We start from the raw sequence: 55,141 nt of genomic DNA, 5'->3' as shown, positions 1-55,141 counted from the left end.
GGCGACACACCGATGCGGTCGCGCAGCGCCGCACGGGCGAAGCCGAGGCGATCGGTCACCGCGACCACCGCGGCGGCCACCTCCCGCGCCGACGGGCGACGCGGCGGAGCGTTGCCCGCGACCACCCCCAGCGCGACGGTGCGGCCGGACTCCACGAACTCGGCGACACCGTCCAGATCCGCCGCGTTCAGTGCGCTGGCGTCGACCGAGACGGCCCGAAACATGCTGCGCTGCAGGAGATCCCATGGCAGGCCGGGAGCGCAGCAGTGCAGCAGCACCTCGCCGCCCACGGTTCGGGCGCAGGTGTCCAGCAGCCCAGCGGCCACCTCCTCGTCGATCGGCGCCACCGGGTTCAGCGCGGTCACCCCGCTCAGCGCGCCGCCCAGGGCCTTGGGCAGCGACGGCTCGTCGAACTGCACAACCACTTCCGCCTCGAGCCGGCGGGCCAGCCCCGCGCGATGCGCCGACACGCCCTCGGCCAGCGACGCCGCCAGGTCGCGTAGGGCCCCGGGGTCGGTGATCGCCCGATGGCCGTTGCCCAACTCGATCTCGGCCGCCAGGGTGATCGGGCCCGGCGCCTGCACCTTCACCACCCGGCCGTCGCTGCGCAGGCCGGCCGCTTCCCATGCCTCTTCGAGCGCGTCCATGTCCTCGTCGAGCAGGCTGATGGCGCGGCGGGTGACCGCCCCGGGCCGGGCGGCAAGCCGGTAGCCGCGCGGCACCGTGTCGATGGCCACGTCGACCAGCAGCGCGCCGGCCCGGCCGATCAGGTCGGCGCCGACTCCGCGCGCGGGCAGCTCGACGATGTGCGCCAGCGCGCCCCCGAGCTCACCCACCACGACTTCGGCCGCTCGGCGCGCTGCGACGCCGGGCCACGACCCGACGCCGCTGGCGCTCGCGAAGGGATGGGTGAAAACACTCACCGGACAACCGTATTCGACGTCGCACCGTCCGCCCGCTGGCAGGGGTCTGTGTGCGGCGGGGCGGCGCGGGTAGGTTCAACGCCAAAGGGGTGCGAAGACGTGTCGCAGAAGGCGAAATCCGCGTGGCTACCGCTGCTGTGCGCGGTGGTGGCGCTGGTGGCGTCGTGCTCGCGGGTGGTGGACGGCGCGGCCGTGGCGGGATCCGGCGCCGGCCGCAGGGTGGTGCAGGGCGTCGACGTCGACACGATCCTGCTGGACCAGTCGCGGATGCGCGCGATCACCGGCGACGGTGAGCATCTGACCATCATCCCGTCGATGGACGGCACCAGCCCGGTGGACATCGACGCGCTGGCCGATAACGCGCCGCGCGAGTGCCGGTTCGTCTACGCCGAGACGGCGACGTTCGGGCGCGACCTCGAGGCCTTCCACAAGACGACGTTTCAGGACCCACCCGATGGCGCGTTGATCTCCGAGGGCGCGGCGGCCTATCGCGACGCCGACACCGCCCGCCGTGCCTTCGGCGCGCTGGTGAGCACCGTCGGCGACTGTGCGAACGGCTCGAGCGGGCAGCTCTACGTCGGTGACTGGAACGCCGACGCGACCTCGCTGCACCTGCGGCCCGGCGGGTGCGGCCGCGACTACCGGATCCTGTCGGTGGCCATGCTGGAGGTCACCTTCTGCGGGTTCGCGCAATCGGTGTCCGACATCGTGATGACGAATATCTCCGCGAACATGCCGCGATAGCCCGGATCAGCGGGTGGTGCCGGCGATGATGGCGCTGCCGAGCACCTCGTCCCCGTCGGGATCGGGCCGATACAGCACCAGCGTCTGGCCGCGGGCCACGCCGCGCATCGGCGCGCGCAGCCGCACGACCAGCTCGTCGTCGACCAGTTCGGCTACCGCGTCTGCTGTTTCCCCGTGCGCGCGCACCTGCACCGCGCACTCCACCGGGCCGGACGGCGTGACGCCCGAGGTGAAAACCGGTGTCCGGCCGACCATTTCGCGTATCTCGAGATCGGCTGCCTCGCCCACGTGCACGGTGCCGGTCTCGGCGTCGATCGAGGTCACGTAGCGCGGGCCGCCGTCGGGCCCCGGCCCGGCGATGCCGAGGCCCTTGCGCTGTCCGACAGTGAAACCGTGCACGCCGTCATGCTCGGCGAGCACGGTTCCGTCGGCATTGACCACCGCACCGCGGCGCACCCCGATGCGCTCGCCCAAGAAGGCGCGGGTGTTGCCCGAGGGGATGAAGCAGATGTCGTGACTGTCCGGCTTTTCGGCGACCGTCAGACCGCGCCGGGCGGCTTCGGCCCGGATCTGCGGCTTGGGGGTGTCCCCGATCGGGAACGCCGCGTGGCGCAACTGCTCGGCGCTCAGGACGGCCAGCACGTACGACTGGTCCTTGTCGTGATCGACGGCGCGACGCAGCCGGCCGTCCTGCAGCCGGGCGTAGTGGCCGGTGACCACCGTGTCGAACCCGAGTGCAACGGCTTTCGCCGACAGCGCCGAGAACTTGATCTTCTGATTGCAGACCACGCACGGGTTGGGGGTCTCGCCGCGCGCATACGACGACACGAATTCGTCGATGACTTCGGATTTGAACCTTTCCGCGAAATCCCAGACGTAGAACGGGATTCCGAGCACATCGGCGACGCGGCGCGCGTCGGCGGCGTCTTCCTTCGAGCAGCACCCGCGCGAGCCGGTGCGCAGCGTGCCGGGCGCGCTGGACAGCGCCAGGTGCACGCCGACCACGTCATGTCCGGCGTCGACCATCCGGGCGGCGGCGACCGACGAGTCGACGCCACCGCTCATGGCAGCAAGCACTTTCACTTAGGACGCCCCCGCGGCGGCCAGCGCGGCGCGACGGGCGCGGTCGACCGCCCCGGGCAGTACCCGCAGCACCGCGTCTACGTCCGCGTCAACGCTGGTGTGGCCCAACGAGAGTCGCAGAGACCCGCGAGCGCTGGTCGCGTCGGCGCCCATGGCGATCAGCACGTGCGAGGGCTGCGCGACACCGGCGGTGCACGCCGACCCCGTCGAGCACTCGATTCCGTTGGCGTCCAACAGCATCAACAGCGCATCGCCCTCACAGCCGCGGAACGTGAAATGCGCGTTGCCGGGCAGGCGCTGCGGATCGCGGGCACCGTTGAGTGTGACGTCCTCTATGCCGCCCAGCACGCCGTCGACCAGGCGGTCGCGCAACGCGCGCAGCCGGGCGCTGTTGGCCTCGAGCCCGTCGACCGAGATCCGGGCGGCCGCCGCCATCCCGACCGCACCGGCGACATCGGCGGTGCCCGAACGGATGTCGCGCTCCTGCCCACCGCCGTGCGCCAGCGGCACGCAGGCGACGTCGCGACGCAGCAGCAGCGCACCCACGGCCGGCGGTCCGCCGAATTTGTGCGCGGCCACGCTCATCGCCGACAATCCGCTGGCGGCGAAGTCGACCGGCAACTGCCCGACCGCCTGAATGGCGTCGCTGTGCATCGGCACGCCGAATTCGGCGGCGACGGCGGCGAGTTCGGCGGCGGGCATGACCGTGCCGACCTCGTTGTTGGCCCACATCACCGACACGAGAGCCACGTCATCGACGTCGCTGTGGCGCGAGAGCACCTCGCGCAGCGCCGTCGCCGACACCGAACCGTCGGCGGCGGTGGGAAGCCAGGTGACCTCGGCTCCCTCGTGTTCGACGAGCCAGTTGACCGAGTCCAGCACGGCGTGGTGTTCGACCTCGCTGGTGATGATGCGCCGCCGGCGTGGCTCGGCGTCGCGGCGTGCCCAGTAGATGCCCTTGACCGCCAGGTTGTCGCTCTCGGTGCCGCCGGCGGTGAAGATGACCTCCGAGGGGCGCGCGCCCAGCCTGTCGGCGATCAGCTCACGGGATTCTTCGATGCGGCGCCGCGCCGCCCGGCCACTGGTGTGCAGCGACGACGCGTTGCCGACCGTGCCCAGCACAGCCGTCATCGCCTCGACGGCGGCGGGGTGCATCGGGGTGGTGGCGGCGTGATCGAGGTAGACCATGACGCGACCCACGATACCGGCCCGCCGGTTTGCTCAGGCCACCAGCATGTGCCCGTGACCAGCGCCCGGGGCGGTTGTTGCACCCACCGCGGATTGGCACCGGCCGGCCAGGGCGCGCCGGTCGGTCCCCGGGAGCTGGAGAGACTCGACGTGCAGCCGCGCCAGCGTGCGCGGCACGACGAGCAGCCGGCGGATCGAGCTCAGCAGGGTCTCGTCGCCGACGAAGGCCGGCACCGTCGAGGGGCTGCCGTCGACGTGGTGGTAGGTCAGCCGCAGCGGCTGCACCGGGCGGCCGGCGTCGATGGCGGCCTGAAACATCGCCGGGTAGAAGGCGCCACGACCTCTGTGGGATGGTCCGGCTCCACCTCCGCCCGCTACGCGGGCGGCATCGTCGCCGGACTGACCACACCAGGTGGTGCCCTCGGGGAAGGCCACCACCGTCTGGCCGGCCCGCAGCCGCCGGGCGACGGCGTCGACAACACCGGGCAGGCGCCGCAGACTGGACCGCTCGATCGGGATGATCTTCAGGAAGCGCGCGACGATCCCGGTCGCCGGGCCGGTGAACATGTCGGCGCGCGCGACGAACGATCCGGGCAGCACCGACCCGATCGCGAAGACGTCGACCCAGGACATGTGCGGGCTCACCACCAGCACCCCACTCAGGTTACGAATCGGGTTGCCCGTCACGGTGATTCGCACGCCCAGGCAACGCAGCACCAACCGGCAATAGATGCGCTGCACTCGGGTGCGGCCCGGCAACGGCACCGCCAGCAGCGGCAGTCCGGGCGCCAACAGCAGCGCCAGCGACAGGCGCAGGGTCATCCGCAGCGCGCTGCGCAGCGGGCTCGACGTCACCACGGCGCTCGCACCCACACAGCGTGCATCGCACGATGCGCGCGGAAGCCACGAGTGCCCCGCGTTCATCGCCGGCCGCCCGCCATTTCCGACGCCGCGGAGACCGATCGGAGTCGCTTCAGGTATCGGGTGTCGGCGTGCGCTTTGCCCAGCAGGACGCAGAAATCGCCCACGCCGAAGTCCGGGTCGTGCGCCGGTTCGCCGCACACCTGGGCGCCCAGCCGCAGGTAACCCCGCATCAAGGCGGGGACCGAGGGGCGCGCCGGCGCCTCGATGTCGTCAATGCCCTTCCCGTCGACGACCACCGGCCGGTACGGGTACACGCGATATTCCGGTGGCGCCCCATGCCGGCTGAGGATGAAGTCGCGGACACCGCGCAGTTGGCTTCCGGGGGCCACGTCGGATTCGCCGCCGATGGGCACCGACACGCAGCCGGTCACGTGGTCGTAGCCGTAGCGGTCCAGATAGGCCAGGATGCCCGCCCACATCAACAGCACGACGCCGCCGTTGCGATGCCCCTCGCGCACCACGGCGCGTCCCATCTCCACGAGCGACGGCCGCAGTGGGTCGAGCGCGCGGATGTCGAACTCGGTGGCGGTGTAGAGCCCGCCGGCCGCGATGGCCCCCGCGGGCGCCAGCATCCGGTAGCAACCGACCAGCTCACCGGTGTCGTCGTCGCGCACCAGCAGGTGGTCACAGAACTCGTCGAACCGGTCGAGGTCCCGGCCACCCGGGTCGGCCGCCGGCAGTGCGAAGCCCGGCGTGCTGGTGAACACGTCGTACCGGAGTCGCTGCGCGGCCTCGATCATGGCGGGGTCGGTGGACAGCAACAGGGAGTAGCGGGGTGCGGCCGGCGAGCCGGTGGGCTTTTCGCTGGGTATGAGGACCGAAGCAACGCTCATGAACCCCAACGTGGCTTAGTGGATGAGCTAGTCGGCATCGCCGCTGTGACGTGTCGGTGCACGTCAGATGACGAACTGTGCGCGCAGGCCCCAGCGGTGCGACGCGGCTCACACAGCACGCGACGGCGGGATGAACGCTGCGTTGCCGATTGCCCACGGTTGAGCCCGCACCGCACCGGGTAGCACGTGCAGGGTGACTAGTTCGTCGACGATCCGGACTCCTCGCCGCTGGTGCTTCGCCGATCAACTGGGCCCGCACTTCCTGGATCACCCCGCCCAGCCCGTGCTGCTGATCGAGTCCCGCGCGGTCTTCGAACGCCGCCGATTCCACCGCCGCAAGGCCCACCTCGTGCTGTCCGCACTGCGCCACCGCGCGGCCGAACTGGGCGACCAGGCACAGTTCCTGCAGACCCGTACCTACGGCGAAGCCCTGGAACGGGTGCCGGAGCGAATCAGCGTGTGTCAGCCCACCACCTGGGCGGCGGATCGCTTCGTGCGGTCGAAGCCGGCGATCGACGTGCTGCCCCCGCGCGGGTTCTGCACCGACCGCGCGGAGTTCGACGAGTGGGCCAAGCGGCAGCGCACGCTGCTGCTGGAGAACTTCTACCGCGACGCGCGCCGCCGGTTCGACCTGTTGATGGACGGGAGCCAGCCCGCGGGCGGTCGGTGGAACTTCGACGCCGACAACCGCGAGCCGGCGCCCAAGCACGCGAAGACATTGGACGTGCCCGCGCCCTGGCGCCCCGTCGAGGACGACATCGACGAGCAGGTGCGCGCCGACCTGGACCGCTGGGAACGCGACGGCGCCGTCACCTTCGTCGGCCGCGACGGGCCGCGCGAATTCCCCGTCACCGCAACCGAAGCGCAGTCCGCCCTGCGCGTATTCCTGCGGGATCGGTTGCCGCACTTCGGCCCTCACGAGGACGCCATGCTCTCGCGTGACCGGTTCATGGCGCACAGCCTGCTGTCCGCGCCGATGAATTTGGGCCTGCTGGACCCGCTGGATTGTGCGTACGCGGCCGAAGACGCCTACCGGGCCGGCGACGCCGCACTCAACAGCGTCGAGGGCTACATCCGCCAGCTGATCGGGTGGCGCGACTACATCTGGCACGTCTATTGGCATTTCGGACCCGACTATCGGCACCGCAACGCGCTCAACGCGCGCGCGGGGCTGCCGAACTGGTTCGCCGACCTCGACGCCGACGCGGTCGAAGCGCGCTGCCTCAAAGACGTGCTGCGCCCAGGTGCGCGACCACGGCTGGGCGCATCACATCCCGCGGCTGATGGTGTTGTCCAACTACGCGCTGCAGCGCGGGTGGGATCCCGCGGCGGTCACCGACTGGTTCCACCGGTGCTTCGTCGACGGCTACGAGTGGGTGATGGTCGCCAATGTCGTGGGCATGTCGCAGCACGCGGACGGCGGCCTGATGGCGACGAAGCCCTACGCCGCGGGGGGTGCCTACATCAACCGCATGAGCGACTATTGCGCGGACTGCTCGTATCGCCCCACCGAGCGGGTGGGTGAGCGCGCCTGCCCCTTCACGGGCGGCTACTGGTCGTTCCTGAACCGCAACGAGAAGTCTCTGGCGGGCAACCGGCGCATGATCCAACCGTTGGCGGGCCTGCGGCGACTCACCGATCTCGACGACGTCGTCGAACAACAGCACCGACTCGGGCAGGCCGCGCCGTGATGTTGACCGTGGACAAATACACCGCGGCGCCCCCGGCCGCGGTGTGGGAATTGCTGGTCGACCTGGACGCGTGGCCGAAGTGGGGCCCGACGATTCGCCGCGCCCGCCTCGACGCGCCACACACCGAGCTGGCCTTGCATGCCACCGGCACCGTGCAGACCTCCGTGCTGATCGCGGTGCCGTTCGAAGTCACCGAGTACGAGCCGGGGCGCCACTGGGCGTGGAAGGTGGCCGGTGTGCCGGCGACCCGGCACCGGGTGGACGCGGTGGGTGGTGGCTCGCGGGTGAGCATTTCGGTGCCGTGGTGGTCCGCCCCCTACCTGACGGTGTGTTCCGTCGCGGTGCGCCGCATCGACGCGATGCTGACCGGCGCCTAGCGGAGGTCGACGCCCGGCCCCGAGAACCATTGCGCGGCTTGGCAATCCACTAGCACGGGCGCTAGCGGATTCGGAGTCCGGTTCACGGTGTGGACACGGCGCCCCTGTGCCGTGACCGAACGCAAAAGCCCCCGGCACCGCGGTGCCGGGGGCCGTGCGGCCGAGAGGCTCAGCCCTTGCGAGTCTTGATCGCCTCGGTCAGCTGCGGCGCGACCTTGAACAGGTCGCCCACCACGCCGTAGTCGGCGATCTCGAAGATGGGCGCCTCTTCGTCCTTGTTGACCGCGATGATCGTCTTGGACGTCTGCATGCCCGCGCGGTGCTGGATGGCACCCGAGATGCCCAGCGCGATGTAGAGCTGCGGCGAGACGGTCTTACCGGTCTGGCCCACCTGGAACTGGCCCGGGTAGTAGCCGGAGTCGACGGCGGCGCGCGACGCACCGACGGCCGCACCCAGCGAGTCGGCCAGCTCCTCGACGACGCTGAAGTTCTCCGCGCTGCCGACACCGCGACCACCGGAGACGACGATGGTGGCCTCGGTCAGTTCCGGACGGTCACCGGCGACCGCGGGCTCGCGGGCGGTGATCTTGGTGGCGTTCTCTGCCTGGGCCGGGACCTCGACCTTGACCTCTTCGCCGGCACCGGCCTGCGGTTCGGCGTCGACGGCGCCGGCGCGCACGGTGATCACCGGGGTGTCGCCGTTGGCCTGCGCCTCCACCGTGAACGCGCCACCGAAGATGGAGTAGGTCGCCTTGTTGCCTTCCTTGACCTCGACCACGTCGACCAGCAGGCCGGATCCGATCCGGGCGGCGAGCCGGCCGGCGATTTCCTTGCCGTCGGCGTTGGCCGACAGGATCACCGCGGCGGGCGAGTTGGACTCGGCAAGCGAGGCCAGCACGTCGACCACCGGGGTGATCAGGTATTTGTCGACGTCGTCGGACTCGGCGACGTAGATCTTGGCGGCGCCGGCCTCCTTGAGCCCGTCGACCAAGGGCGCGGCGGTCCCGGGAGCGCCGACCACGACGGCGGCGGGCTCGCCCAGCGCGCGGGCGGCGGTGATCAGTTCGGAGGTGACCTTCTTCAGCGCACCTTCTGCGTGCTCGACGAGCACCAGTACTTCAGCCATGGGTTATTTCGCTCTTCTCGTCTTGAGGGAATCGGTCAGATGATCTTCTGGGCAACCAGGTACTTGGCGACGTCGTTTCCGCCCTCGCCCTCGTCGGTGACCTTCTCGCCCGCGGTCTTCGGCGGCTTCGGCGTCGACGACAGCACGGTCGATCCGGCGTTTTCCAGCCCGACCTCGTCGCTCTCGACCCCGATCTCCGCCAGGGTCAGCACAGTGACCTCTTTCTTCTTGGCGGCCATGATGCCCTTGAACGAGGGGAAGCGCGGCTCGTTGATCTTCTCGGTGACACTGACCACCGCGGGCAGGGTGGCCTCGAGCGTGAACACGCCCTCGTCCGTCTCCCGTTCGCCGGTGACCTTGTCGCCCTCGATGGAGAGCTTGCGCACGTGGGTCAGCTGCGGCAGGCCCAGGTACTCGGCGATCACGGCCGGCACCGCGCCGCCGGTCCCGTCGGTGGCCTCGTTGCCGGCGATGACCAGCTCGGTGCCCTCGATGGTGCCCAGCGCGCGCGCCAGGGCCCATCCGGTCTGCACCACGTCCGAGCCGTGCAGGCCGTCGTCCTTGAGATGGACGGCCTTGTCGGCGCCCATCGACAGCGCCTTGCGGATCGCCTCGGTGGCGCGCTCGGGACCCGCGGTCAACACGGTCACCGAGCCTTCGCCGCCCTCGCGCTCGCGGATCTGCAGCGCCTCTTCCACCGCGCGCTCGTTGATCTCGTCGAGCACCGCGTCGGCGGCCTCGCGGTCCAACGTGTAGTCGCCGTCAGACAGCTTGCGCTCCGACCAGGTGTCTGGGACCTGCTTGATCAGGACCACGATGTTCGTCATGAGTGTGGTTCGTCCTCCTAGAAGGGGGCTCGCAGCAATCGACTGCGAAACCTCGGTACGCGTTTTTCGCAACGCACGGCCGTGTTACTACCCGGTAACTTTGTGCGGTATGCATTCACACCATAGCTGGTCGCTCAGGCCATATTGCCCGCTCCTCCCTCGTCCGCTGCCGCGGTCGGGGTCGTTGCCGGGCGGCACGTTCTCGCAGCCCGTCCGCCGCCTGAGAACGCGGGGGTCCGCTTCCCCGGTTCGCGAATCCGACACTTCGCGTTAGCCTGCCTATGCAATGAGCGCACCGGTCCCTGACGTCCCGCAGCACGCCCCCGGCGACACCGCCTCGGCGGGTGACGCCGTGATGATGCTGACGGGCGAGCGCACCATCCCGGGGCTGGACATCGAGAACTACTGGTTTCGCCGCCATGAGGTCGTCTACCAGCGGCTTGCCGAGCGTTGCGTGGGCGCTGACGTACTCGAGGCCGGCTGCGGCGAGGGTTACGGCGCCGATCTGATCGCCGGGGTCGCCCGCCGGGTCATCGCGGTGGATTACGACGAGGCCGCGGTGGCCCATGTCCGCAGCCGCTACCCGCGGGTGGACGTCATGCAGGCGAACCTCGCGCGGCTGCCGCTGCCCGACTCGTCGGTGGATGTTGTGGTCAACTTCCAGGTGATCGAACACCTGTGGGACCAAACACAGTTCGTCATCGAGTGCGCCCGAGTGCTGCGGCCGTCGGGCCTTCTGATGATGTCGACGCCCAATCGGATCACCTTCTCCCCGGGTCGCGACACCCCCGTCAACCCGTTCCACACCCGGGAGCTCAACGCCGCGGAACTGACCCAGTTGCTCATCGACGGCGGCTTCACCGACGTGTCGATCAGCGGCTTGTTCCACGGCCCGAGGCTTCGCGAGATGGATGCCCGGCACGGCGGCTCGATCATCGACGCGCAGATCGCGCGCGCGGTCGCAGATGCGCCGTGGCCGCCGCAGCTGGTGGCCGACGTCGCCGCCGTCACCATCGGAGACTTCGACCTGGTCGAGGCCGATGCGGGTACCCGCACCGGCTACCCCATCGACGACAGCCTCGACCTGATCGCAATCGCGGTAGCCCCGTGAGCGCGCCGCAGAACCGGGTTCCCGGCCTCTTCACCCTGGTTTTGCACACCCACCTGCCCTGGCTGGCCCACCACGGCCGCTGGCCGGTCGGCGAGGAGTGGCTGTATCAATCCTGGGCGGCGGCCTACCTGCCGCTGATGCGCGTGCTGAACACCTTGGCCGGCGAAGAGCGCCGCGGCGTGCTCACACTGGGCGTCACCCCGGTGGTGAATGCGCAGCTCGACGACCCGTACTGCCTGGACGGCATGCATCACTGGCTGGCCAACTGGCGGCTGCGCGGCCTGGAGGCCACCAGCGTGCGGTCCGCTCCCCGCTCGAAGTCGGTCGGCTACCAGTCATGCACACCAGAAGCGTTGCGCGCCTTAGGGATTCGCGAATCCGCCGAGGCGCAGCGAGCGCTGGACGACTTCGCCACGCTGTGGCGGCACGGCGGCAGCCCGCTGCTGCGCAACCTGCTCGACGCGGGCGCGGTGGAGCTGCTCGGCGGCCCGCTGGCCCATCCGTTCCAGCCGCTGCTGGCGCCGCGGCTGCGTGAGTTCGCGCTGCGCGAGGGTTTGGCCGATGCGCATGCTCGTCTGAGGCACCGCCCGGGCGGGATCTGGGCGCCCGAATGCGCCTACGCGCCCGGCATGGAGCACGACTATTCCGCCGCGGGCGTCACCCATTTCATGGTCGACGGTCCGTCGCTGCACGGCGACACGGCGCTGGGCCGGCCCGTCGGCGACACCGAGGTGGTCGCGTTCGGGCGTGACCTGCAGGTCAGCTACCGGGTGTGGTCACCGAAATCCGGCTACCCCGGGCACGCCGCGTACCGCGATTTCCACACCTACGACCACCTCACCGGACTCAAGCCGGCCAGGGTGACCGGCCGCAACGTGTCCTCGCAGGACAAGGCGCCCTACGACCCCGAGCGCGCCGACCACGCTGTCGACATCCACGTCGCCGACTTCGTCGACGTGGTCCGCAACCGCCTGCTCTCGGAGTCCGACCGCATCGGGCGACCGGCTCATGTGGTCGCCGCCTTCGACACCGAGCTGTTCGGCCACTGGTGGTACGAGGGCCCGACGTGGCTGGAGCGGGTGCTGCGGGCCCTGCCCGAGGCCGGCGTCCGGGTGGGCACGCTGACTGACGCCCTCGCCGACGGTTTCGTCGGGACCCCGGTGGACCTGCCGCCCAGCTCGTGGGGCTCGGGCAAGGACTGGCAGGTTTGGGCCGGCGACCAGGTCGCCGATCTGGTCGCGCTGAACAGCGAAGTGGTCGACATGGCGTTGAGCACCGTCGACAAGGCGCTGTCCCAGACGGCGTCGCTGGACGGGCCCATCCCCCGCGACCACGTCGCCGATCAGATCCTGCGCGAAACGCTGCTCACCGTCTCCAGTGACTGGCCTTTCATGGTCAGCAAGGACTCGGCCACGGATTACGCCCGCTACCGCGCGCACCTGCACGCGCACGCTACCCGCGAGATCGCCGACGCACTGGCGTCCGGGCGGCGGGAGACCGCGCAGCGGCTGGCGCAGGGATGGAACCGCGCCGACGGCCTGTTCGGCGCCCTCGACGCCCGCAGGCTGCCCCGATGAGGCGGGCGGCGGCGTGAAAGTCCTGATGGTGTCGTGGGAATACCCGCCGGTGGTGATCGGCGGCCTCGGCCGGCACGTCCACCATCTGTCGACCGCGCTGGCCGCCGGCGGTCACGACGTCGTCGTGCTGTCGCGGCGTCCCACCGGAACCGATCCCCGCAGCCATCCGTCGTCGGACCACATCAGCGAGGGCGTCCGGGTGATCGCCGCGGCCCAGGACCCGCACGAATTCACCTTCGGCACCGACATGATGGCGTGGACGCTCGCAATGGGCCACTCCATGATCCGGGCCGGTCTGCCCCTGACGAAGCCGGGCACCAACCGCGCCTGGCGGCCCGACGTCGTGCACGCCCACGACTGGCTGGTGGCCCATCCGGCGATAGCGCTGGCCCAGTTCTACGATGCACCAATCGTTTCCACGATCCACGCCACCGAAGCCGGCCGGCATTCCGGCTGGGTCAGCGGTGCGATCAGCCGCCAGGTGCACGCGGTCGAATCGTGGCTGGTGCGCGAATCCGACTCGCTGATCACCTGCTCGGCGTCGATGGCCGACGAAATCACCGAGCTGTTCGGCCCCGGCCTGGCCGAGATCACCGTGATCTGCAACGGCATCGAGACGGCACGATGGCCGTTTGCCCGGCGCCGGCCGCGCATCGGGCCGGCCGAGCTGCTCTACCTGGGCCGGCTGGAATACGAGAAGGGTGTGCACGACGTCATCGCCGCGCTGCCCCGCATCAGGCGCAGCCACCCGGGCACCACGTTGACCATCGCGGGTGAGGGCACCCAGCAGGCCTGGCTGATCGAGCAGGCCCGTAAACACCGGGTGCTCAAGGCGATTCGGTTCGTCGGGCATCTCGATCATGCCGAGCTGCTCGCGGTCCTGCATCGCGCCGACGCCGCGGTGCTGCCCAGTCACTACGAGCCGTTCGGGATCGTGGCGCTGGAGGCGGCCGCGGCGGGCACTCCCCTGGTGACGTCGGACATCGGCGGCCTGGGCGAGGCGGTGATCAACGGTCAGACCGGTGTCTCGTGCCCGCCCCGCGACGTGGCCCGGCTGGCAGCCGCGGTGCGCACCGTGCTCGACGACCCGCAGGCCGCGCAGCGGCGCGCCCACGCCGCCCGCGAACGGCTCACGTCGGATTTCGACTGGCGCACGGTCGCGGACAAGACCGCGCAGGTGTATCTGTCGGCCAAGCGTGGCGTGCGGCAGCCGCACGCCCGGCTGCCGATCATCGAACACGCCTTGCCGAACCGATAGCGGCTACCTTCGAGGCATGGGGCTGGACTATTCGAGCGTCGTGGACGCTCCCATCACCGACGTTTTCGATTGGCATGGCAGGCCGGGCGCGTTCGCCCGGCTTTCGCCGCCGTGGCAGCCGATGCGGCTGGTCACCGAGGCCACCTCACTCGAGGATGGGCGGGCCACGCTGGCGCTGCCCGGGGGTCTGCGCTGGGTCGCGGTCCATCAGCCCGACGGCTACGACCCGCCGCGGCGCTTCGTCGACGCCATCGGCGGCGACGGCCTGGCCGCGCTCCCGGCGCGAATTGCGGTGCGCTGGCGGCACACCCACGAATTCGAAGATCTTCCAGACAATCGCACCAGGGTGATCGACAGGGTCGACACACCAGTGCCCGGTTCGCTGTTGCGGCCGATGTTCGATTACCGGCATCGCCAGCTGGCCGACGATTTGGCCGCCCACCGGCTGGCCGCCGAGAACGGACTGCGACCCCTGACGATCGCCATCACCGGATCGTCGGGGCTGGTCGGTTCGGCGTTGACCGCCTTCCTGCGCACCGGTGGGCATCGGGTGATCAAGCTGGTCCGCCACTCCGCAGGCGGCGACGATGAGCGACGGTGGAGTCCCGACGATCCCGACCAGGACCTGTTCGACGGGATCGACGCGGTGATCCACCTCGCGGGCGCCTCGATCGCCGGCCGATTCACCGACAAGCACCGGAAGGCTATCCGGGACAGCAGGATTGGGCCGACTCGACGGCTCGCCGAACTGCTGGGTCGCCGCGAGTCCCGGCCGGGCACGCTGATCTCGGCGTCGGCGATCGGCTACTACGGATACGACCGGGGCGATGAAACGCTTACCGAGGACAGCGATCGCGGCGACGGGTTCCTGACCGACGTCGTGACCGACTGGGAGGAGGCGACCACGCCCGCCCAGCAATCGGGGGTGCGGGTCGTCCATGTGCGCACCGGCATCGTGCAGTCGCCCGCCGGGGGGACGTTGAAGCTGATGCGTCCGCTGTTCAGCGCCGGGCTGGGTGGCCGCCTCGGCGACGGTCGACAATGGCTGTCCTGGATCGGGATCGACGATCTGGTGGACGTCTATCACCGTGCCCTGTGGGACGCCACATTGTCCGGGCCGGTGAATGCCGTTGCACCGCAACCGGTTCGCAACAGCGACTACACCGCTACCCTGGCGGCGGTGTTGCACCGGCCGGCGGTGCTGCCGGTGCCGTCGCTGGGTCCACGGCTGCTGCTGGGTGGGCAGGGCGCCCGCGAGCTGGCGTGCGCGAGCCAGCGAGTGGCGCCCGCCAAACTCGCCGCAGCCGGGCATCGGTTCCGCCAACCGGACCTGGATCAGGCGCTGCGTCACCTGTTGGGACGCACCGGTTGACGATACTCGTCACGGCACCCGCCGGACGGTGAGCGGCCCGGCGGTGACGTCGCGCCCTAGCGCCTCGACCAACGACCGGGACCTCAGCACGGGGCTCGGTGTCCCCGACGCGTGCAGGAACCCGTCGATGAGGTCGCCCAGTGCGGCCACCGATTCCCAGTGCGGCGACCAGTCGAGCACGCCGCGCGCCCGGCCGGTCTCCAGCAGCGGCAGCGAAAACGCCATATCGAGCCAGCCGCGGTCGATCGGCTGCAATCGGGCGCGCCACGAGGCCTCCACCGCCAACCCGAGCAGGCCCGCGGGCACGTGAATCGGGCGTGCCCGCAACACTTTTGCGATGTCGTCGCGGGACACGGGCGGTTCCGCGGCCAGATTGAACGGACCCGTGGCGCCACGCTCGATCGCCTTTACGCAGGCGTCGGCGACGTCGTCGGCATGCACCACCGACACACACAGCGAGCGGTCCAGCGGCAGCACCGGCAGCCAGCGAAGCCATCGCGAGTCCAGGTATGCGGGCAGGGTGTAGCGGCGCAGACCCGGCGCGGCGTCGCGCTGCATGATGAATCCCGGCCGCATCCGGGTGATGCCGACGCCGTCGGGATTGCGGCGCTCGTAGTCGTCGAGCATATGCTCCACCGTGGATTTCGCCCGGCTGTAGGCAGACGACCTGATGCCCGCCGTCGACCACGATTCGTCGACCTTTTCCCCGTACCGCCCGGGTGCATAGGTGCCCACCGATGACATGTGCACCAGCTGAGGAACTTTGACGTTGTGCGCAGCGCTCAGCACGGCGGAGCTCCCGTTGATGGCGACCGCGTCCAGGTAGCGCGTATTGCGCGTGGGTTGGAACCCCCACGCCAGATGGATCACACACCGGGCGCCGCGAAACACGTTGAGCAGCTGGATTTCCACGCCCGGGTCCGCAAGGTCGAGCTCCTGCCATTGGACGCATCCATACACGCCCTCCGGCGGCGGTCGCCTGCGGGTGACACCGACGATCTCATAGTCAGTGCCGCCTTCGGCGAGTCGGCGCAGCAGCGCGGTGCCGACGTTGCCACTGGCCCCGGTGATGACGATCCGCTTGGACACGGCTACCTCCTTGACAGCGGGCGGCTACTCTTCGGCGTCTCTGCCGTCGCGGCTGTGCTGATAGGCGCGGGCGCGTAGGTCCGCGAGCCAGCGGGGATGCAGGCTCAAGCCGGGTGCGGTGTTGAGGACGGGGTCGAACGACACGTCCCCGTCGGCGTCGGGATCGATGGCGGTGGTCAGCGTGATACGGGCCAAGGCTGTGAAATCGCCTCGGCCGCAGGCTTGATCGAGCGCCACCTCGATGTTGCTGCGCTCGAGCTTGGACCGCACACTGTCCAGGGACAACCCGGACCCGCCGATCTCGCTCGAGGTCCGGGCCCGAAGCCACCAGTTGTTGCCCCGGTAGTGCAACGGCATCAGCGTGGTCAGCGTTTGACCGTTCCACGATGTGGCAGGCCGTAGCGCCAGCGCACGCGACAGCACCCCCGACCCGGACGAGACGAGCAGGATGTCCCACGGCTTGTCGGCCGGCTGCGACGCGGGCAGCCGCACGGCAAGGCCGATGAAGTCGGGCAGCGCCCCGGGCGTGCCGCTGGCCTTCGACACGCGCGCAACGATTTCCGAAGACGCGATCGGCAAGCCCTGGGCCGCGGGAGCAACGCGCTCGATGAAGCCCTCCGCGAGTACCCCCATCGGATGGAAGAACCGCTTACCCCGGATCGCGGAGCCCCACTGAAAGGGCAGCGCCACAAGATCGAAAACGTTCACCGGCGGCGGATTCCCATTCTGCGGCGGTGAAAACCGGCCCGCGCAAATCCGCCGTGCCGGCACTGTGGGCGGCGTCGATCAGGGCGAGACGGCAGCGCCTGCGTGCCGGCCGATCATTCGCAGCGCGGGCGGATGCTGTTGCGGGCTGTAGGTGTGGCTGTCGATGTAGACCTGCGCCATGACCGCCTGCCACGACTCGATCTGGGGTACCGACTTCCACATGCCCTCGACCAATCCCACGATCAAAGCGTTGTGTTCATCGGTCAGGGTGTAAACCGGGCCGCCGAAGTCTCGGCTGTCCGAAACCATGCCGGTGATGGCGAAGCGGCCGTCGCCGACCGAGCTGACCGAGCCGCATCGCTGGCCGGTGGCGCGCAGCTGGCATACGGGCATCCCGGGCTGAGCGCGCGTGTCCGGCGCGGATCCCAGATGCCGCCCCGTCGGCAGCACATCGGTCGCTGCCACATCCGGCGCGATCGCAATGACTTCGTATTCCACGGGCGGCAGTGTGTCGGCGGCCGAATCCGCGTCCACTTGGCGCCGGCCCAAGACCACGTTGCCGATCGGTCTGCGGTCACGGTCGGTTACCACCGACTGCCCACCATCGCATTGGCCACTGGTCATGGCGACCCGTAACCGCGGCTCGACCAATCCCACCATGCAGACCGTGCTGCCTTGGTGGATCTCCATTCCGGGGAAAACCGTGCCGCCCGGATCGGCAGCCGCCTGACCCGGAACGCCAACAAGCAGTGTCGTGAATGCGGATGCGGCCGCTAACCGACGTAGGCGGCAGCCGAGCTCTTCCATTGGGACGCATCACCCCTCACGTCCGGGGCCCTTCGCGTTTGCTACTTGACACGCGTATACCCGCGGCCTGCGCGGCCAAACCGTTTTCCGGTCGGCCGGTAAGCGAACAAGCGCTGGTTGCCAGAAGGCCGGCAAACGAAGACTTCACGGGTCCACACCCGTCGACCTGCGGTGGAAAGCGCTGGTCCGGTTCGCGCCAGGTTCGCCGCGCGGCCCGGGCCAGTTCGGCGAATCGACATCTGGACGCTCACCTGGGCGGTAGGCTGCCGAACAGGTTGAGTTCACAGCTGCGTCTCTAACGGGAGCGGTGTGCAAAACACCGTTCACTCCCTCGTCACCAAGATCGATAGGCGGTCTCATGGCTGCTATTAACTCCGCAAATTCAGCGGACCAATACGACCCCGCACGGTGCCGGTACATGGCTCACTTCGACCGGGCAAACCTTTTCGTCTACGCGCGCAATCTCGGCACGGTCCTGCGCGTCGACGGCGAGGTCGACGCCTCGAACGCAACGGACCTCACCCAGGCGATCCGAAACTTCGCCCGGCTCAAGACCCCCCTGGTGCTCGACCTCAGCCAGCTGCGTTTCGTCAGTGTCGAGGGGTTCCGCTCGTTGCTATTACTCAACGACGAGCTCCGCAAGGCGCGCGTGTACTGCAGCGTGGTCGGCGGCGCGGCGGTTCGGCCCTTGTTACGGATCGTGCATCACAACGGGCTGCCGATCGCCGGTTCGGTGCCCGAGGCATTTCAGAACCTTGAAGACATGCTGAGGGCGCGACAACGGTTCCTGTCCGAGCTGGCGCGGCCGAGACCGGCGCGGACGCAACCTGCTCGCAGCGCCGCGTCATAATCGTCGGTGGCCCGCTGTAGCGCTTAGGGTTTCGTCGACCCGTCGACCAGTTCGTGCTGAAAGCGACGCAGCGCGTCGATCACCGCGGCGAAGACTCGATGCGCGGCGCTCAGGTCCGTATCGGGTAGCTCGGCGAGCGCGACTCGGGTATGCGCGTTGAGCGGGCTGAAGAACGACCGGGCGGTGGCAAGACCGGATTCATCGTTACGCAACACCACCTTTCGGCGGTCGGCCGGGTCGTCGTCCCGACGGATATGACCGGCGTCGATCAGCCTGTCCACCAGATAGGTGATCGCCGAGCCCGACAGACCCATCCGCTGACTGAGGTCGCTCGAGGTCATCGGCCGCCCACCCATCTCCGCCACCATGATGTAGAGCAAGGCGCGGAAATCGTTGGGCCGCAGGCTATGTATCAACGCGAACAACCGACCGATCTGATCGGACTCGGTTGACAGCTCCCGCAGATCGGCCGATATCAGCGACTCCAGCTCGTCTCGGCCGCAGCGCTGCCCATCAGCGTCCATAACGCTGTGAGCATATCGCCGATCGGGTGACATTTCAGTTACTTAAACTTTCACCCACAGCCGCTGGTGTCAGGCACTTGATGGACACGACACGAATCGGTCGCCTCGACTGGCGCCCACCGGTGAAGTTCACTAAATTAATGTTTAAGTTATTGAACAAGGTGGTATGTCGTAGCGGGCGGCGCGGGGGCGCGCCTGTCGGTCCTCGCTGTGGTTTTGCCCGCTTCATCGGCGGGTATGACGCGTGTGCTTGGGCCGCGCAGGCCTCGACCATTCCAGGCCGTCCGGGAGGGAGCGCTTGGGCAGTATGAGAGCTTTGTCGTTTTCACCCGCCGATGCGCCGGCGGCGATCGGTTGGCTCAGCGGTGACGACTTCGAATCGTGGCGGTCGGATTTGCGGCGGATGGTGTGGGACGGTGTCGCCGATTTCATCGCAGCCCGCCGTGCCGGCGACCTCGACGGGGTGCGCATCGACGCCGCCGGCGACATTCTGGTTCAGTTCGTCTCCGGCGGTAAATGCCTGCGGTCGACGTTCGTTTACCTGGGCTGGCTGTGCGGCGCGCCGCCCCACGACGCGGCCGTGCGAGCGGCGGCCAGTTTCGAGTTGCTGCACGCCTTCGCCCTGCTCCAAGACGACGTCATGGACAGTTCGGACGAACGGCGCGGCCGCCCCTCGGCGCATCGGCAATTCGGCCAATGGCATCGCGAGCGCGGATTGTCCGGATCGTCACGGCGATTCGGTGAATCGGCGGCCATCCTGCTGGGTGACCTCTGCCTCATCTGGGCCGAACAGATGCTGCGCGAGAGCGGCGTCGAGCCCCGGCGCCTGCAACGCGCGTGGCCGCGGTATGACGCCATGCGCACCGAGCTCGCGATCGGGCAGTTCGCCGACTTGACGAACGACGCGCGGCACGTTCCGGGGTTGGAGGCCGTGCTTGATGTGGCACGGCGTAAGTCCGGCAATTACACCGTGCGCCGGCCGCTGGAGATCGGCGCGGCGATGGGCGAGTGCGACGAGCGGACGTTGTCCCAACTGGGCCGCTACGGCGCCGTCGTCGGCGAGGCGTTCCAGCTTCGCGACGACGTGCTCGGGGTTTTCGGCTCGCCGGCGGTAACGGGGAAGCCGAGTGCCGGCGATCTGCTCGAGCGCAAGGCGACGAGCGTGGTGGTGGCCGCCCACCAACTGGCCGATGCGTCGACCCGGCGTGAACTCGTCGAGTTGGCGAATCGTGAAACCCTCGACGACAATGCAATCGACCGGTGGAAAACGCTGATCGTCGAGACGGGCGCGGTGCAGCTGATCGAGCAGATGATCGGCGACCGTGTCGCTTCCGCGCGCGACCACGTCAGCGACCTGCCGATCGACGAACCCGTTCGCACCGCGCTGGACGAAATGGCGGCCGTCTGCACGGATCGCGTTGAATGAGTAGCGCCGACGGGGGAGCCTGTTGATCATGCGGACCATCGAAGGGCGCGGAGACCACGTGGTGGTGATCGGCGCCGGGCTGGCGGGGCTTTCCGCGGCACTGCACCTGGCCGGCCGCGGGCGCGCGGTCACGGTGGTCGAGCGCGAGCCGTGGCCGGGCGGCCGGGCCGGCCGCCTCGACGTCGACGGCTACCGGATCGACACCGGACCCACGGTGCTCACCATGCCGGACATCATCGACGAGACGTTCGCGGCCGTGGGCGAACGGCTCTGTGACCGCATGGAGTTGTTGACCGTCGACCCGGCGTACCGCGCCGTATTCGCCGACGGCAGCGCACTCGACGTGCACAGTGATGCCGACCGGATGGCCGATGCCGTCGCGGAGTTCGCTGGCTTCGGGCAGGCAGCGGGCTACCTACGGCTTCGACGGTGGCTGACGCGCTTGTACCGCACCGAATTCGACGGCTTCATCGCCGCGAACTTCGATTCGCCGCTGTCGCTGCTCACCCCGCGGCTGGCGCAGCTGACCGCGATCGGCGGCTTCCGCAAGTGGGACCGGATGGTCAAGCGGTACATCACCGACCCACGGTTGCAGCGGATCTTCACCTTCCAATCGCTGTACGCCGGCGTGGCGCCGCGTGACGCCCTGGCGGTATACGCGGTGATCGCCTACATGGACACCATCTCGGGGGTGGTGTTCCCGCGCGGGGGCGTACGGACGCTGCCCGACGCACTGGCCGCGGCTGCCGCCGACGCCGGCGTCCAATTCCGTTACGGCGCAACCGTTACCGCACTCGAACGCAGCGGCGGGCGGATCACCGCCGTGGTGACCGAGCAGTCCGGATCCATCGCCTGTGACGCGGTGGTGCTGACCACCGAGCTGCCGCAGACCTACGCGTTGCTGGGGCGCACACCGCGTCGCGCGCTGCGGCTGCGTCCCTCGCCCTCGGCCGTGGTCGCGCACCTGGGCTGTCCCGCCGTCGCATCCGGGACGGCCCACCACACCATCCTGTTCGGCGAGGCGTGGGATCAGACGTTCACCGACATCGTCGACGACGGACGACTCATGCGGGACCCGTCGTTACTGGTCACCCGCCCGACGGCCAGCGACCCGGCCTTGGCCCCCGAGGGACGCGACCTGCTCTACGTGCTCGCCCCGGCGCCGAACCTGGATCGGGGCACCGTCGATTGGGCCGGCACCGGCGGCGCCTACGTCGAGGACATGATCTCGCACGTGGCTGACCGAATGCTGCCCGGTTTGCCGCACGACGCAACGGTTTTGGGCGTCGTCACACCGGTCGACTGGGCGCGGCAGGGGATGGCGGCCGGCAGCCCGTTCGCGCTTGCCCACACGTTCGGTCAGACGGGACCGTTTCGTCCCGGCAACATGGTGCGCGGCATCGACAACGCGGTGCTGGCCGGGTCCTCCACGGTTCCCGGAGTCGGGGTTCCCACCACGCTGATCTCCGGGCGGCTCGCCGCCGACCGCGTCACCGGCATCCCCACCCGATCGAGCGCGCACTTCGACATGAAAGCCGGTTTGCCGTGATGCGCAGCGAGTTGGCCGCCGCCGGAATCGACGATCCGCGGCTGCGCGACGGATACCGCCGATGCCGCGAACTCAATGCCGCGCACGGCCGCACGTTCTTCCTGGCCACCCGCTTGCTCGCGCCCGACCAGCGGCCGCCGGTGCACGCGCTGTACGGCTTCGCGCGATACGCCGACGACATCCTCGACGATCTCGACCCGCAGGTGGGCGCCGACGTCCGCGGCCGGCGGCTGCAGGAGCTGTCGCAGCGATTCTTCTCCGGCGGTGCCCACCTGGACGATCCGCTAGTGGCCGCGGTCACCGACACCGTGCGGCGCTATCGGATCAGCGCCGGGCTGTTCGAGGACTTTCTGGCTTCCATGCGGATGGATCTCACCGTCACCGACTATCCCGACCGCACCGCCCTGAACCTGTACATGCGGGGCTCCGCGGAAGCCATTGGGCTGCAAGTGCTTCCGATACTGGGCACGGTGACGCCCGCGGAGGAAGCCGCGCCGTACGCCGCGGCGCTGGGCCGTGCCTTCCAGTTGACCAACTTCCTGCGCGATATCGACGAGGACCTGCAGCGTGGCCGGGTGTACCTGCCGGCCGACGAACTGGCCGCCGAGGGCGTCGACCGCGAGCTGTTGGCCTGGTGCCACGCGCATCGGCGCACCGATGCGCGGGTGCGCCGGGCCCTGATCGCCCAGCATGAGATCGCCCGGCAAACCTACCGATTCGCCACGGCGGGGATCGCCACGCTGGCGGCCCGGTCGCGACCGTGCGTGGCGACCGCGGCCGCCCTGTACTCAGAGATCTTGGACTGCATCGAACGGAGCGACTTCGCGGTGTTCGATCACCGCGCCACCGTCGGCAAGGCGCGACGGCTTCGGGTCGCCGGTGCGGGACTGATACGGTCGTGGCGAGCGCGGAACGGCGCGCGGGGCGTTCGTCAATCGGGGGCCGCATGAGCGATCGGTGGCAGTACCTGGCTGTGCTCGCCGCATGCCTGGTGATCACCGCTCCGCTGGAGATCTTCGGCCCCGGCGTCTACCGCCAGTGGCGCCGGGTCATCAAGGCGGTCGTGCCGGTCGCTGTCGTGTTCCTGATCTGGGATGAGATCGCGGTAGCCGCGCACGTGTGGACGTATGACCGCGCGTACCTGTGCGGCCTGAGCATCCCGTTCCGGGTGCCCATCGAGGAGGTGCTGTTCTTCCTCGTCATTCCGGTGTGCGCGTTGCTGACCTACAACGCCGTGACCACCATCCTGGCAAAGGTGCACCGCCGATGACCGGCCTCGGCTACACCCTGCCGGCCGCGGTGGCGGTATTGCTGGTCTGCGCAATGGAATTGGCGGTCCTGCGGACCGGGCTGTTCCGGCGGCCGGCCTACTGGCTGTCGATGTTGATCGTGCTGGGATTCCAGATCCCGGTGGACGGCTGGCTGACCAAACTCAGCTCCCCCATCGTCAGCTATGACGACAAACAGCTGAGCGGCGTGCGTTTCCCGTTCGACATCCCGGTCGAAGATTTTCTGTTCGGCTTCGCGTTGGTCACCGCGGTGCTGCTGCTGTGGGAGCGGCAACGTGCGCGTCGGTGATGCGGGCCCCGCCGAGTTGGCGGCCGCGTTCGACGCCGGCGCGCCGGCCTACGACCGCCTGGTGGGTGCCAGCCCCGGCTATCACGCGCAGCTGACGTTATCGGCTCGACGGATGCGGATTCCCGACCGCGGCAAGGGGTTACGGTTGCTCGATGCCGGATGCGGCACGGGCGCCTCGACGGCCGCGCTGCTCGCCGTCGCGCCCGAGGCCGACATCGTCGCCGTCGACGCGTCGCGCGGAATGCTCGATGCGGCGCTGGCGAAGCGCTGGCCCGACTCGGTGCGCTTCGTGCACACGCCCGTCGAACAGCTGGCCGAGCACGGGATCACCGGCCCGTTCGACGGCATCCTGGCCGCCTACCTGATCCGCAACGTCGCCGACCGCGACGCACAGCTGCGCAAGTTCCGCGAATTGTTGCGTCCGGGCGGCACGCTGGCGGTGCACGAATATTCGGTGCGCGACTCGGCCGCGGCGACGCGGATCTGGCACGCCGTGTGCTGGGGCATCATCATCCCCGCCGGGTGGTGGCGCACCCGGGACGCCGGGCTGTATCGCTACTTGTGGCGCAGCGTGCTGGCGTTCGACGGCGCGGCCCGCTTTCGGATTCGCCTTGCCGACGCCGGTTTCACTGCGGTGCACAGCGAGACGATGCCCGGCTGGGAAGCCAACATCGTGCACACTTTCCTGGCGGATGCGCCGCGATGAGCCCCGACCGGCGTCGCCGAACGTTCCCCGCGCCAACGGGATTGGCGGACGCGGGTGCGCTGGCGTCGCGGCCGCGGGTGGCCGTCGTCGGCAGCGGTATCGCCGGGCTGGCGGCCGCCACCGGGCTGGCCGAGCGCGGTGTCGCCGTCGAGGTCATCGAAAGCGAGCCCTACCTCGGCGGCCGGGTGGGGGGATGGACCGAGCGGGACGGCGGCGCCGAGCTCGCGATGAACCGTGGCTTCCACGCGTTCTTCCGGCAGTACTACAACCTACGCGCCCTGCTGGGCCGAATCGACCCGCAGCTGCGGATGCTCACTCCTGTAACGGATTACCCGCTGATCGACGGGGCCGGCCGGCGCGACAGCTTCCGCGGGCTGCCGCGCACCCCACCGTGGAACGCCGTGATGTTCGCGGCGCGCAGCCCCACGTTTCGGCTGCGTGACTTCACCCGCATCGACGCGCGCGCCGCCGCACCACTGGCTGCGGTCTCGGTGCCCGGCACCTACCAGCGACTGGACCACACCGACGCCGCGACGTTTCTCGAAGACATCCGCTTCCCCGAGGCCGCACGGCATCTGGCGTTCGAGGTGTTCTCCCGCAGCTTCTTCGCCGACCCCTCCCAGCTCTCCGCGGCCGAGCTGGCGACCATGTTTCACATCTACTTCCTGGGGTCGTCCGAAGGCCTGATCTTCGACGTGCCGTGCGCGAACTACGACAGCGCCCTGTGGCAGCCGTTGCGTGGCTACCTCGAAGGGCGGGGCGTGCGGTTCCGGCTCGCCACCAAAGTGCTGAGCATCGACACGGAATCGACGACGCCATTCCGGGTGCGCACCGATTCCGGTGACCACTCCGGCGTCGACGCCGTCGTGTTGGCCGCCGACATCGAGGGTTTGAAACGGATCGTTGCGGCATCGAGCGAACTGGGCACCGACGAGTGGCGCGCGCAGATATCGCGGCTGCGCACCGCGCCGCCGTTCGCCGTGCACCGGTTGTGGCTCGACCGCCCGGTGGCGGCGCACCGGCCGGCGTTTCTGGGCACCGCCGGCCACGAGCCGCTCGACAACATCAGCGTGCTGGAGCGCTACGAATGCGAAGCGCGCGCGTGGGCAGCCGCGAATCACGGTTCCGTCGTCGAACTGCATTCTTACGCTTTGGATTCTGTGCCGTCTCGCCCCGCCGCGCTGCGACAGCTGCACAGGATCTATCCGGAAACCGCTGCGGCACAGATCGTCCACGAGAAGCTGCTGCATCGCAGCGACTGCCCGCTGTTTCCGCCCGGCTCCTATCCCCATCGGCCGCCGGTCAGCACGCCCACGCCGGGTCTGTTGCTGGCCGGCGACGCCATCCGGATCGACTTGCCGGTGGCACTCATGGAGCGGGCCGCCACCACCGGTTGGTGCGCCGCGAACCAACTCCTGCAACGATGGGGGTTAGCCGGACACCCGTTGGCCACGGTACCCACCCAAGGCCGGTCACCAATGCTGCGATGGCTTGCCGACCGCGAAAGAGCCACCCGATCATGAGGATTCGCGAACAGCTTCGACAACGCCTGTCGGCCGCCCGGGCCAAAGACTGGCCGCTGCAGGTGATCCCGCGTGCTTCATGGGCCGATCAGCGCCCGACGTATCGCGACGCACAGCCCGCCATCATCGAGGGCGCGCTGCGGCGCTCGCAGCGCAAACCCACCGGCAACTGGTACGCGTTCGCGGCCAGCGACCGGGTGCCCAGCGGGCGGCCCGTCGGCACGCGCGTCGCGGGTGTCGACCTCGTCGCCTGGCGCGACGAGCGAAACCGGCTGTGCGTGGGGCCGCGCAGTTGTCCGCACCTGGGGGCGGACCTGGCCACCGGCACTGTGCACCGGGGCGCGCTGATCTGCCGCTGGCACGGCCTGACTCTGGACGGGCGCGCTCGCGAATTCGGCTGGAGCCCGTTGCCCAGCCACGACGACGGCGTCCTGGCATGGGTGCGGCTCGACGCGGTGGGCAAGGAGCAGCCGCTGGATCGGCCGGTGATTCCGCAGCGGCCGAGCGGCGACACGCTGAGCGCAGTCGCCCGCATGGTGGGTGTGTGCGACCCGAGCGACATCATCGCCAACCGCCTCGATCCGTGGCACGGCGCGTGGTTTCACCCCTACTCGTTCACCCGGCTCGATGTGCTTACCACGCCCACCGAGCAGGCCGACCGGTTCCTGGTTGCGGTGACCTTCCGGATGGGACGCCTGGGGGTGCCCGTCGTCGCGGAGTTCAGCTGCCCGGAGGCGCGCACCATCGTCATGCGCATCGTCGACGGCGAGGGCACCGGCAGCGTCGTCGAAACCCACGCGACGCCAATGGGTTCGGGTCCCGATGGCCGACCGCGCACCGCCGTCCTGGAAGCCACCGTCGCGCATTCGGATCGGCCCGGTTTCACCAGGGCCTCGCGGGCGGCGCCGTTGATCACGCCCCTCATGCGCTATGCCTCCACCAAACTCTGGCGCGATGATCTCGCCTATGCCGAACGCCGCTACCAGGTTCGCGCGGGCGTCGGGTAGCCCTGCGCGTGCAAGAATTCCCAGCGTGCGCAAGCTCTACGTCGCCGTGGTCGCGGTGACCGTCGGCGTTCATTTGGCCTACCTGCTGTACGTGCCGTGCGGTGGTTTCCTCGCGTTGCGCCGGCCCAGGTCCATCGCGCTGCACGTGCTGGCGGTGGCCTGGGGCGTCGCGGTGGTGGTGTTCGGGCTGCGCTGCCCACTGACGTCCGTGGAATCGTGGGCCCGCCGGCGCGCGGATATGGATCCGCTACCCACGTCCGGATTCGTCGACCGTTATGTGACGGGACGTTTCGTGCCGCCCGGGCGCGTGGGCGCTGCGCAGGCGCTCGCGTTCACCGCCGCCGCCATCTCATGGGGTGTATTCGGCCGCCGGGTCACCGGCCGCGGGTGCCGCGGCATGCCGACCGCCGGTTGACCGCCGCCGCACCGCCCACAGCACACCACCCACCAGCAGGACCGCCAGCACGATCAGGGCGGGCCACATCGCCAGCTGCGCGAGCCACAAACGTCGTTGCAGGCGCAACATCTTCCGCTCCGCACGCCCCAGGCGCCGGGAAGTCTCGAGCACAGTCATCGCCAGACCTGATACCCACCGCGCACCCATTCAAACCGCCACGCGGCTCTCCACCCTTCTGAAAACTTAACTATTCAGTTAATGAATCGCCGTATCGAGGATTCGGGCCCGCCTGCGCAGGGAATGCCATAGCTCTACGCGGGGAGGAACCTGATGAGCGACGGGGCGGGCACCGAGATCGACGGCGTTGCGCAGGCGGTAGGACGAGTGACCGAGGCGCTGGAAACCGTCGAGCGCGCCCGCGGACATCTGTATTCCTTCCATCAGCTGACCGGTCGCGCCGACCTGCAACTCGACGAGGCCGTGGCGCGGCTGAACGAAATCGGCCAGGGCGACCTGGCCGAGCACATCAGCCGCGAGCTGATCGGGCGCAACGTCCTGCCGGGCCGGTGGAGCTTCCAGGTAGTCGAGGAGTATGACGACGGTTACTACCGCTGTTTCGAAGAGACCGAGCGGCTGGTCCGAACCCGACTCGCCAACGGTCGCCGCCACGTTCACGAGATGGCCTTGAAGGAGCGACGGCGCACCGTCGGCAATCCGGCGCACACCGCGTCCCCCAGTGATGAATCGGCGAAAGGTGAATCCCTATGAGCAGCAATGAATTCAACAAGGGCGACAAGGTGGAGTGGCAAAGTCACGGCACCACGGTCCGCGGCACTGTCGAGGCCAAAATCACCTCCGACACCGAAGCCGCCGGACGCACGGTGCGGGCTTCCAAAGACGAGCCGCAGTACAAGGTGCGCAGCGACAAGACGGGTGCCGACGCGGTCCACAAGCCGGACGCACGGTGCGGGCTTCCAAAGACGAGCCGCAGTACAAGGTGCGCAGCGACAAGACGGGTGCCGACGCGGTCCACAAGCCGGACGCACTACGCCGCGCAAAGTGATGCGCGTCAACAGGATCAGGACTCAGCATGACCGACGACAAAGGAACCACCTGGGAACGCTTCCAGGACACCGTCAACATGACCGCACGCGAGCTGGAGAAGTGGCTCGGCACCGAGGAATCGAAGAGCGTTGGGCAAAAGCAGGGCGGTGACGAGTCCACCGGCCACGCCAGTGGCCGGCACATCGTTCAGATCCTCAAGGCGAAACGTGCCGACCTCACCGACGCCGACTATGCCCACATGCGAAAGGTGGTCGGCTACGCCAAACGCCACCTGGCGCAGCGTCCGCACGGAGAGATCGACGAGAGCCCGTGGCGATACTCGTTGATGAACTGGGGCCACGACCCGGCGAAGTCCTGATAGCCCCTGCTGGTTGGGGGTGCCGTAGGCTAAGGGCCATCGATTGCACCGCGCACGCTGCGGGCGTGTTTGCACTCAGCGTGTACCCGAAATGGGCTACAAAGGACAAACGCCCGAGCGTTTCGGCGGCCGCGATCAACGGCCGCGATACGCTGGCCGGCGTATCTTTCAAGAAGGATGCGGGTAAGTGACCAAGCGCGCCGCTGACCGGCGAATAGACCGGGCCGAGCTCGAGAAATTGATGTCGGCCGACATGCGCGCGATCACCGCGCAGTCCGACCGCATCGGCCGGCACTTCGCCCGCCAAAACGATGTCAGCGGCACTGACTTCCACGCCTTGCTGCACATCATGGTTGCCGAAACCGCCGGCGAACCGTTGACCGCCGCGCAGCTGCGGCGGCGCATGGACGTGTCACCGGCCGCCATCACCTATCTCGTCGATCGCATGATCGACGCCGGCCACGTCCGGCGCGAACCCGACCCTCAGGACCGGCGCAAGACCCTGCTGCGCTACGAGAAGCCCGGGATGGCCCTGGCCCGGTCGTTCTTCACTCCCCTTGGCGCCGAACTACATACTGCGTTGGCCCATCTTCCCGATCGCGACCTGGCCGCGGCACATCGGGTGTTCGCCTCGATGATCGAGGCGATGGCCGGCTTCGAATCTCGGCTTGCCGCAGCAAGTTCCAAAGCGCCGGCCACCGAGGCGAAGCGCCCGACGGCGAAAGGCCGTCGCAGTCCGGCGAAACGCGGCGACTAGTGAACCGGCCCCTCGACAACGCGGCCCAGTAGCCGCTGCTCGACCAGGTCGGCACCGCGGCCAACGCCTCCGGTTGCGGCGAATCCGGCGGCCACCCGGCGCGCGCCGTCGACCATCGTCATCGCCTCGCACACCTTCGCCCGCAGCCGCGCCGCGGTGATCCTCTTGGCGGCCAGGCGGGTACCGCACCGGGCGACCTCCACTCGCCGCGCCACCTCGGCCTGGTCGCGGGCGAAGGGCACGACGCAGACCGGCACGCCGCGATCGAGGGCCTTGAGCGTCGTGCCCATCCCCCCGTGTGTGATCGCGCAACTGGCCTTGTCGAGTATGGCCGCGTGCGGCACGAATTCGCACACGGTGGCGTTCGCCGGCCGGGGCAGATCGGTGGGTACACCGGCGGGGAACGTCGCCACCACATGAACGTCCTCGTCGGCCAGCGCGCGCAAGGCGGTTCGTCCCAGAATCTCGTCGGCCTGCCGCAGCGAGGAGGTGTTCACCAACACCATCGGTCGATCGATGGCGTCGATCCACTCCGGTGTTGCTGTCGGCGCGGGCTCGAACACGCAGGCGCCGATGTGGTGTACTAGGCCGGCCCACCCGGGATGCGGGTATTCGAACGGCTCGCCGCCGACGGCCAATACCAGTGGGGCGCGCCGGATGAAGCCGTCTACCGATGTCACCGGTGGCACACCCAGCCCAGCACGAATGGCGTTGATACGGGGCAACATTGGCCGGTCGAACACGTGCCGCACGATCGGTCGCAGCCCGGCGTCGCGGATGTCGCCGGCAATGCCGGGTAGCGGGCGCATTCCGGGACCGAATGGTGGCACTCCACGTGAGCGCAGGTAGGGGGTGAACGGCGAGAAGAGCAGCCACGGAATGCTCCCGGCGTCCGCGACCGACAAAGCCCCCCAGCAGTTCGCATCCACGATGAGCACATCCGGCCGGATCGCGTCCGACGCGCGCCGAAAGTCGTCGACCTCCAGCACCGCTCGCCGGCACAGCACGTCGATCGACAGCTTGAGCACTCCCAGAGCGTTTCGCGCCTCCCAGTCGTTGCCGACAATCGCTTCGATGGCCGGGTCGACCGGCTCGGCGTGCACGCCGGCCGACCGCATCGTCGAGACGCCGGCCGACATGGTGCGCAGATGAACGTCGTGGCCGCGCCGGGCCAGCTCGGCCAGCAGCGCCCCGGTCGGCAGCAGATGCCCCAAGGCAGGCGACCCGTACGCCAGGATGACGGCCACGTCGCGGGTACCTAGTCGATGCCGACGAGGTCGACGTCGCGCAGGTCGGCCAGCTTCGCGGCACCACAACCGTGCAGGCAGATCCTAAGCTCGTCGATGAAAGGCTGCAGCCAATCGACCACGGCGGCAGTCGATTCGATCGCGGCGGGCAGCAGCGGCCGCGCCACCGCCACCACATCGGCGCCCAGCGCGATCGCCTTGGCCGCATCCATACCGGTGCGTATGCCGCCGGACGCCACCAACGGAACCGCCGGCAGGACCTCGCGCACCTCCACGATCGCGCGCGCGGTCGGGATACCCCAATCGGCCAGGTCCGGATAGCGCAGTTCGCCGTATCGCACGAACTGCTCGACCCGCGACCACGACGTGCCTCCGGCACCCGCGACGTCGATTCCGGCGACCGGCAATTCGCCTTCAGCGCCGATGAGCTCCGCGGCCGCCGCACCACCTATCCCGTGCCCGACCTCCTTGAGCAGCACCGGACGGTCAATGGCGTCGGCCGCCTCGCGCAGCCTGTTCAGCGACCCGGAGAAATCCGTGTCGCCGTCGCGCTGCACCGCTTCCTGCAGCGGATTGGTATGCACGGCAAGCGCATCGGCGCCCACCCGGTCGAGGGCCTTCGCCAGATCCGGCACCGCGGACTTCGTCAGCTGAGCCAGGCCGATGTTGCCGAACAGCAAGACATCCGGGGCGACATCGCGCACCGTGAAGCTATCCGCGGCGTGCTCCCCCAGCGCGCTGTCCAGCATGATCCGCTGCGAACCGAGCATCATCCCCAGGCCCAGCTGTTGGGCGGCCGCGGAAAGATTGCGGTTGATCGTCCGGGACAGCTCGGCGCCCCCGGTCATCGCACCGATCAGCATCGGAGACCGCAGGTTGACGCCGAAAAAGCTGGTGGACAAGTCGATGTCGCCCAGATTCGTCTGAGTCAGGGCGTTGTAGGGCAATCGGTAGCGATCCAGCCCGGTCGTGAGGCCCTCGTAGCCGACCGGTTCGTTCAGGCACACGTCGATGTGCCGCCTCTTGCGGCTCGCCATCTCCCCCCGGTCAGCGGTCATCGCAGCTACCCCCTCGCATCCGACACTGCTCCTGACCCACATTCATAATGTCCATAGTGCCCCCTGTTATGCACCGCAGACGCTGGCGCGTGCCGGTGCGTCATTTCAGTTGATTAATGTTTAACAAACTGAAAGGCTTGTGTCCGTGATGTGGGATTGCGTGGCCACCGCAGTGACGGGCCGGCGCTCATGGCCGCTCGCGCTTGTCACGGTCCTGCTGGGGGTCGCATTCATCCTTCTCGTCGGCGGCAATGCCGCGGCCGGCCAATCGCCGCAGTCACTTCCAGTCGATGCGCAATCGGCGCAGGTCGACGCCCTGGCCCGGCAATTTCCGGGGGGCGACAAAGCCCCGCTGATCGTGGTGGTGAGCCGCACGGACGGCGGGGTCCTCAGCCCGTCCGACATCGCCGGCGCCCAGACCGCTGTGAACCGAGTCCGGGCGGCCCGGCCCGGACCGGTGCTGCCGTCGCGGGACGGAAAAGCCGCCCTCGGAGTCGTGTCGATCAGCGCCGGCTTGTCCGGGCTTGCCCTGGGCGACGCCGTCGCCGCGCTGCGCACGGCCGCGGCCGACGGTCTGCCCGCGGACCTGCAGGCTCACGTGACGGGCGGCCCGGCGTTCGGCGCCGACATCGCCGGCGCGTTCGCGGGCGCCAACATCACCTTGCTCGCGGTGACGACGGCGGTGGTGGCGCTGCTGCTGATCGCCACCTACCGCTCCCCGGTGCTGTGGCTGGTCCCGCTGCTCGTGGTCGGATTCGCCGATCGGGTGGCCGCGGCGGTAGGCACCGCGGTGGCCTCGCTGACCGGGTTGAGCTTCGACGGTGCCACATCCGGGATCACCAGCGTGCTGGTTTTCGGCGCCGGCACCAATTACGCGCTGTTGCTGATTTCTCGATATCGCCAAGAGCTCCGGCGCCATAGGAGCCATCGCGCGGCGTTGCGCGAGGCCGTCCGCAGGGCGGGCCCGGCCATCGTCGCCAGCAACGCCACCGTGGTGCTGGCGCTGCTCACCCTGCTCTTCGCGTCCACGCCGAGCACCCGCAGCCTGGGCGCGTTGGCGGCGTGCGGCCTGGTGGTTCCCGCGCTTTCGGTGCTGGTGATACTGCCGCCCATGCTGGCCGTGTGCGGCCGGCGATTGTTTTGGCCGTTCATCCCGCGGCCCGGAGGCGACGAAACCTTGGGTTCCGGCGGCTGGCATCGCGTCGCGGACTGGGTCGGCCGGCGACCCGCACTGGTCGCGGCTGTCGCGATCGCGGTGCTGGCGGCCCTTGGCACCGGCTTGTTGGGAACCCGGATCGGCTTGTCGCAGACTGAGCAGTTCCGCATCCGCGCCGACTCGGTGACCGGGTATGACGTTGTGGCCGAACACTTTCCGGCCGGCCTGGTGAGCCCGACACTGGTCATCGGCCGCAGCGATCACGCGGCACCGGTGCAGCGGGCGATCGCGGCCACACCCGGCGTGGTGTCGGTGACCGAATCCGGCCGATCCGCATCCGGGCTGACGAAGTGGTCGGTGGTCATCGACGCACGGCCGTCGTCGACGCGGGCATTCAGCATCGTTGCGGCGCTGCGAGATTCGACACGGGCCGCCGACCCCCACGCGCTCGTCGGCGGCGCCGACGCGCAGGCCCTGGACGTTCGCGACGCGGCCACGCATGACCGGGTGCTGCTGATCCCGGCGATCCTGGCCGTCATCCTCATCGTTCTTTACCTGCTGCTGCGGTCGGCGCTGGCCCCGCCGACACTGCTGGCCGCAACGATTCTGGGTGCGCTGGCCGCGCTGGGCCTGGGCGGCTGGGCGAGCGTGCACGTCTTCGGCTTCCCGGCCCTGGACAACACCACACCGTTGTTCGCGTTCCTTTTCCTGGCGGCCCTCGGGGTGGACTACACGATTTTCTTGGTCACCCGGGCCCGCGAGGAAGCCGCACCGCATGGTGCCCGCGCGGGGATGGTGCGCGCGGTGTCGGCCACCGGAGGCGTAATCACCAGCGCGGGAATCGTTTTGGCGGCGGTGTTCTGCGTTCTCGGAGTGTTGCCACTGATCGTCCTGACCCAATTGGGGATCATCGTGGGCCTGGGAATCCTGCTCGACACGTTCGTGGTGCGAACGCTGGTCATCCCGGCCCTGTTCGCACTCATCGGCGACCGCATCTGGTGGCCTACCAGCCCAGCCGCCAAATCCGTTGAGCAACAAGCTGACCGGAAACAACCAGAACGGAGCATACCGTGAACAGGTCGATACTGGTGGCGACCAGCCTGGCCGTCGCCGCAGCCGCCGGCAGCGGGAGCATCGCGAGCAGCAACGCCATTCCCCGGTGGTATGCGCGGCTTCGCAAGCCGCCCTATCAGCCGCCGCGCGCGGCGTTCCCCACCGTGTGGACCGCGCTCTACGGGGACATCGCGGCCACGTCGGCGGTGACCATCGATCGGTTTCACGCGACCGGGCGCCATGACAAGGCGCGCGACTACACCGTGGCGCTCGCGGCGAACCTGCTCCTCAACGCCGGATGGAGTTGGCTGTTCTTCGGCTACCACAAGCTCGGCGCATCCGCAGTCGGCGCCGCGGCGCTGACGGTCAGCAGCGCCGATCTGGTCAGGCGCACGGCCCAGGCCACGCCGCGCGGCGGGCTGGCATTGCTGCCCTACCCGCTGTGGTGTGGTTTCGCGACCATCCTGTCCACGCACATCTGGCGACTCAACCGGTAGATCATGCCGGCATTGTTGTGGTTTCGCCGCGATCTGCGGTTGCGTGACCATCCCGCGCTCGTCGCCGCGGCCGACAACGATGAGGTGCTCGCCTGCTTCGTGCTCGACCCGCGCCTCGAGAAGTCCTCGGGACAACGACGGCTGCAATACCTGGGTGACTCGCTGCGACGGCTGCGCGACGACCTCGACGGCCGGCTGCTGATCGTCCGCGGGCAGCCCCACACCCAGATATCGCGCATCGCCAAGGAGATCGGCGCGTCTTCGGTGCACATCTCCGAAGACTTCGCACCCTTCGGCAAGCGCCGTGACGAGCGGGTGCGCGCCGCGCTGGATTCGGTGCCGCTGGTGGCGACGGGATCGCCGTATCTGGTCTCACCGGGCCGCGTCACCAAGCCGGACGGCTCGCCCTACAAGGTGTTCACCCCGTTTCTGCGTCAGTGGCAGAGAACCGGCTGGCGCGAACCGGCGAAGTCGGACGCAAACTCCGCACGCTGGCTGGATCCGGCGCAGCTGCGGATCAAGCAGTGCGAGATCCCCGATCCCGGGATCGCCCTCGAGGTCGCGGCGGGCGAGGCTGCGGCGCGCAAACAGTGGAAGTCGTTTGTCGACAACGGGTTACGGAGTTACGCCACGGACCGCAACAGGCCGGACCTGACCGGCACCAGCCGCATGTCGGCGCATCTGAAGTTCGGCGCCATTCATCCGCGCACCCTGGTCGCCGGCCTGGACCTGCGCGGCGACGGGGCGCAAGCTTTTCTGCGGGAGTTGGCCTTTCGCGACTTCTACGCCGACGTGCTGCACCACTGGCCGGCCAGCAGCTGGCGCAACTGGAACAGCGATTTCGACGGCATCCAGACCGACACCGGCGCCGAGGCCAAACGCCGCTTCGAGGCGTGGAAGGCGGGCGAGACGGGTTTTCCCTTCGTCGACGCCGGGATGCGCCAGCTGCGCGACACCGGCTTCATGCACAACCGGGTGCGAATGATCGTGGCCTCGTTTCTGGTCAAGGACCTGCATCTGCCGTGGCAATGGGGCGCCGAATGGTTCCTGGACCAGCTGGTGGACGGCGACATGGCGAACAACCAGCACGGCTGGCAGTGGTGCGCGGGCTGCGGTACCGACGCAGCGCCCTATTTCCGGATATTCAACCCGATCACACAGGGCGAGAAGTTCGACCCGTCGGGCGATTACATCCGGCGCTGGGTACCCGAACTGCGCTCTGCCGTCGACGTACACCTGCGCAAGGGCGAGCGCCCGGACGGCTACCCGGCGCCGATCGTCGACCACGCCGCCGAGCGCACCGAGGCGCTGCGGCGCTATCAGGGCATCTGACCGCGATATTCGCCACCCCGGCCCGAACGCCCTCTCCGTGTTCCGTCGGGACCTCGCACTCGGTGAGCAAGAGCGATGTCGCCGGCCAGATCACCGCCAAGATGACCGACGCGGCCGGCAACAAGCCCGAGTCGGTGAACTGCCCAAGCGACCTGCCCGGGAAAGTCGGGGCGCAGATCAACTGCGACATGAAGGTCAAAGGCCGGCCCTTCAACGTCAACGTCACGGTGACCAGCGTCGACGGGAACGACGTCAAGTTCGACATGGTGGAGACCGTCGACAAGAACCAGGTCGCCAACGCGATCAGCACCCAGGTGGGCCAGCAGGTGGGCAGAAAGCCGGATGCGGTCACCTGCCCCGACAACTTGAAAGGCGTTGCGGGAGCGACGTTACGGTGTCAGCTCACGGACGGCAATGACAAGTACGGCGTGCAGGTGACCGTCACGGACGTCGACGCCGGCGACGTCAACTTCCACTTCAAGGTCGACGAGCAGCCGCAGGCCGCAGGCTAGCGGGCGGCCTTCTTGCGTTCGATGTCGGCCAGCGCGGCGGCCAGTTCGGCGCGTTGCGCGGCCGAACTCTCCCAGGCGAGCTGGCGGTTCTTGACCACCTTCGCCGGCGCGCCGACCGCGATGGAGTAGTCCGGGATCACCCCGCGGACCACCGCGTGGGACCCCAGCACGCAACCCCGTCCGACCGACGTGCCACGCAGCACCGATACCTTCACGCCCACCCAGGTGTCCGGACCGATCCGGACCGGGGACTTGACGATGCCCTGGTCCTTGATCGGCATGTCGATGTTGTCCATGCGGTGGTCGAAATCGCAGACATAGCACCAGTCGGCCATCAACACCGAGTCACCGAGCTCGATGTCGAGGTAGGCGTTGATGACGTTGTCGCGACCCAGCACCACCTTGTCGCCGAACCGCAGCGAGCCCTCATGCGCGCGGATGGTGTTCTTGTCACCGATGTGCACCCACCGGCCGATCTCGAGCTGCGAGAGTTCGGGCGTCGCGTGGATCTCCACGCCCTTGCCGAGAAACACCATGCCGCGGGTGATGATGTGCGGGTTGGCCAGTTTGAACTTCAGCAGCCGCCAATAGCGCACCAGGTACCACGGCGTATATGCGCGGTTGCGCAGCACCCATTTCAGCGAGGCCAGCGTGAGGAACTTGGCCTGGCGCGGGTCCCGGAGGTTCGATCCACGCCAGCGGCGATGGACCGGGGCACCCCACATGCTCGTCATGGCCGGACAGCCTAACTCGGTCATATACGAGCCCGCGAACCGCCACGGGTTACCCTCACCTGTACTCGATTGCCGCCGAACGGCCGGGTCAGCGCGCGAGCGGCCCGCCTCCCAAGAAGGATTTGGAAAACCGAAGGTGCTTGCCCGACAACTCGTCAGTGGGCCCCGGCGTTGGTCATCGGTAGTGCTGGCGGCCGCGCTCGCGGTTCTGCTCGGCGCCTGCGGCAATACCGACTCCTGGGTCGACGCCTCGGCCGCGCAGGGCTGGCCGGCGCAGTACGCCGACGCGGCCAACAGCAGCTACATCGCCACGGGCGGCGCCACGAAGCTCTCGCTGGAGTGGACCCGGTCGGTGAAGGGGAGCCTGGCCGCCGGACCGGCGCTCAGCGCGCGCGGCTACCTGGCCCTCAACGCCCAGACCTCGGCCGGATGCTCGCTGATGGAGTGGGAGAACAACGACCACGGGCGGCAACGCTGGTGCGTGCGGCTGGTCCAGGGCGGCGGGTTCGCCGGCCCGCTGCTCGACGGTTTCGACAACCTCTACGTCGGCCAGCCCGGAGCGTTCCTGTCCTTCCCGGTGACCCAGTGGACGCGGTGGCGCCAGCCGGTGATCGGCATGCCCACCACGCCGCGATTCGTCGGGCAAGGCGACCTGCTCGTGGCCACCCACCTCGGTCAGGTGCTCGTCTTCGACTCCCATCGCGGCCAGGTGGTCGGCAGCCCACTCGACCTGGTCGATGGCGTCGACCCCACCGACGCAGCACGCGGGTTGGCCGATTGCGCGCCGGCCCTTCAGGGCTGTCCCGTCGCGGCCGCCCCGGCGTTCTCGACCGCCACCGGGATGGCTGTGCTGGGGGTGTGGCAGCCCGGCACTCCCGCCGCGGGTCTGGTCGGGCTGAAGTACCACCGCGGGCAGACGCCGGTGCTGACCCGGGAATGGACCAGCGACGCGGTGGGTGCCGGTGTCATCGCCAGCCCGGTGTTGTCGGCCGACGGGTCGACCGTCTATGTCAACGGCCGCGACCAACGGCTGTGGGCGCTGCGCGCGGCCGACGCGAAAGTGAAATGGTCGGTGCCGCTGGGGTTCTTGGCGCAGACGCCGCCCTCGGTCACCCCGCACGGATTGATCGTGGCCGGCGGCGGCCCCGACACCAAGCTGGTGGCGTTCAAAGATGCCGGTGATCACGCCGATCAGGCCTGGCGCCGCGACGACGTCCTGCCCCTGTCGACGTCGAGCCTGGCCGGCACCGGCGTCGGCTACACGGTGGCCAGCGGGCCCCCGGCGAACGGCGCCCCCGGCATGTCGCTGCTGCTCTTCGATCCGGGCAGCGGCCGCACGCTGGACAGTTACCCGCTGCCGGCGGCCACCGGGTATCCGGTCGGGGTGTCGGTCGGCACCGATCGCCGGGTGGTGGCGGCCACCAGCGACGGCCAGGTTTACGGTTTCGGCCCGGCCTGACCCGGACATACCTCTATGGTGCCGATCGACGAGCCCGCCGCGCGAGGCGCCGCGACAACCAACCCCACTGGGAACCCACCGAGCAGCGCCGCCGACATCGTGGCGACGTCCGTCCTGCTGGTCATCCATGGCGGGCTGTACGCGGCGAGCTTTGCGCTGCTGGGCCTGCTCGTGATGACCACCGACGCCTGCGGGTCTCGTAAGTGCGGCGATCCCGCCTGGATAGACCGGGCCATGACGCTGGGCACCTGGGGCGGGGCCGCCCTGTTGGTCGCCGACATCGTCGTCGCCGGGTATCTCCTGGCGCGGCGCAAACGACGGGCCTTCGTCGTCCCGCTGATCGGTTGTGTCGCGCAGGTGGCGCTGGCGCTCGCCGCAGTCGCGATGGAGTTGCAGGCCGGGCCGGTCTGAGCCCGCTAGACCGCCAGCGGCGGGATGGCGTTGCGCGGCACCTGGGCCTGCAGCGGCCCGCCGAGCGCCGGCAGAATCTCGCCCGGGGCGAAGTAGAAGATCAGCTGATCGTCGGTGATGGCGAAATTCTGATAGTGCGTCGGGTCATGTCCCGTCGACGGCAAAACCGCGGCGCCCAAGGGGGTTTGACGTTCCAGGTCGCGCTGCACGATCGGGTAGATGGCGTCCAGCGGCGAAGCGCCCGGCAGGAAGAGGTTGTCGAAGGTGATCGGCTGCTTGGTCCCGAGGTTGTAGTTGAACGCCTTGTACCAGATCGACGAGTGCGCTCCCCCGACGTCCTGGAAGAACTTGAGCACGACGCTGCGAGTGTTGTGCGGCGGTTGCCCGGCGCCGTGTTGTTCGGTGGTCGCCTCCAGCTGGTAGGGCTGGTCACGCCCCCCGGAACTCTGCGCGACGGCGACGAAGCCGTCCCGGTTCTGGGTGATGTAGTCGGCCAGGGCCTGTTCGTCGGGATAGTCGGCGGGAAAGCTGAGGTTGAGCGTGTAGTTGGGACCGGTGGCGCGCAGGCGGCACATCTGGCCGGCCTCAAGGGTGCCGCCCAGACTGGCGCACGACGGCGGCTCGGCCGCGGCAGGCCAGCCAACCAAGACCGCCGCCGCGACCAGCGCGGCGGCTATCAGAAAGCGCATCGTGGAAGTGTCCTCGCAGACTAGCCGGGGCCGGTGACCCGCAGAAGTGACGCCGCCAGCGTACCCGTCGCTATCGGGAGGGTTGGCAAACGAATGCCATCGCCCGGCTGGAAATCCGTGCACCGATGCGGGCGATGACCACCGACAGGGACCGGTTCCCGCGCAACCGCATCCGGCTGCGCAACGCGTCCGGGTCTACCCGGACCCCGCGCACCAGGACCTCCAGCGACCCGCAGTCGAGCGCCGACAGCGCCTGCCGGAGCCGGCGTTCGTCGAAGACCAACTGCTCGAGCACCTCGAACCCGCGGTCCGCCGCGGGCCGCCGATCGCCGGAGAGGTAGGCGATGTCGGGATCGAGCTGCCACAGTCCGTGCCGCGCGGCGTAGTGGCGCACCAGGCCGGCCCGCACCACGGCGCCGTCGGGGTCGACGATCCATCGACCCACCGGCCGTACCCCGCAGTCGTCGGGGTCGTTGTCGGTGAGCTGCTCGCCGCGATCCAGCAGGTTCGCCCGCCGGCCCGCACCGGGCTGCGCGAGTCCGGCCGACCACAGGCAGGCTTCCCGGACCGAGGCGCGATACGACGTCACCTCGATCTCCCCACCGAAGCCGAGACGCCGCACCTGACCGAAATCGATTCCGGGAGCGCACTTTACGACGAATTCCCGGCCGCGGTAGGCGTCGAGCAGCGAGCCCAATGCGGGCTGGTATTCGTCGATGCGCAGGCGGCGCCGACCTTCGACTCGCCGGGCCGGGTCGACGACGAGCACGGCGTCGCGGGTGACGGGGTGCAGCGCGTCGGCGCGGCAGATCCAGGCCGACTCCCCCATGTTGTGGCGCGCCATCGTCAGCCGCACCGGATCGATATCGCTGCCCACCGCGGCGATCCCGCAGACCCTCAGCGCGGCGAGCTCGGTGCCGATCGAACAGGTCGCATCGTGCACGACGACGCCGCTGCCGCCACCGGCCAGCCGTCGGGCCCGGTGCAAGGCCACCGGCGCGGCGGTGGCCTGCTGCAGCGCCTCGTCGGTGAACAGCCAATCCGACACGCCCAGCTCGCCCAGTTTGTCCGCGGCGCGGCGGCGCAACAGGACCGTCTCCACCAGGACCGCGGCCCGGTCGCCGAATCGGTCGCGCGCCGCAGCGACGTCGCCGACCCGGGTCGCGTCGGTCAGTTCGAGTTCGGCGACCGCCGCAAGCGCCGCGGCACCCGCGCGCGACCGCAGATAGCCGACGTCGTCGGTGCTAAACCTGATTGCCCGGCTCCTCCTCACGCCGCTGCGCGGCAAGCATCGTCGCCGGGCCGAACCGCAGCCCTGGAAAAGACGGATTCAGGAGGGTTTGACCCCGGTCACCATCACGTTGTAAAACCAGCCCTTCGGGACCACGCGGCGCCATACGTTGGCGTCCACCCAGCTCAGCGTCTTCCAGCCGTTGAACGCGAATTTCGCCCAGCCCCAGCCCAGGCGCCCGGGCGGCACCGACGCCTCGAAGGTGCGCACCGGCCAGCCGAACATCGCGGCGGTGAACTCTTCGCTGACGGTCCGAACTTCGGTGGCGCCGGCGTTGCCGGCCATCCGCTCCAGGTCAGCCGGAGTGAAGGTGTGCAGGTCGACGATCGCCTCCAGCGCCGCAGCCCGGGAGGATTCGTCGAGCTCGGCCTGCGGGCGCCGCCAGGAACCCAGGCCGGGCAGCTTGGTGACGTTGGTGGCGATGCGCCAGGTCAGGGTCGACAGCTCGCGGGCGTAGACGTCGCCCGCGCTGGTCGGCTCGCCGGCGAAGACGAACCGGCCACCGGGGCGCAGCACCCGGATCACCTCGCGCAGCGACAGCTCCACGTCGGGAATGTGATGCAGCACCGCGTGCCCGACGACCAGGTCGAAGGTGTTGTCCTCGTACGGGATGCCCTCGGCGTCGGCGACCCGGCCGTCGATGTCGAGGCCCAGCGACTGGCCGTTGCGGGTGGCGACCTTGACCATGCCCGGCGAAAGATCGGTCACCGATCCGCGCCGCGCGACGCCGGATTGGATGAGGTTGAGCAGGAAAAACCCTGTGCCACAGCCCAATTCCAGCGCCCGGTCGTAGGGCAGCTCACGCAGTACCTCGTCGGGCACGATGGCGTCGAAGCGGCCCCGGGCGTAGTCGATGCAGCGCTGGTCGTAAGAGATCGACCACTTGTCGTCGTAGGTCTCGGCTTCCCAGTCGTGGTAGAGGACCTGGGCCAGCTTGCTGTCGTGCCGGGCGGCTTCCACCTGCTCGGCGGTGGCGTGCGGCGTCGGAACGGCGTCGGTCGAACTGGTCATGAAGGGCAGCCTAACGGCCGACGGGATCCGTCCCACCGCCACCGCCCTGACCAGCAGTGAACACCTCGATGTAGCGCCGGCGTTCGGCGGCGAGCCGCTCGGAACGCTCCAGGTCGAAAACGTCGTTGATTCCGGCCTTGGCGGCGGCCAGCGCATGCCGCGGACCATCGAGAAAGCGGCGCGCCCAGCCGGCGGCGGCGTCGTACACGTCGTCGGGGGCCACCATTTCGTCGATGAGGCCCAGCGCCAAGGCCTCCTCGGCGTCGAAGAAGCGGCCGCTGAACACCAGCTCCTTGGCCTTGCTCGCGCCGGCCGCCCGGGTCAGGCGCGCCATCGCGTCGCCGCCGGGCATCAGGCCGGCCAGTATTTCGGTCGCCCCGAACTTCACGTTGTCTCCGCTGATCCGCCAGTCGGCGGCCAGGGCCAGCGTGAGCCCTGCGCCCAATGCGTAGCCGGTGATCGCGGCGACGGTCGGTTTGGGGATCGCCGCCACGGCGTCGACGGCTTGCTGGCGGACCCGTGCCACGCTCTCCGCCTCGGAACCCCGCAGCGTCCGCAGCTCGGCCATGTCGTCACCCGCGGAGAAGATCTCGTGGCCGCCGAAAAGAATCACCACGGCCACGTCGTCACGCCGGCCCAGCTCGTGGGCGGCCGCGATGACCTCCCGATAGACCTGGCGGGTCATCGCGTTCGTCGGCGGGCGCGACAGCAGCAACATGGCCAGCCCGGCGTCCTGCGAGCCGTCGCTGACCACCACGCTGACGAACTCGCTCACTTGAGCGTTCACAAGGGCCACTCCATGCCGCCCGATATGCGCGCCTGGTGGTAGCGATCGGAATCGAAGAACTCGAAAACCCAGTTGTCGACCCGCTTTTCGAGGAGGGGCTGCACGGGTGCGATCTGGCGTTCGACGGCCAGCACGTCGGCGACGCTGCGACCGGCCAGCGAATCCAGCTGGGTCCAGGTCGGCGGCAGCAGGATGTTGCGGCCGGCCTCGAAGTCGGCGATGGCATCCTGGGGCGACGCCCAGCCGAACCGGTCGGATTCGGTGTTCTGCCCGTCGGCGCGCTGGCCCTCGGGCAGGGCCGCCACGAAGAAGTAGGTGTCGTAGCGACGGGTCCGCTCGGCCTCCGGGGTGACCCAGTTGGCCCATGGCCGCAGCAGGTCCGAACGCAACACCAGGTTTTCGGTGCGCAGGAAATCGGCGAACGACAGCGTCCGATCGTCCAGGGCCCGCCGGGCATCGGCGTAGACCGAGGCGTCGCGAACGATGCCGTCCGGGTCGCCGGCCGGGCCGGCGAACAGCACCCCGGACTCCTCGAAGGTCTCCCGAGCCGCGGCACACACCAGCGCCGCGGCCAGTTCGGTGTCGATGCCAAAGCGCTGTGCCCACCATTCCGGCGGCGGACCGGCCCACGCGATGTCGGCGCTGCGGTCGCGGTCGTCGACGCCGCCACCGGGAAACACGATGACACCCGGGGCGAACTCCATCTTCGAATGGCGGCGCATCAGGAAGATCTTCAAGCCGCCGGGCACGTCGCGGACCAACATCACGGTCGCGGCCGGCCGGGTCGGCAGCGGCTCGGGAATGGTGGTCATTCCAGCCTCCTGCGGTGGGCTGCGCGGGTACGAACTCGCCGCGCGAAATAGCGCCCGTCGACGACGTCGAGTGCGATCGCTTGGCCGAATGCCGTCGACAGGTTTTCGGAGGTCAGCACGTCGGTGAGCAGTCCCGCAGCGACCACTTCGGCCTCCGAGAGCAGCATGCAGTGACTGAACCCGGGCGGAATCTCCTCGACGTGATGGGTGACCAGCACCAGGGCGGGGGCCTCGGGGTCGGCCGCCAGGTCGGCGAGCCGCGCGACCAGCTCCTCGCGGCCGCCCAGATCCAGCCCGGCGGCCGGCTCGTCGAGCAGCAGCAGCTCGGGGTCGGTCATCAGCGCACGGGCGATCAGCACCCGCTTGCGCTCGCCTTCCGACAGCGTCCCGTAGGTGCGGTCCGCAAGGTGCTCGGCGCCAAGGCTCTCCAGCATGTCGGTCGCGCGCTGGTAGTCGACGTCCTCGTAGCGCTCCCGCCACCTGCCCAACACGGCATAGCCGGCCGAGACAACGAGATCGCGAACCACCTCGTCGGTGGGTATCCGCTGCGCCAAAGCCGAGGAGCTGAGCCCGATCCGCGACCGCAACTCGGTCACGTCGACCCGGCCCAGTCGCTCGCCGAGCACGAAAGCGATGCCGGACGAAGGATGTTCGGCCGCCGCGGCGATCCGCAGCAGCGAGGTCTTGCCGGCGCCGTTGGGCCCGACGATCACCCAGCGTTCGTCGAGTTCGACCGCCCAGTCCAGCGGGCCGACCAAGACGTTGCCGCCGCGCCGCAGTGACACCTGCCTGAAGTCGAGCAGCAGATCGGGGTCGGCTGTCTCGTCTCCGTTTTCGGGCACCCGACCATCGTGCCGTACCGCGACGCTCGAATACCTGCCGGGTCGCTATGGGTTGGGCGGAATCTCCACCCGGCGGACCTCGCCGTCGATCGCGTCGGCGGCCTCGATTTCGCCGCGGGTCACACCCAGCAGGAGCAGCACCGTGTCCAGATAGGGATGGCTCAGGGACGCATCGGCAACCTCGCGCAGCGCCGGCTTGGCGTTGAACGCGATCCCCAATCCGGCGGCGGCCAGCATGTCGATGTCGTTGGCGCCGTCGCCCACCGCGACGGTCTGCGCCATCGGCACCCCGACCTGGCTTGCGAATTCCCTTAGCGCCGAGGCCTTTCCGGCCCGGTCGACGATCGGCCCGAGCACCCGGCCGGTGAGTGTGCCGTCGACGATCTCCAGCTCGTTGGCGGCGACGTAGTCGATCATCAGCTCCTCGGCCAGCGGCTCGATGATCCGGCGGAACCCCCCGGACACGAGGCCGCAGGCATAACCCAAGCGCCGCAGAGTTCGTATCGTGGTGCGCGCGCCCGGCATCAGTTCCAGTGCGTCGGCGACCTCGTCGATCACGCTGGCCGGCAGACCCGCCAGCGTCGCCACCCGCTGTTCGAGCGACTGCGCGAAGTCCAGCTCGCCGCGCATAGCGGCATCGGTGATCGCGGCGACCTTGCCCTCCGCGCCCGCCCGGGCCGCCAGCATCTCGATGACCTCGCCCTGCACCAGCGTCGAGTCGACGTCAAACACGATGAGCCGCTTGGCCCGTCGTTCAAGACTGACGGCCTCCACCGCCACATCGACCTGTTCCTCGCTGGACACCCGGTTCAGGGCGGTCCGCAACGCGCCGTCCGCGCCAGGCGGGACCGAGACGCGAAGCTCCAGGCCGATCACCGGATAGTCGGAGACACCGCGGATCAGGTCGATGTTGACGCCCAGCCCCGCCACCTCGCGGGCCACCGCGCCGAACGCACTGGCGGTAATCGGCCGGCCCAGCACGTAGATGGTGTGGGTCGAGGGTTCCCGCATGATGGCCACGTCGTCGCTGCGCTCAATGCTGACTTCGAGGTCCAACTTGCGGATGGCCGATTCCACGTCATCGCGCAATTGCGGGCTATCGGCGACCTCGGCCGGGCAGCACACCAGCACGCCGAGCGTCAGGCGGTGCCGGATCACGACCTGCTCGACGTTGAGCAGCTCGACGCCGTGCGGTGACAGCGCCTCCAATAAGTTCGCCGTCACGCCCGGTTGGTCCACGCCGGTGACGGTGATCAGCACCGAAACCTTCGGTGGTGGGCTCACTCCCGACAGCTGTCGCTACTGCTCAGGAGTCGAGCGATCGGGTTCGGTTCGCGGACCGAAGCCCTTCGGCGACTCGAGAGCCGTGGCATGGCGGCCCACATGCGCCTCGGCGCGAAGCCGCTCCACCATGTGCGGGTAGTGCAACTCGAATGCCGGGCGCTCCGAACGGATTCGGGGCAGCTCGGTGAAGTTGTGCCGGGGCGGCGGGCAGCTGGTCGCCCACTCCAGCGAGTTGCCGTAGCCCCACGGGTCGTCGACCGTAACGACCTCGCCGTAACGCCAGCTCTTGAAGACGTTCCAGACGAACGGGAACATCGACGCACCCAGGATGAAGGCGCCCACCGTCGAGGCGACGTTGTAGGGCTGGAATCCGTCGCTGGGCAGGTAGTCGGCGTAGCGACGCGGCATGCCCAGGTCACCCAGCCAGTGCTGCACCAGGAAGGTGGTGTGGAACCCGATGAACGTCAACCAGAAGTGCAGCTTGCCCAGGCGCTCGTCGAGCAGCCGGCCGGTCATCTTCGGGAACCAGAAGTACACCCCGGCGAACGTGGCGAACACGATGGTGCCGAACAGCACGTAGTGGAAGTGCGCAACCACGAAGTAGCTGTCGGTGACGTGGAAGTCCAGCGGCGGGCTGGCCAGTAGCACGCCGGTCAGACCGCCCAGCAGGAAGGTGATGAGGAAGCCGATGCAGAACAGCATCGGTGTCTCAAACGTCAACTGCCCCTTCCACATTGTGCCGATCCAGTTGAAGAACTTGATCCCGGTCGGCACCGCGATCAGGTACGTCATGAACGAAAAGAACGGCAGCAGAACCGCTCCGGTGGCGAACATGTGGTGCGCCCACACCGCGACCGATAAAGCGGCGATGGACAGGGTCGCGTAAACCAGGGTGGTGTAACCGAAGACCGGCTTGCGCGAGAACACCGGGAAGATCTCGGTGACGATTCCGAAGAACGGCAGCGCGATGATGTAGACCTCGGGATGGCCGAAGAACCAGAACAGGTGTTGCCACAACAAGACTCCGCCATTGGCGGCGTCGTAGACATGGGCGCCCAGATGTCGGTCGGCGGCCAGCCCGAACAGCGCCGCGGTCAGGATCGGGAATGCGATCAGGATCAGGATCGAGGTCACCAGGATGTTCCAGGTGAAGATCGGCATCCGGAACATCGTCATGCCGGGCGCGCGCATGCACACCACGGTGGTGATCATGTTGACCGCACCCAGGATGGTGCCCAGACCCGCGACGATCAGGCCGGTGATCCACAAGTCTCCCCCGGCGCCGGGCGAGTGCACGGCATCCGACAGGGGCGTGTAGGCGGTCCAGCCGAAGTCGGCCGCCCCACCCGGGACGATGAAGCCGGAGGCCGCGATCAGCCCGCCGAACAGGAACAGCCAGTAGGAGAAGGCGTTCAGCCGCGGGAAGGCCACGTCCGGCGCACCGATCTGCAGCGGCAGCACCAAGTTGGCGAACCCGAACACCACCGGGGTCGCATAGAGCAGCAGCATGATCGTGCCGTGCATGGTGAACAGCTGGTTGAACTGTTCGTTCGACAGGAACTGCAGCCCGGGAGCCGCGAGTTCGGTGCGCATCAGCAACGCCATCAACCCGCCGATGAAGAAGAAGGCGAAGCAGGTGACCGTGTACATGATGCCGATCATCTTGTGATCGGTGGTGGTGATCAGTTTGTAGACGAGGTTCCCTTTGGGGCCCATGCGGTCCGGGTACGGACGAACGGCCTCGAGTTCACCCAAGGGGGGCGCTTCGGCTGTCAACAGCTTCTCCAAACATCCAGATCGGACACTGGCCCAAAAATCGGTATTGAGAGGAATCTTAGCCGTCGATCATGGCGCCGTCAGGGCTGGTCCTACAAACTGTCGTAAATGACTCGCCGGGGCGGCGTGTCCCTCGGCGCGACGTCGCCACGCTGGCCGAATGGCGGCGCCCCGCTTCGCCCGGTCCCCCGCGCTCGCGATCGCCACGTGGCCGAATGGCGGCGACCCGCTTCGCCCGGTCCCCCGCAAGCGGGAGGTGCCCCCACCGCGCGCGCGCGATCGCCACGCTGGCCGAATGTTAGCGTCGAACGCGTGTTGTTCGGCGTGATCAGACCCGGCCGGCCGGCTGTGGCGACCGCGGTGACGGCGGCGGTCATCCTGGCATGCAGCGGCTGCGGTTCCGACAAGCCCGCCGGCCAGCCGCCGGCCCGTCCCCTGATCACCCCCACCACCCAGATCGCGGGCGCCGGTGTGCTCGGGAACGACCGCCGCCCCGACGATTCGTGTGCGCGGGACGCCGCAGCGGCGGACCCCGGCGCCGCGAAGCGGCCGGTCCACAACGCCGCGGGCGTCGACCCGGACGTCGTGCAGGTGCCCGCCGACCCGCAGCGCATCGTGGTGCTCTCCGGCGACCAGCTCGACGCGTTGTGCGCGCTGGGCCTGCAGTCGCGGGTGGTCGGCGCGGCATTGCCGGACGGGTCCTCGAGTCAGCCCGCCTACCTGGGCGGCGCGGTGCATGCATTGCCGGCGGTCGGCAACCGCTCCCACCCGGACCTGAAAGCGGCCGCGGCCGCCCACCCCGACCTGATTCTGGGGTCGCAGGCGCTGACGCCCACGCTGTATCCGCAGCTGACCGCGATCGCCCCGACGGTGTTCACGGCCGCGCCGGGTGCGGCGTGGCAGGACAACCTGCGCGCCGTCGGCGCCGCGACCGGCCGTGGCGCCGCGGTGAACTCGTTGATCAGCGGGTTTTCCCAGCGGGCCGCGGACATCGGCGCGCGACATGACGCCTCCCACTTCCAGGCGTCGATAGTGCAGCTGACGGCGGGCACGATCCGGGTGTACGGCGCCAACAATTTCCCGGCGAGCGTGCTCGGTGCGGTCGGCGTGGACCGGCCGGCCTCGCAGCGGTTCACCGATAAGCCCTACATCGAGATCGGGGCCAGCGACGCGGACCTGGCGAAGAATCCTGACCTTTCGATGGCCGACGCGGACGTGGTCTACGTGTCCTGCGACACCCCGGCCGCCGCCGACCGGGCCGCCACGATCCTGGACAGCGACCCGTGGCGCAAGCTCTCGGCCAACCGTGACAACCGGGTCTACATCGTCAACAACGAGATATGGCAAGCCGGCCAGGGCCTGATCGCCGCCCGCGGCATCGTCGACGACCTGCGCCTGGTGAACGCCCCGATCAACTAGCGGCGGCCGGCCGAAAACGGGTACATCGCCACAACGTGATCTTCGCCCCGCCCGTTGGCGGAATAACATTTACCTTAGCTAAACTTCTTGATGACGTACCGAATCGAAGAGGGATTTCCATGAGCACAGTTTCGGCGTACGCGGCCACCTCGCCGGCGGCACCGCTGACCAAGACAACGATCGAACGGCGTGACCCGGGTCCGCACGACGTGGCCATCGACATCAAGTTCGCCGGAATCTGCCACTCCGACATCCACACGGCCAAAGGCGAGTGGGGCACGCCGCATTACCCGTTGGTCGTGGGCCACGAGATCGCCGGCGTCGTGACCGCAGTCGGCTCCGAGGTCACCAAGCACAAGGTGGGCGACCACGTCGGCGTCGGCTGCATGGTGAACTCATGCGGACAGTGCAGCAGCTGCAAGGCCGGCCTCGAGCAGTACTGCAGCCGGGGAACGATTTTCACCTACAACGCGACTGACAAAGACGGCACCACGACGCAGGGCGGCTACAGTCAGGCGATCGTCGTGGACGAAAACTTCGTCTTGCGCATTCCCGACTCGTTGCCGCTGGACAAGGCGGCGCCGCTGCTGTGCGCGGGCATCACCCTGTTCTCGCCGCTGCGGCACTGGAAAGCCGGCAAGGACACCCGCCTGGCGATCATCGGCCTGGGCGGGCTGGGCCACATGGGCGTCAAGCTCGGCGCGGCGATGGGGGCCGAGGTGACGGTGCTGTCGCAGTCACTGAAGAAGATGGAGGACGGACTGCGGCTGGGCGCCAAGCACTACTACGCCACCGCCGAGCGCGAGACCTTCAAGAAACTGCGCAACAGCTTCGACCTGATCCTGAACACCGTCTCGGCGAACCTGAACCTCAACGACTATCTGAGCCTGCTCGACGTCGACGGCACGCTCGTCGAATTGGGCATTCCCGAACACCCCATGGAGGTGGGCGCCTTCTCGCTGGCGCTGGCGCGCCGCAGCCTGTCCGGGTCGAACATCGGCGGCATCGCCGAAACCCAGGAGATGCTGGACTTCTGCGCCGAGCACAACGTCACGCCGGAAATCGAGCTCATCGAGCCCGACTACATCAACGAGGCCTACGAGCGCGTACTGGCCAGCGACGTGCGCTACCGCTTCGTCATCGATATTTCGAAGCTCTAGGGTCCCCGACGCGTCCTACCGCGCGACACCCGGCGCGCTGCTGGATGCCGCACCGCGCGCGGCGATCTCCGCGGCCTCACCCCACTCGTCGCCCGGGATGACCTCGCTGACGTCGATGCCGGCCAGCGGCCAGCCGACCGCGGCGAGCGTGGCGGCCACCCGGATGACGTTTTCCGGTCCGGCGTCGTAATGCGTCATGTCGGAGATGAAGTGGGCGATCTCGTCGCGGTCGATCACACCGTCGGCGATCGCCGGGGATCCGTCCGCGGTGATGTTGCGCACCACCTCGGCGATCTGCTCCTCGGTCAGCGGGGTGCTGCGCAGCAGCGCCAGCAGTGGCACCCGGTCGGGCCCGGGGACGCCCTCGGGGTAGCCGGCGCGCAGCCAGCGAAGCACCGAACGGCAGAAGTTGGCGGTGGCAGAGGCGGCGGTATTCGTCACCCCACCAGTGTCAGGGCAGCCGTGTCACCCGCGCTACCGCGGCGCAATTGGCGTCCCGACAATTCATACGCCGTTTACCTCGATCAGCCGGCCTGGTCGTGCCCACCCGCAACGGTTGGGCGCCATCGTTTTCGAGCCCGCGATTCGGCGGGCCGGGCTCCGCGCGCAGGGCCTTCGCAGGGCTGCTTGCACTGGTCAACGAGATTTTCACCGTTCGGCACCGTTCCTGCGGAGTAGAGTCGAGCCATGACGACTCCGACTTCGAAGAACCCGCCACCCGTCTTTTCTCTGAAGATTGGCAGTCAGGATGTTCCTGCACCGAGCGTTCCGAAGCCGACGGATCCGGCCGAGTCGTTTCAACGCGGCATCGGCGCGCGCTTGAAGGACATGGGCCTGGGGGTGCAGACCCAGCCACTCAAAGAGATGCGCCTACAAATGGGCCTGGACATGCAGGTGGTCTACTTCACGGTCCGCGTGCCGGTGGCCGGTGGCGTGACGCTGCGGTTGCCGGTGATGGCCACGTTCAAGCCGAGGATCTATTCGCCGACGCAGGCGCAACACCTCTCGTCCTAAGTGGCATGGCAACCAAATCGATCAAGGGTGCGGGCGCATGGTGAGTAACCCCGCCGGATCAAGCGACGAAACCATCGTCACAAGGGCCCTGAACGTAGGTATCGAGGTGTTCAGCGTGGTCATGTCGTTTCTCACCTGCGGGGCGCTCCACATCCACAGTGAGCTGCCGGGTGGCGAGAACGTCGGCCGTACCTCGTTCAGGGAAGCCATCGCCAGTATCTTCGGCAACGACGCCGGCGACGCGCGGCCCGCGGACGGGAAATCACCGGGCACCGCCGAGGGCTAACGAGCCTCGGACAGCAGCGCGATCCACCTCGCGGGGTCGTCATAGCCCGCGCATGGCCACCCAGCCGTCGATTTTTTCGGACACGGCCGGCCATCCCGGCTCAAGCATCATGACGTGTCCCATGTCGGGAAAAATTTCCACATCTGCCTGGTAGATGCGCGCTACGGCAGAAGCATCCCCGTCGATTCGCATGCCGTCGTCTTGTGCTCCCAGAACGAGCATGGGGGCGTTCACGAGGCCAACGTCGGGAAGTCGATTCACCGTTTCTCGAGCAGCGCGCCTGCTCTCGGGCTGCAAACGGACTGCACACGACCTGACTGTCGATTCGGGGGTATGCGCGGAGAAGATAAACTCACGGGTCAGAGCCGCGGTGCTGAATAGGTCGGCGGGATTACCGAAAGTGCTGCTGCGCAAGATGATCCGTGGATGACGGAGGGCAGAGCGAACTGCCCACCGCCGTAAGCCGTGCGGTGTGCCGGGTGCCATGAGAACCGCCGCCGGGGCACCGTGCATCTGGCAATAATTCAGCACCACCCAACAGCCCATCGAATGACCAATGAGCACCGGTGCGGTTCCAAGCTCCGCGACGACAGCGTGTACGTCCTCCACGTAATCGGCGATCGAACATGAGTGCAGGGGCTGGGACAGGCTGCTGGCGCCGTGCCCGCGAAGGCTCAGTGCCACGGCTCGGTAACCCTTGTCGGCGAAGAAGCCCAGAAAATGGTCGTCCCAAATTTCTGCTGTGCAGCAGGCGCCGTGAACGAAAAGCAGCGGAACGGGATGTGATTCGGTGACAGACCCCTTGTCGATAACTTCGAGCATGGTCTCAACTTCCGTCCCCTACCGCGCCGCTTGAGCATCTTCTCAGGCGCGAACCGTTTGCCGCGCTCGATTTGCGGATTTGCTCGTTGCTGGATTAATCGTCTCGAAATCGAGGCCGACGCCGCGTGTCGATAAGCGGGGATTAGCCGACTGGGTGGAGCATTGGATATGCGCCACTAGGAGGTGCGGATGATGACCACCGACGTTTGTCCCGAAGTCTGCCTCGTGTGCGGCTATCTGACGCTCGGCCTCGATCTCTGCTATTTCTGCCGCTTGCCGGTAGCGGAGCCACCTGGCCGCCAAGTCCGCCAGACCTGCAATGACAGCAGCAGCGCCAGGAGGCCGCGGCCATCCTGCACTGTGCAGGCCGCGAGCTAATCCGTTCTGCGCCAACCGTCGACCGCGCGGGAATTCCCACAATTCCCGGTGTGAATAAGTGCGCAACCGTTTACGCTCAGGACGACGTACCGGGCCGTCACCAATTTCAGAAGCGGCGTTTACAGATCCGAGTTCGCCATGAATCGCATACGACTCTTCGTCACCGCATTTTTGGTCGCCATCGCGTTGACGGTCGGCGCCGGCACCTTTGCCGGCATGCCGACCGCTTCCGCCGACCCCGTATGCGGCGCTGCCGGGACACCGCCATGCGCCGGTCCGGGGCCGTTGACACCTGAACAACAGTGCGCATTCATCGCGTGGCGGTCGATGATGCCGTGCAACTGGCTCGGAATGCAGGTTCCCGCAGGCACGCCGGGGAGTTGGGACAATCCGCCGGCGCCGCCGCCGTGAGCGAGCACCGCGAAACCACTTAACTTTTCACGTCGTCTTCCGAGGTGGATCGTCGCGTTCTGGCCCGGCAGTCGTCACGGAGTCGCGGCTATCCGCGGTTGCATCCCCGGAAACCTGGGAGCGAACCTCGCGGGCGGCCTGCTCGTGCTTCTCAGCGGCACCTCGGTGGGCGGCGGCGAGATCGCCGGACAATGACTCCGCGGCCGACTCGTGTTCCTCAGCGAACACCTCGTGCAACTCGGCTAGCTCGTCTTGGCGCTGGGCTTCCAATGTGCTGACTTCCGTCGCACGGTTGTCGTCGGACCGTGTCATAACCAGCACGATAGATGGGGCCGGCAAGGTTGGTGGCCTGAACCACGATTCGGCCCGCTGGGCCAGGGCGCCGAAGCGTGCGTGCGCCGGATTAGCCGCCTACACGATGTGCTGAGTCACCGACGAGCGGAGTTAGAAGTCCCAGTCTTCGTCTTCGGTGACGACGGCCTTGCCGATCACGTAGCTGGAACCCGAGCCGGAGAAGAAGTCGTGGTTCTCGTCGGCGTTGGGCGAGAGCGCCGACAGAATCGCCGGGTTGACGTCCGTCTCGTCGCGCGGGAACAGCGCCTCGTAACCGAGGTTCATCAGTGCCTTATTGGCGTTGTAGCGCAGGAACTTCTTGACGTCCTCGGTCAGCCCGACCTCGTCGTAGAGGTCCTGGGTGTACTCGACCTCGTTGTCGTAGAGCTCGAAGAGCAGCTCGTAGGTGTAGTCCTTGAGTTCCTGCTTGCGCGCGTCGTCGACCAACGCCAGGCCGCGCTGGAACTTGTAACCGATGTAGTAACCGTGCACGGCCTCGTCGCGGATGATCAGCCGGATCATGTCGGCGGTGTTGGTCAGCTTGGCGCGGCTCGACCAGTACATCGGCAGGTAGAAGCCGGAGTAGAACAGGAAGCTCTCCAGCAGGGTCGAAGCGACCTTGCGCTTGAGCGGTTCGTCTCCCTTGTAGTACTGCATGACGATCTCGGCCTTGCGCTGCAGGTTGGGGTTCTCCTCCGACCAGCGGAACGCGTCGTCGATCTCGGCGGTCGAGCACAGCGTCGAAAAGATGTTGCTGTAGCTGCGCGCGTGCACGGATTCCATGAAGGCGATGTTGGTGTAGACCGCTTCCTCATGCGGGGTCAGCGCGTCCGGGATCAGGCTGACCGCCCCGACGGTGCCCTGGATGGTGTCCAGCAGGGTCAGGCCGGTGAATACCCGCATGGTCATCTGCTTTTCGTGGGCGGTCAATGTGCCCCACGACGGCAGGTCGTTGGACACCGGCACCTTCTCGGGCAACCAGAAGTTGCCGGTCAGTCGGTCCCACACCTCGGCGTCTTTTTCGTCTTGTAGCCGGTTCCAGTTGATCGCCGAAACGCGGTCGATCAGCTTCATGTTTTCGCTCACCAGAACCCCACTTCACACACCGTTTTGCCGGATGAATCTCCGGCTCTCGACACTACCTCTGGGGTGTGACAACGCAGCGGAACACAAGAGCTTGTGTTTACGTGTCGCGGGATGCCGAATTCCAGGCGGATCCGAATTCATGCTTCAGAATCACGCGCTTTCATGTACCATTTGGTACATGTTTACCGAAGACGGCGTCGAGATCGACGCACCGCCCCAACTCGTCTGGGATGTCTTCACCGACGTCGAGCACTGGCCAGACTGGACCGCGTCGGTGACCTCGCTGGTCGGGCTGGACGCGCCCAGCCTTGCCGTCGGGAGGCGGTTCGCGATCAAACAGCCCGGCATGGCCAAGCTGGTCTGGAAGGTCACCGAGATCGACCCCGGTAGGTCCTGGACCTGGGTGCAACGCTCTCCCGGGGTGCTGGTCAGCGCCCGCCACGACGTCACCGCTCGTCCCGACGGGGGCACGCTGGTGCGTCAGCAACTCGACCAGCGTGGCGTGCTCGGTGCTCTCGTCGGGAGGTTGATGGTCAAGAAGACCAAGCGTTTCCTCGACCTGGAGGCCCGAGGACTCAAAGCCCGCTCGGAGCAGCTCAGTCGCGCCGATGGCTCGCACTCCTGATGTTGCGCGGCGCCGGCAGCTCCTCGACGCACTGATCCAGGAATTCGCCAGCGCGGGCATCGGCGACCGCTCGCTGCGCGAGGTGGCCGAAGCCATCGGCACGAGTCACCGAATGTTACTGCATCACTTCGGGTCTCGGGATGATCTGCTGCTGGCGGTCGTCGAGGCGGTCGAGCGCCGTCAGATGGGCTTGCTGCCCGACCTGCCGACAGAACCGGCCAAGAGCTTCGCGGCGATGTGGGCCGACCTTCGGCGACCCGAACTACGCGAATCCGAAC

General features: G+C 68.4%; 61 protein-coding genes and 1 pseudogene (2 of these 62 only partly in view). 35 read left to right on the top strand and 27 right to left on the bottom strand.

What is annotated here, in order from left to right; all coding sequences use genetic code 11:
- Positions 1–923 carry the 5' portion of a uroporphyrinogen decarboxylase/cobalamine-independent methonine synthase family protein gene (locus AC5Y4T_RS01720; RefSeq protein WP_499951705.1) on the bottom strand. 103 nt of this gene lie to the left of the window's left edge, so only the first 923 of its 1,026 coding nucleotides appear in the window; the start codon lies at positions 921–923; its stop codon lies off the left edge, out of view.
- A 99-nt stretch (positions 924–1,022) separates the two neighbouring features.
- On the opposite strand from AC5Y4T_RS01720, the gene AC5Y4T_RS01715 reads away from it, so the two are divergent.
- Complete coding sequence (locus AC5Y4T_RS01715; protein WP_499951704.1) at positions 1,023–1,667, top strand: sensor domain-containing protein; 645 nt, start codon at positions 1,023–1,025, stop codon at positions 1,665–1,667.
- 6 nt (positions 1,668–1,673) lie between these two features.
- Here AC5Y4T_RS01715 and mnmA read toward each other — a convergent pair whose 3' ends face one another.
- Genes mnmA through AC5Y4T_RS01695 form a run of 4 tightly spaced genes read right to left on the bottom strand, consistent with a single transcriptional unit; the run spans position 1,674 to position 5,695 of the window.
- Positions 1,674–2,750 (bottom strand): tRNA 2-thiouridine(34) synthase MnmA, encoded by a 1,077-nt coding sequence (mnmA, locus tag AC5Y4T_RS01710; protein ID WP_499948405.1) that lies wholly within the window; start codon positions 2,748–2,750, stop codon positions 1,674–1,676.
- On the bottom strand, positions 2,751–3,938 hold the full coding sequence (locus AC5Y4T_RS01705) for a cysteine desulfurase family protein (protein ID WP_499948407.1): 1,188 nt from the start codon (positions 3,936–3,938) through the stop codon (positions 2,751–2,753).
- A 33-nt stretch (positions 3,939–3,971) separates the two neighbouring features.
- Complete coding sequence (locus tag AC5Y4T_RS01700) at positions 3,972–4,862, bottom strand: lysophospholipid acyltransferase family protein (RefSeq protein ID WP_499948408.1); 891 nt, start codon at positions 4,860–4,862, stop codon at positions 3,972–3,974.
- On the bottom strand, positions 4,859–5,695 hold the full coding sequence (locus tag AC5Y4T_RS01695) for a GNAT family N-acetyltransferase (RefSeq protein ID WP_499948409.1): 837 nt from the start codon (positions 5,693–5,695) through the stop codon (positions 4,859–4,861). Before AC5Y4T_RS01695 ends, AC5Y4T_RS01700 begins: the two co-directional genes overlap by 4 nt.
- 193 nt (positions 5,696–5,888) lie before the next feature.
- Here AC5Y4T_RS01695 and AC5Y4T_RS01690 point away from each other — a divergent pair, with 193 nt between their 5' ends.
- Genes AC5Y4T_RS01690 through AC5Y4T_RS01680 form a run of 3 tightly spaced genes read left to right on the top strand, consistent with a single transcriptional unit; the run spans position 5,889 to position 7,763 of the window.
- Positions 5,889–7,220 (top strand): cryptochrome/photolyase family protein, encoded by a 1,332-nt coding sequence (locus AC5Y4T_RS01690; protein ID WP_499951703.1) that lies wholly within the window; start codon positions 5,889–5,891, stop codon positions 7,218–7,220.
- Positions 7,168–7,386 (top strand): hypothetical protein, encoded by a 219-nt coding sequence (locus AC5Y4T_RS01685; RefSeq protein ID WP_499951702.1) that lies wholly within the window; start codon positions 7,168–7,170, stop codon positions 7,384–7,386. Before AC5Y4T_RS01690 ends, AC5Y4T_RS01685 begins: the two co-directional genes overlap by 53 nt.
- On the top strand, positions 7,386–7,763 hold the full coding sequence (locus AC5Y4T_RS01680) for an SRPBCC family protein (protein WP_499951994.1): 378 nt from the start codon (positions 7,386–7,388) through the stop codon (positions 7,761–7,763). Before AC5Y4T_RS01685 ends, AC5Y4T_RS01680 begins: the two co-directional genes overlap by 1 nt.
- 169 nt (positions 7,764–7,932) lie before the next feature.
- On the opposite strand, the gene AC5Y4T_RS01675 is transcribed toward AC5Y4T_RS01680, so the two are convergent.
- Both AC5Y4T_RS01675 and AC5Y4T_RS01670 read right to left on the bottom strand, forming a co-directional pair.
- A complete protein-coding gene (locus tag AC5Y4T_RS01675) occupies positions 7,933–8,889 on the bottom strand; it encodes an electron transfer flavoprotein subunit alpha/FixB family protein (RefSeq protein ID WP_067356295.1) in 957 nt (318 codons plus the stop codon).
- A 35-nt stretch (positions 8,890–8,924) separates the two neighbouring features.
- Positions 8,925–9,716 carry an electron transfer flavoprotein subunit beta/FixA family protein gene (locus tag AC5Y4T_RS01670; protein WP_067356298.1) on the bottom strand — a complete coding sequence of 264 codons (792 nt, stop codon included), beginning with the start codon at positions 9,714–9,716 and terminating at the stop codon, positions 8,925–8,927.
- A 286-nt stretch (positions 9,717–10,002) separates the two neighbouring features.
- Between AC5Y4T_RS01670 and AC5Y4T_RS01665 the strand changes: the two genes are divergently transcribed.
- From AC5Y4T_RS01665 to AC5Y4T_RS01650, 4 genes are read left to right on the top strand one after another with little or no spacing between them, the layout of a single operon-like run.
- A complete protein-coding gene (locus AC5Y4T_RS01665) occupies positions 10,003–10,827 on the top strand; it encodes a class I SAM-dependent methyltransferase (RefSeq protein WP_499951701.1) in 825 nt (274 codons plus the stop codon).
- Complete coding sequence (locus tag AC5Y4T_RS01660; RefSeq protein WP_499948416.1) at positions 10,824–12,404, top strand: 1,4-alpha-glucan branching protein domain-containing protein; 1,581 nt, start codon at positions 10,824–10,826, stop codon at positions 12,402–12,404. The genes AC5Y4T_RS01665 and AC5Y4T_RS01660 overlap by 4 nt, the downstream gene beginning before the upstream one ends.
- Positions 12,405–12,417: 13 nt before the next feature.
- On the top strand, positions 12,418–13,662 hold the full coding sequence (locus tag AC5Y4T_RS01655) for a glycosyltransferase family 4 protein (RefSeq protein ID WP_499951700.1): 1,245 nt from the start codon (positions 12,418–12,420) through the stop codon (positions 13,660–13,662).
- Between the two features lie 16 nt (positions 13,663–13,678).
- Positions 13,679–15,034, top strand: a complete 1,356-nt coding sequence (locus AC5Y4T_RS01650; RefSeq protein WP_499951699.1) for a TIGR01777 family oxidoreductase — start codon at positions 13,679–13,681, stop codon at positions 15,032–15,034.
- Between the two features lie 9 nt (positions 15,035–15,043).
- Here the strand turns inward: AC5Y4T_RS01650 and AC5Y4T_RS01645 are convergent, their stop codons facing one another.
- From AC5Y4T_RS01645 to AC5Y4T_RS01635, 3 genes are all read right to left on the bottom strand, one after another.
- Positions 15,044–16,123, bottom strand: coding sequence for an NAD-dependent epimerase/dehydratase family protein (locus AC5Y4T_RS01645; protein WP_499951698.1), 1,080 nt, complete (start codon positions 16,121–16,123; stop codon positions 15,044–15,046).
- Positions 16,124–16,147: 24 nt separating this feature from the next.
- Entirely contained in the window at positions 16,148–16,831 is a 684-nt protein-coding gene (locus AC5Y4T_RS01640) for a phosphodiesterase (RefSeq protein WP_499948424.1), read from the bottom strand.
- 78 nt (positions 16,832–16,909) lie between these two features.
- On the bottom strand, positions 16,910–17,638 hold the full coding sequence (locus tag AC5Y4T_RS01635) for an Rv1815 family serine proteinase (protein WP_499948425.1): 729 nt from the start codon (positions 17,636–17,638) through the stop codon (positions 16,910–16,912).
- 418 nt (positions 17,639–18,056) lie between these two features.
- On the opposite strand from AC5Y4T_RS01635, the gene AC5Y4T_RS01630 reads away from it, so the two are divergent.
- Positions 18,057–18,488 (top strand): STAS domain-containing protein, encoded by a 432-nt coding sequence (locus AC5Y4T_RS01630; RefSeq protein ID WP_499948427.1) that lies wholly within the window; start codon positions 18,057–18,059, stop codon positions 18,486–18,488.
- 23 nt (positions 18,489–18,511) lie between these two features.
- Here AC5Y4T_RS01630 and AC5Y4T_RS01625 read toward each other — a convergent pair whose 3' ends face one another.
- On the bottom strand, positions 18,512–19,012 hold the full coding sequence (locus AC5Y4T_RS01625) for a MarR family winged helix-turn-helix transcriptional regulator (protein ID WP_499948429.1): 501 nt from the start codon (positions 19,010–19,012) through the stop codon (positions 18,512–18,514).
- Positions 19,013–19,319: 307 nt separating this feature from the next.
- Here AC5Y4T_RS01625 and AC5Y4T_RS01620 point away from each other — a divergent pair, with 307 nt between their 5' ends.
- The 14 genes and pseudogenes from AC5Y4T_RS01620 to AC5Y4T_RS01555 all read left to right on the top strand — a co-directional run bounded on the left by AC5Y4T_RS01620 (position 19,320) and on the right by AC5Y4T_RS01555 (position 29,378).
- Positions 19,320–20,438: a polyprenyl synthetase family protein gene (locus tag AC5Y4T_RS01620; protein WP_499951697.1), complete on the top strand. Its 1,119-nt coding sequence runs from the start codon at positions 19,320–19,322 to the stop codon at positions 20,436–20,438.
- A gap of 28 nt (positions 20,439–20,466) precedes the next feature.
- Positions 20,467–21,987 (top strand): phytoene desaturase family protein, encoded by a 1,521-nt coding sequence (gene crtI / locus AC5Y4T_RS01615; protein ID WP_499951696.1) that lies wholly within the window; start codon positions 20,467–20,469, stop codon positions 21,985–21,987.
- Positions 21,984–22,937: a phytoene/squalene synthase family protein gene (locus AC5Y4T_RS01610; RefSeq protein ID WP_499951695.1), complete on the top strand. Its 954-nt coding sequence runs from the start codon at positions 21,984–21,986 to the stop codon at positions 22,935–22,937. Before crtI ends, AC5Y4T_RS01610 begins: the two co-directional genes overlap by 4 nt.
- The gene (locus AC5Y4T_RS01605; RefSeq protein ID WP_499951694.1) at positions 22,934–23,257 is read left to right on the top strand and encodes a lycopene cyclase domain-containing protein; all 324 of its coding nucleotides are present in this window, start codon (positions 22,934–22,936) and stop codon (positions 23,255–23,257) included. Before AC5Y4T_RS01610 ends, AC5Y4T_RS01605 begins: the two co-directional genes overlap by 4 nt.
- The gene (locus tag AC5Y4T_RS01600) at positions 23,254–23,565 is read left to right on the top strand and encodes a lycopene cyclase domain-containing protein (protein WP_499948436.1); all 312 of its coding nucleotides are present in this window, start codon (positions 23,254–23,256) and stop codon (positions 23,563–23,565) included. The genes AC5Y4T_RS01605 and AC5Y4T_RS01600 overlap by 4 nt, the downstream gene beginning before the upstream one ends.
- Positions 23,552–24,271, top strand: coding sequence for a class I SAM-dependent methyltransferase (locus tag AC5Y4T_RS01595; protein ID WP_499920123.1), 720 nt, complete (start codon positions 23,552–23,554; stop codon positions 24,269–24,271). Before AC5Y4T_RS01600 ends, AC5Y4T_RS01595 begins: the two co-directional genes overlap by 14 nt.
- The gene (locus AC5Y4T_RS01590) at positions 24,268–25,794 is read left to right on the top strand and encodes an FAD-dependent oxidoreductase (protein WP_499951693.1); all 1,527 of its coding nucleotides are present in this window, start codon (positions 24,268–24,270) and stop codon (positions 25,792–25,794) included. The genes AC5Y4T_RS01595 and AC5Y4T_RS01590 overlap by 4 nt, the downstream gene beginning before the upstream one ends.
- Positions 25,791–26,801 (top strand): DUF5914 domain-containing protein, encoded by a 1,011-nt coding sequence (locus tag AC5Y4T_RS01585; protein ID WP_499951692.1) that lies wholly within the window; start codon positions 25,791–25,793, stop codon positions 26,799–26,801. Before AC5Y4T_RS01590 ends, AC5Y4T_RS01585 begins: the two co-directional genes overlap by 4 nt.
- A 25-nt stretch (positions 26,802–26,826) precedes the next feature.
- A complete protein-coding gene (locus tag AC5Y4T_RS01580; RefSeq protein ID WP_499951691.1) occupies positions 26,827–27,216 on the top strand; it encodes a DUF2784 domain-containing protein in 390 nt (129 codons plus the stop codon).
- Between the two features lie 312 nt (positions 27,217–27,528).
- Positions 27,529–27,966, top strand: coding sequence for a hypothetical protein (locus AC5Y4T_RS01575; protein ID WP_499920119.1), 438 nt, complete (start codon positions 27,529–27,531; stop codon positions 27,964–27,966).
- Positions 27,963–28,160 (top strand): annotated as a pseudogene (locus AC5Y4T_RS01570) (hypervirulence associated TUDOR domain-containing protein); the annotation flags it as partial. The gene AC5Y4T_RS01575 and the pseudogene AC5Y4T_RS01570, both read left to right, overlap by 4 nt.
- A gap of 128 nt (positions 28,161–28,288) precedes the next feature.
- Positions 28,289–28,621, top strand: a complete 333-nt coding sequence (locus tag AC5Y4T_RS01565; protein ID WP_499948444.1) for a DUF3140 domain-containing protein — start codon at positions 28,289–28,291, stop codon at positions 28,619–28,621.
- A gap of 65 nt (positions 28,622–28,686) precedes the next feature.
- Complete coding sequence (locus AC5Y4T_RS01560; protein ID WP_499951690.1) at positions 28,687–28,812, top strand: hypothetical protein; 126 nt, start codon at positions 28,687–28,689, stop codon at positions 28,810–28,812.
- Positions 28,809–29,378, top strand: a complete 570-nt coding sequence (locus AC5Y4T_RS01555; protein ID WP_499951689.1) for a MarR family winged helix-turn-helix transcriptional regulator — start codon at positions 28,809–28,811, stop codon at positions 29,376–29,378. Before AC5Y4T_RS01560 ends, AC5Y4T_RS01555 begins: the two co-directional genes overlap by 4 nt.
- On the opposite strand, the gene AC5Y4T_RS01550 is transcribed toward AC5Y4T_RS01555, so the two are convergent.
- Both AC5Y4T_RS01550 and fni read right to left on the bottom strand, forming a co-directional pair.
- Positions 29,375–30,625, bottom strand: a complete 1,251-nt coding sequence (locus AC5Y4T_RS01550; protein WP_499951688.1) for a glycosyltransferase — start codon at positions 30,623–30,625, stop codon at positions 29,375–29,377. The genes AC5Y4T_RS01555 and AC5Y4T_RS01550 overlap by 4 nt on opposite strands.
- 11 nt (positions 30,626–30,636) lie before the next feature.
- The gene (gene fni / locus AC5Y4T_RS01545; RefSeq protein ID WP_499951687.1) at positions 30,637–31,683 is read right to left on the bottom strand and encodes a type 2 isopentenyl-diphosphate Delta-isomerase; all 1,047 of its coding nucleotides are present in this window, start codon (positions 31,681–31,683) and stop codon (positions 30,637–30,639) included.
- A gap of 148 nt (positions 31,684–31,831) precedes the next feature.
- On the opposite strand from fni, the gene AC5Y4T_RS01540 reads away from it, so the two are divergent.
- From AC5Y4T_RS01540 to AC5Y4T_RS01525, 4 genes are read left to right on the top strand one after another with little or no spacing between them, the layout of a single operon-like run.
- Entirely contained in the window at positions 31,832–33,913 is a 2,082-nt protein-coding gene (locus AC5Y4T_RS01540) for an MMPL family transporter (protein WP_499951992.1), read from the top strand.
- Positions 33,910–34,389 (top strand): TspO/MBR family protein, encoded by a 480-nt coding sequence (locus AC5Y4T_RS01535; protein ID WP_499951686.1) that lies wholly within the window; start codon positions 33,910–33,912, stop codon positions 34,387–34,389. The genes AC5Y4T_RS01540 and AC5Y4T_RS01535 overlap by 4 nt, the downstream gene beginning before the upstream one ends.
- Positions 34,390–34,392: 3 nt before the next feature.
- Complete coding sequence (locus tag AC5Y4T_RS01530) at positions 34,393–35,721, top strand: cryptochrome/photolyase family protein (RefSeq protein ID WP_499951685.1); 1,329 nt, start codon at positions 34,393–34,395, stop codon at positions 35,719–35,721.
- Positions 35,718–36,233: an anti-apoptotic protein gene (locus AC5Y4T_RS01525; RefSeq protein WP_499951990.1), complete on the top strand. Its 516-nt coding sequence runs from the start codon at positions 35,718–35,720 to the stop codon at positions 36,231–36,233. Before AC5Y4T_RS01530 ends, AC5Y4T_RS01525 begins: the two co-directional genes overlap by 4 nt.
- Here the strand turns inward: AC5Y4T_RS01525 and AC5Y4T_RS01520 are convergent.
- Entirely contained in the window at positions 36,230–36,967 is a 738-nt protein-coding gene (locus AC5Y4T_RS01520; RefSeq protein WP_499920110.1) for an acyltransferase, read from the bottom strand. The genes AC5Y4T_RS01525 and AC5Y4T_RS01520 overlap by 4 nt on opposite strands.
- A 184-nt stretch (positions 36,968–37,151) precedes the next feature.
- On the opposite strand from AC5Y4T_RS01520, the gene AC5Y4T_RS01515 reads away from it, so the two are divergent.
- Positions 37,152–38,426: an outer membrane protein assembly factor BamB family protein gene (locus AC5Y4T_RS01515; protein ID WP_499951989.1), complete on the top strand. Its 1,275-nt coding sequence runs from the start codon at positions 37,152–37,154 to the stop codon at positions 38,424–38,426.
- An 18-nt stretch (positions 38,427–38,444) separates the two neighbouring features.
- Positions 38,445–38,837: a DUF6264 family protein gene (locus AC5Y4T_RS01510; RefSeq protein WP_499951988.1), complete on the top strand. Its 393-nt coding sequence runs from the start codon at positions 38,445–38,447 to the stop codon at positions 38,835–38,837.
- A 5-nt stretch (positions 38,838–38,842) separates the two neighbouring features.
- Here the strand turns inward: AC5Y4T_RS01510 and AC5Y4T_RS01505 are convergent, their stop codons facing one another.
- The 8 genes from AC5Y4T_RS01505 to ctaD all read right to left on the bottom strand — a co-directional run bounded on the left by AC5Y4T_RS01505 (position 38,843) and on the right by ctaD (position 47,329).
- The gene (locus tag AC5Y4T_RS01505; RefSeq protein WP_499951684.1) at positions 38,843–39,526 is read right to left on the bottom strand and encodes an esterase; all 684 of its coding nucleotides are present in this window, start codon (positions 39,524–39,526) and stop codon (positions 38,843–38,845) included.
- A 70-nt stretch (positions 39,527–39,596) separates the two neighbouring features.
- The gene (locus AC5Y4T_RS01500; protein ID WP_499951985.1) at positions 39,597–40,781 is read right to left on the bottom strand and encodes a class I SAM-dependent methyltransferase; all 1,185 of its coding nucleotides are present in this window, start codon (positions 40,779–40,781) and stop codon (positions 39,597–39,599) included.
- 75 nt (positions 40,782–40,856) lie between these two features.
- Positions 40,857–41,828, bottom strand: coding sequence for a class I SAM-dependent methyltransferase (locus AC5Y4T_RS01495; RefSeq protein WP_499920108.1), 972 nt, complete (start codon positions 41,826–41,828; stop codon positions 40,857–40,859).
- 10 nt (positions 41,829–41,838) lie between these two features.
- On the bottom strand, positions 41,839–42,603 hold the full coding sequence (locus AC5Y4T_RS01490) for an enoyl-CoA hydratase (RefSeq protein ID WP_499920226.1): 765 nt from the start codon (positions 42,601–42,603) through the stop codon (positions 41,839–41,841).
- A gap of 8 nt (positions 42,604–42,611) precedes the next feature.
- Positions 42,612–43,427, bottom strand: a complete 816-nt coding sequence (locus AC5Y4T_RS01485) for an NUDIX hydrolase (RefSeq protein WP_499951682.1) — start codon at positions 43,425–43,427, stop codon at positions 42,612–42,614.
- Positions 43,424–44,269 (bottom strand): ABC transporter ATP-binding protein, encoded by an 846-nt coding sequence (locus tag AC5Y4T_RS01480; protein ID WP_499948457.1) that lies wholly within the window; start codon positions 44,267–44,269, stop codon positions 43,424–43,426. The genes AC5Y4T_RS01485 and AC5Y4T_RS01480 overlap by 4 nt, the downstream gene beginning before the upstream one ends.
- Positions 44,270–44,314: 45 nt before the next feature.
- On the bottom strand, positions 44,315–45,553 hold the full coding sequence (gene serB, locus AC5Y4T_RS01475; RefSeq protein ID WP_499951680.1) for a phosphoserine phosphatase SerB: 1,239 nt from the start codon (positions 45,551–45,553) through the stop codon (positions 44,315–44,317).
- Positions 45,554–45,568: 15 nt separating this feature from the next.
- Positions 45,569–47,329, bottom strand: a complete 1,761-nt coding sequence (ctaD, locus tag AC5Y4T_RS01470) for an aa3-type cytochrome oxidase subunit I (RefSeq protein ID WP_499920104.1) — start codon at positions 47,327–47,329, stop codon at positions 45,569–45,571.
- Between the two features lie 312 nt (positions 47,330–47,641).
- Here ctaD and AC5Y4T_RS01465 point away from each other — a divergent pair, with 312 nt between their 5' ends.
- Both AC5Y4T_RS01465 and AC5Y4T_RS01460 read left to right on the top strand, forming a co-directional pair.
- Complete coding sequence (locus AC5Y4T_RS01465; protein WP_499951678.1) at positions 47,642–48,748, top strand: iron-siderophore ABC transporter substrate-binding protein; 1,107 nt, start codon at positions 47,642–47,644, stop codon at positions 48,746–48,748.
- A gap of 119 nt (positions 48,749–48,867) precedes the next feature.
- Positions 48,868–49,908 (top strand): NAD(P)-dependent alcohol dehydrogenase, encoded by a 1,041-nt coding sequence (locus AC5Y4T_RS01460; RefSeq protein ID WP_499951676.1) that lies wholly within the window; start codon positions 48,868–48,870, stop codon positions 49,906–49,908.
- A 15-nt stretch (positions 49,909–49,923) separates the two neighbouring features.
- Here the strand turns inward: AC5Y4T_RS01460 and AC5Y4T_RS01455 are convergent, their stop codons facing one another.
- Complete coding sequence (locus AC5Y4T_RS01455; protein WP_499920101.1) at positions 49,924–50,349, bottom strand: DUF3349 domain-containing protein; 426 nt, start codon at positions 50,347–50,349, stop codon at positions 49,924–49,926.
- 246 nt (positions 50,350–50,595) lie between these two features.
- On the opposite strand from AC5Y4T_RS01455, the gene AC5Y4T_RS01450 reads away from it, so the two are divergent.
- Positions 50,596–50,922 carry a hypothetical protein gene (locus AC5Y4T_RS01450; protein WP_499920100.1) on the top strand — a complete coding sequence of 109 codons (327 nt, stop codon included), beginning with the start codon at positions 50,596–50,598 and terminating at the stop codon, positions 50,920–50,922.
- A 37-nt stretch (positions 50,923–50,959) separates the two neighbouring features.
- Entirely contained in the window at positions 50,960–51,208 is a 249-nt protein-coding gene (locus AC5Y4T_RS01445; RefSeq protein ID WP_499920099.1) for a hypothetical protein, read from the top strand.
- A gap of 39 nt (positions 51,209–51,247) precedes the next feature.
- Here AC5Y4T_RS01445 and AC5Y4T_RS01440 read toward each other — a convergent pair whose 3' ends face one another.
- The 4 genes from AC5Y4T_RS01440 to nrdF form a co-directional block, all read right to left on the bottom strand.
- Positions 51,248–52,030, bottom strand: a complete 783-nt coding sequence (locus tag AC5Y4T_RS01440; protein ID WP_499920098.1) for an alpha/beta hydrolase — start codon at positions 52,028–52,030, stop codon at positions 51,248–51,250.
- Positions 52,031–52,527: 497 nt separating this feature from the next.
- Positions 52,528–52,779: a hypothetical protein gene (locus AC5Y4T_RS01435; RefSeq protein WP_499920097.1), complete on the bottom strand. Its 252-nt coding sequence runs from the start codon at positions 52,777–52,779 to the stop codon at positions 52,528–52,530.
- A gap of 67 nt (positions 52,780–52,846) precedes the next feature.
- Positions 52,847–53,131 (bottom strand): hypothetical protein, encoded by a 285-nt coding sequence (locus AC5Y4T_RS01430; RefSeq protein ID WP_499920096.1) that lies wholly within the window; start codon positions 53,129–53,131, stop codon positions 52,847–52,849.
- A gap of 132 nt (positions 53,132–53,263) precedes the next feature.
- Entirely contained in the window at positions 53,264–54,238 is a 975-nt protein-coding gene (nrdF, locus tag AC5Y4T_RS01425) for a class 1b ribonucleoside-diphosphate reductase subunit beta (protein WP_205869319.1), read from the bottom strand.
- Positions 54,239–54,416: 178 nt separating this feature from the next.
- Here nrdF and AC5Y4T_RS01420 point away from each other — a divergent pair, with 178 nt between their 5' ends.
- Together AC5Y4T_RS01420 and AC5Y4T_RS01415 are read left to right on the top strand one after the other, a co-directional pair.
- Entirely contained in the window at positions 54,417–54,863 is a 447-nt protein-coding gene (locus AC5Y4T_RS01420) for an SRPBCC family protein (protein ID WP_499951674.1), read from the top strand.
- Positions 54,847–55,141, top strand: the 5' portion of a protein-coding gene (locus AC5Y4T_RS01415) for a TetR family transcriptional regulator (protein WP_499951672.1). 251 nt of this gene lie beyond the right edge of the window; 295 of the gene's 546 nt are visible here — the first part of the coding sequence; it begins with the start codon at positions 54,847–54,849; its stop codon lies beyond the right edge, outside the window. Before AC5Y4T_RS01420 ends, AC5Y4T_RS01415 begins: the two co-directional genes overlap by 17 nt.

The sequence above is a fragment of the Mycobacterium sp. NGS11 genome, assembly GCF_059813315.1.
Note: the sequence above shows the minus strand (reverse complement) of the source record. Positions and strands in the feature narration are given on the sequence as shown.

What these genes read in the sequence shown, in the direction of transcription:
- AC5Y4T_RS01495 (WP_499920108.1), bottom strand. Translation starts at nt 41,828, where the DNA reads ATGACCAGTTCGACCGACGCCGTTCCGACGCCGCACGCCACCGCCGAG.
- AC5Y4T_RS01565 (WP_499948444.1), top strand. Translation starts at nt 28,289, where the DNA reads ATGACCGACGACAAAGGAACCACCTGGGAACGCTTCCAGGACACCGTC.
- AC5Y4T_RS01450 (WP_499920100.1), top strand. Translation starts at nt 50,596, where the DNA reads ATGACGACTCCGACTTCGAAGAACCCGCCACCCGTCTTTTCTCTGAAG.
- AC5Y4T_RS01420 (WP_499951674.1), top strand. Translation starts at nt 54,417, where the DNA reads ATGTTTACCGAAGACGGCGTCGAGATCGACGCACCGCCCCAACTCGTC.
- AC5Y4T_RS01625 (WP_499948429.1), bottom strand. Translation starts at nt 19,012, where the DNA reads ATGGACGCTGATGGGCAGCGCTGCGGCCGAGACGAGCTGGAGTCGCTG.
- AC5Y4T_RS01460 (WP_499951676.1), top strand. Translation starts at nt 48,868, where the DNA reads ATGAGCACAGTTTCGGCGTACGCGGCCACCTCGCCGGCGGCACCGCTG.
- AC5Y4T_RS01485 (WP_499951682.1), bottom strand. Translation starts at nt 43,427, where the DNA reads ATGACCACCATTCCCGAGCCGCTGCCGACCCGGCCGGCCGCGACCGTG.
- AC5Y4T_RS01680 (WP_499951994.1), top strand. Translation starts at nt 7,386, where the DNA reads ATGTTGACCGTGGACAAATACACCGCGGCGCCCCCGGCCGCGGTGTGG.
- AC5Y4T_RS01695 (WP_499948409.1), bottom strand. Translation starts at nt 5,695, where the DNA reads ATGAGCGTTGCTTCGGTCCTCATACCCAGCGAAAAGCCCACCGGCTCG.
- crtI (WP_499951696.1), top strand. Translation starts at nt 20,467, where the DNA reads ATGCGGACCATCGAAGGGCGCGGAGACCACGTGGTGGTGATCGGCGCC.
- AC5Y4T_RS01575 (WP_499920119.1), top strand. Translation starts at nt 27,529, where the DNA reads ATGAGCGACGGGGCGGGCACCGAGATCGACGGCGTTGCGCAGGCGGTA.
- AC5Y4T_RS01590 (WP_499951693.1), top strand. Translation starts at nt 24,268, where the DNA reads ATGAGCCCCGACCGGCGTCGCCGAACGTTCCCCGCGCCAACGGGATTG.
- AC5Y4T_RS01505 (WP_499951684.1), bottom strand. Translation starts at nt 39,526, where the DNA reads ATGCGCTTTCTGATAGCCGCCGCGCTGGTCGCGGCGGCGGTCTTGGTT.
- AC5Y4T_RS01600 (WP_499948436.1), top strand. Translation starts at nt 23,254, where the DNA reads ATGACCGGCCTCGGCTACACCCTGCCGGCCGCGGTGGCGGTATTGCTG.
- fni (WP_499951687.1), bottom strand. Translation starts at nt 31,683, where the DNA reads ATGACCGCTGACCGGGGGGAGATGGCGAGCCGCAAGAGGCGGCACATC.
- AC5Y4T_RS01675 (WP_067356295.1), bottom strand. Translation starts at nt 8,889, where the DNA reads ATGGCTGAAGTACTGGTGCTCGTCGAGCACGCAGAAGGTGCGCTGAAG.
- AC5Y4T_RS01530 (WP_499951685.1), top strand. Translation starts at nt 34,393, where the DNA reads ATGCCGGCATTGTTGTGGTTTCGCCGCGATCTGCGGTTGCGTGACCAT.
- AC5Y4T_RS01685 (WP_499951702.1), top strand. Translation starts at nt 7,168, where the DNA reads ATGAGCGACTATTGCGCGGACTGCTCGTATCGCCCCACCGAGCGGGTG.
- AC5Y4T_RS01585 (WP_499951692.1), top strand. Translation starts at nt 25,791, where the DNA reads ATGAGGATTCGCGAACAGCTTCGACAACGCCTGTCGGCCGCCCGGGCC.
- AC5Y4T_RS01670 (WP_067356298.1), bottom strand. Translation starts at nt 9,716, where the DNA reads ATGACGAACATCGTGGTCCTGATCAAGCAGGTCCCAGACACCTGGTCG.
- AC5Y4T_RS01540 (WP_499951992.1), top strand. Translation starts at nt 31,832, where the DNA reads ATGTGGGATTGCGTGGCCACCGCAGTGACGGGCCGGCGCTCATGGCCG.
- AC5Y4T_RS01665 (WP_499951701.1), top strand. Translation starts at nt 10,003, where the DNA reads ATGAGCGCACCGGTCCCTGACGTCCCGCAGCACGCCCCCGGCGACACC.
- AC5Y4T_RS01700 (WP_499948408.1), bottom strand. Translation starts at nt 4,862, where the DNA reads ATGAACGCGGGGCACTCGTGGCTTCCGCGCGCATCGTGCGATGCACGC.
- AC5Y4T_RS01445 (WP_499920099.1), top strand. Translation starts at nt 50,960, where the DNA reads ATGGTGAGTAACCCCGCCGGATCAAGCGACGAAACCATCGTCACAAGG.
- AC5Y4T_RS01705 (WP_499948407.1), bottom strand. Translation starts at nt 3,938, where the DNA reads ATGGTCTACCTCGATCACGCCGCCACCACCCCGATGCACCCCGCCGCC.
- AC5Y4T_RS01630 (WP_499948427.1), top strand. Translation starts at nt 18,057, where the DNA reads ATGGCTCACTTCGACCGGGCAAACCTTTTCGTCTACGCGCGCAATCTC.
- AC5Y4T_RS01430 (WP_499920096.1), bottom strand. Translation starts at nt 53,131, where the DNA reads ATGACACGGTCCGACGACAACCGTGCGACGGAAGTCAGCACATTGGAA.
- AC5Y4T_RS01650 (WP_499951699.1), top strand. Translation starts at nt 13,679, where the DNA reads ATGGGGCTGGACTATTCGAGCGTCGTGGACGCTCCCATCACCGACGTT.
- AC5Y4T_RS01635 (WP_499948425.1), bottom strand. Translation starts at nt 17,638, where the DNA reads ATGGAAGAGCTCGGCTGCCGCCTACGTCGGTTAGCGGCCGCATCCGCA.
- AC5Y4T_RS01440 (WP_499920098.1), bottom strand. Translation starts at nt 52,030, where the DNA reads ATGCTCGAAGTTATCGACAAGGGGTCTGTCACCGAATCACATCCCGTT.
- AC5Y4T_RS01620 (WP_499951697.1), top strand. Translation starts at nt 19,320, where the DNA reads ATGAGAGCTTTGTCGTTTTCACCCGCCGATGCGCCGGCGGCGATCGGT.
- AC5Y4T_RS01605 (WP_499951694.1), top strand. Translation starts at nt 22,934, where the DNA reads ATGAGCGATCGGTGGCAGTACCTGGCTGTGCTCGCCGCATGCCTGGTG.
- AC5Y4T_RS01520 (WP_499920110.1), bottom strand. Translation starts at nt 36,967, where the DNA reads ATGACGAGCATGTGGGGTGCCCCGGTCCATCGCCGCTGGCGTGGATCG.